General features: G+C 65.4%; 57 protein-coding genes and 2 tRNA genes (1 of these 59 cut by a window edge). 19 read left to right on the top strand and 40 right to left on the bottom strand.

The genetic code is table 11. The annotated features are described in order from the left end of the window. The 3 genes in view from OEJ36_RS05680 to pedF are tightly spaced (at most 31 nt apart) and all read right to left on the bottom strand, a layout consistent with a single transcriptional unit that may run on beyond the window. Positions 1-488: the 5' portion of a quinoprotein dehydrogenase-associated SoxYZ-like carrier gene (locus tag OEJ36_RS05680; RefSeq protein ID WP_263400704.1), read on the bottom strand. 268 nt of this gene lie to the left of the window's left edge; 488 of the gene's 756 nt are visible here — the first part of the coding sequence; the start codon lies at positions 486-488; the stop codon falls past the left edge of the window. Between the two features lie 31 nt (positions 489-519). Then, positions 520-1,398, bottom strand: a complete 879-nt coding sequence (locus OEJ36_RS05675) for a substrate-binding periplasmic protein (protein ID WP_263400703.1) — start codon at positions 1,396-1,398, stop codon at positions 520-522. A 5-nt stretch (positions 1,399-1,403) separates the two neighbouring features. Further along, on the bottom strand, positions 1,404-1,841 hold the full coding sequence (gene pedF / locus OEJ36_RS05670; RefSeq protein WP_263400702.1) for a cytochrome c-550 PedF: 438 nt from the start codon (positions 1,839-1,841) through the stop codon (positions 1,404-1,406). A 309-nt stretch (positions 1,842-2,150) separates the two neighbouring features. Here pedF and exaA point away from each other — a divergent pair, with 309 nt between their 5' ends. The 3 genes from exaA to OEJ36_RS05655 all read left to right on the top strand — a co-directional run bounded on the left by exaA (position 2,151) and on the right by OEJ36_RS05655 (position 6,212). Next, positions 2,151-4,022, top strand: a complete 1,872-nt coding sequence (gene exaA / locus OEJ36_RS05665; RefSeq protein ID WP_263400701.1) for a quinoprotein ethanol dehydrogenase — start codon at positions 2,151-2,153, stop codon at positions 4,020-4,022. Positions 4,023-4,079: 57 nt separating this feature from the next. Then, positions 4,080-4,760: a pentapeptide repeat-containing protein gene (locus OEJ36_RS05660; protein WP_263400700.1), complete on the top strand. Its 681-nt coding sequence runs from the start codon at positions 4,080-4,082 to the stop codon at positions 4,758-4,760. Between the two features lie 135 nt (positions 4,761-4,895). Beyond that, positions 4,896-6,212 (top strand): PAS domain-containing methyl-accepting chemotaxis protein, encoded by a 1,317-nt coding sequence (locus OEJ36_RS05655; protein WP_263400699.1) that lies wholly within the window; start codon positions 4,896-4,898, stop codon positions 6,210-6,212. Between the two features lie 231 nt (positions 6,213-6,443). Here the strand turns inward: OEJ36_RS05655 and OEJ36_RS05650 are convergent, their stop codons facing one another. The 3 genes from OEJ36_RS05650 to OEJ36_RS05640 are packed head-to-tail and all read right to left on the bottom strand — an operon-like array spanning position 6,444 to position 8,480. Further along, positions 6,444-7,079, bottom strand: coding sequence for a response regulator transcription factor (locus tag OEJ36_RS05650; protein WP_263400698.1), 636 nt, complete (start codon positions 7,077-7,079; stop codon positions 6,444-6,446). A 19-nt stretch (positions 7,080-7,098) separates the two neighbouring features. After that, positions 7,099-8,349: a HAMP domain-containing sensor histidine kinase gene (locus OEJ36_RS05645; protein ID WP_263400697.1), complete on the bottom strand. Its 1,251-nt coding sequence runs from the start codon at positions 8,347-8,349 to the stop codon at positions 7,099-7,101. Further along, positions 8,346-8,480: a hypothetical protein gene (locus OEJ36_RS05640; RefSeq protein ID WP_263400696.1), complete on the bottom strand. Its 135-nt coding sequence runs from the start codon at positions 8,478-8,480 to the stop codon at positions 8,346-8,348. The genes OEJ36_RS05645 and OEJ36_RS05640 overlap by 4 nt, the downstream gene beginning before the upstream one ends. Positions 8,481-8,636: 156 nt before the next feature. Here OEJ36_RS05640 and OEJ36_RS05635 point away from each other — a divergent pair, with 156 nt between their 5' ends. The 6 genes from OEJ36_RS05635 (at position 8,637) to agmR (ending at position 13,733) form a co-directional block, all read left to right on the top strand. Beyond that, positions 8,637-9,851: an ABC transporter substrate-binding protein gene (locus OEJ36_RS05635; protein WP_263400695.1), complete on the top strand. Its 1,215-nt coding sequence runs from the start codon at positions 8,637-8,639 to the stop codon at positions 9,849-9,851. A 23-nt stretch (positions 9,852-9,874) separates the two neighbouring features. After that, positions 9,875-10,843 (top strand): YVTN family beta-propeller repeat protein, encoded by a 969-nt coding sequence (locus OEJ36_RS05630; protein ID WP_263400694.1) that lies wholly within the window; start codon positions 9,875-9,877, stop codon positions 10,841-10,843. Continuing rightward, positions 10,840-11,571, top strand: coding sequence for an ABC transporter ATP-binding protein (locus tag OEJ36_RS05625; RefSeq protein ID WP_263400693.1), 732 nt, complete (start codon positions 10,840-10,842; stop codon positions 11,569-11,571). Before OEJ36_RS05630 ends, OEJ36_RS05625 begins: the two co-directional genes overlap by 4 nt. Next, complete coding sequence (locus tag OEJ36_RS05620) at positions 11,568-12,365, top strand: ABC transporter permease (RefSeq protein WP_263400692.1); 798 nt, start codon at positions 11,568-11,570, stop codon at positions 12,363-12,365. Before OEJ36_RS05625 ends, OEJ36_RS05620 begins: the two co-directional genes overlap by 4 nt. A gap of 107 nt (positions 12,366-12,472) precedes the next feature. Beyond that, entirely contained in the window at positions 12,473-13,018 is a 546-nt protein-coding gene (locus OEJ36_RS05615; RefSeq protein WP_263400691.1) for a PQQ-dependent catabolism-associated CXXCW motif protein, read from the top strand. 49 nt (positions 13,019-13,067) lie between these two features. After that, positions 13,068-13,733 (top strand): response regulator AgmR, encoded by a 666-nt coding sequence (gene agmR / locus OEJ36_RS05610; protein WP_263400690.1) that lies wholly within the window; start codon positions 13,068-13,070, stop codon positions 13,731-13,733. A gap of 162 nt (positions 13,734-13,895) precedes the next feature. On the opposite strand, the gene nahK is transcribed toward agmR, so the two are convergent. The 4 genes from nahK to pqqF all read right to left on the bottom strand — a co-directional run bounded on the left by nahK (position 13,896) and on the right by pqqF (position 22,042). Next, positions 13,896-16,532 (bottom strand): hybrid sensor histidine kinase/response regulator NahK/ErcS', encoded by a 2,637-nt coding sequence (nahK, locus tag OEJ36_RS05605; RefSeq protein WP_263400689.1) that lies wholly within the window; start codon positions 16,530-16,532, stop codon positions 13,896-13,898. After that, a complete protein-coding gene (nosP, locus tag OEJ36_RS05600) occupies positions 16,462-17,625 on the bottom strand; it encodes a nitric oxide-sensing protein NosP (RefSeq protein ID WP_021218527.1) in 1,164 nt (387 codons plus the stop codon). The genes nahK and nosP overlap by 71 nt, the downstream gene beginning before the upstream one ends. A gap of 482 nt (positions 17,626-18,107) precedes the next feature. Continuing rightward, the gene (locus tag OEJ36_RS05595; RefSeq protein ID WP_263400688.1) at positions 18,108-19,289 is read right to left on the bottom strand and encodes a porin; all 1,182 of its coding nucleotides are present in this window, start codon (positions 19,287-19,289) and stop codon (positions 18,108-18,110) included. Positions 19,290-19,567: 278 nt separating this feature from the next. Then, entirely contained in the window at positions 19,568-22,042 is a 2,475-nt protein-coding gene (gene pqqF / locus OEJ36_RS05590; protein WP_263400687.1) for a pyrroloquinoline quinone biosynthesis protein PqqF, read from the bottom strand. Between the two features lie 367 nt (positions 22,043-22,409). Between pqqF and OEJ36_RS05585 the strand changes: the two genes are divergently transcribed. Then, on the top strand, positions 22,410-22,919 hold the full coding sequence (locus OEJ36_RS05585) for a DUF2165 family protein (RefSeq protein WP_263400686.1): 510 nt from the start codon (positions 22,410-22,412) through the stop codon (positions 22,917-22,919). Positions 22,920-23,021: 102 nt separating this feature from the next. Further along, positions 23,022-23,327, top strand: a complete 306-nt coding sequence (locus OEJ36_RS05580; protein ID WP_263400685.1) for a putative quinol monooxygenase — start codon at positions 23,022-23,024, stop codon at positions 23,325-23,327. 56 nt (positions 23,328-23,383) lie between these two features. Here the strand turns inward: OEJ36_RS05580 and OEJ36_RS05575 are convergent. Next, positions 23,384-23,460 (bottom strand) — tRNA-Arg (locus OEJ36_RS05575). A 119-nt stretch (positions 23,461-23,579) separates the two neighbouring features. Here OEJ36_RS05575 and OEJ36_RS05570 point away from each other — a divergent pair. After that, positions 23,580-24,056, top strand: coding sequence for a GNAT family N-acetyltransferase (locus tag OEJ36_RS05570; protein WP_263400684.1), 477 nt, complete (start codon positions 23,580-23,582; stop codon positions 24,054-24,056). 52 nt (positions 24,057-24,108) lie between these two features. Here OEJ36_RS05570 and OEJ36_RS05565 read toward each other — a convergent pair whose 3' ends face one another. After that, a complete protein-coding gene (locus OEJ36_RS05565) occupies positions 24,109-25,164 on the bottom strand; it encodes a Glu/Leu/Phe/Val family dehydrogenase (RefSeq protein WP_263400683.1) in 1,056 nt (351 codons plus the stop codon). Positions 25,165-25,237: 73 nt separating this feature from the next. Further along, on the bottom strand, positions 25,238-28,705 hold the full coding sequence (locus OEJ36_RS05560; RefSeq protein WP_263400682.1) for an indolepyruvate ferredoxin oxidoreductase family protein: 3,468 nt from the start codon (positions 28,703-28,705) through the stop codon (positions 25,238-25,240). A 199-nt stretch (positions 28,706-28,904) separates the two neighbouring features. Here OEJ36_RS05560 and OEJ36_RS05555 point away from each other — a divergent pair, with 199 nt between their 5' ends. From OEJ36_RS05555 to OEJ36_RS05540, 4 genes are all read left to right on the top strand, one after another. Further along, the gene (locus OEJ36_RS05555) at positions 28,905-29,372 is read left to right on the top strand and encodes an Lrp/AsnC family transcriptional regulator (RefSeq protein WP_184487916.1); all 468 of its coding nucleotides are present in this window, start codon (positions 28,905-28,907) and stop codon (positions 29,370-29,372) included. A gap of 265 nt (positions 29,373-29,637) precedes the next feature. After that, positions 29,638-29,838 (top strand): hypothetical protein, encoded by a 201-nt coding sequence (locus OEJ36_RS05550; protein WP_263400681.1) that lies wholly within the window; start codon positions 29,638-29,640, stop codon positions 29,836-29,838. 45 nt (positions 29,839-29,883) lie between these two features. Beyond that, positions 29,884-30,024 (top strand): hypothetical protein, encoded by a 141-nt coding sequence (locus OEJ36_RS05545; RefSeq protein WP_263400680.1) that lies wholly within the window; start codon positions 29,884-29,886, stop codon positions 30,022-30,024. Positions 30,025-30,056: 32 nt separating this feature from the next. Next, positions 30,057-30,242 carry a PA3371 family protein gene (locus OEJ36_RS05540; RefSeq protein WP_263400679.1) on the top strand — a complete coding sequence of 62 codons (186 nt, stop codon included), beginning with the start codon at positions 30,057-30,059 and terminating at the stop codon, positions 30,240-30,242. A gap of 1 nt (position 30,243) precedes the next feature. Here the strand turns inward: OEJ36_RS05540 and phnN are convergent, their stop codons facing one another. Further along, positions 30,244-30,813, bottom strand: a complete 570-nt coding sequence (gene phnN / locus OEJ36_RS05535; RefSeq protein WP_263400678.1) for a phosphonate metabolism protein/1,5-bisphosphokinase (PRPP-forming) PhnN — start codon at positions 30,811-30,813, stop codon at positions 30,244-30,246. A 524-nt stretch (positions 30,814-31,337) separates the two neighbouring features. Here phnN and OEJ36_RS05530 point away from each other — a divergent pair. Further along, entirely contained in the window at positions 31,338-31,664 is a 327-nt protein-coding gene (locus tag OEJ36_RS05530) for an Arc family DNA-binding protein (RefSeq protein ID WP_031287390.1), read from the top strand. Between the two features lie 122 nt (positions 31,665-31,786). On the opposite strand, the gene mgtE is transcribed toward OEJ36_RS05530, so the two are convergent. Further along, the gene (gene mgtE, locus OEJ36_RS05525) at positions 31,787-33,229 is read right to left on the bottom strand and encodes a magnesium transporter (protein ID WP_263400677.1); all 1,443 of its coding nucleotides are present in this window, start codon (positions 33,227-33,229) and stop codon (positions 31,787-31,789) included. Between the two features lie 316 nt (positions 33,230-33,545). On the opposite strand from mgtE, the gene bamE reads away from it, so the two are divergent. Beyond that, positions 33,546-34,055, top strand: coding sequence for an outer membrane protein assembly factor BamE (gene bamE, locus OEJ36_RS05520; RefSeq protein WP_263400676.1), 510 nt, complete (start codon positions 33,546-33,548; stop codon positions 34,053-34,055). Between the two features lie 38 nt (positions 34,056-34,093). On the opposite strand, the gene OEJ36_RS05515 is transcribed toward bamE, so the two are convergent. The 24 genes from OEJ36_RS05515 to OEJ36_RS05400 form a co-directional block, all read right to left on the bottom strand. After that, complete coding sequence (locus tag OEJ36_RS05515) at positions 34,094-34,354, bottom strand: hypothetical protein (RefSeq protein ID WP_263400675.1); 261 nt, start codon at positions 34,352-34,354, stop codon at positions 34,094-34,096. Then, positions 34,351-34,734, bottom strand: coding sequence for a hypothetical protein (locus OEJ36_RS05510; protein ID WP_263400674.1), 384 nt, complete (start codon positions 34,732-34,734; stop codon positions 34,351-34,353). The genes OEJ36_RS05515 and OEJ36_RS05510 overlap by 4 nt, the downstream gene beginning before the upstream one ends. Next, entirely contained in the window at positions 34,731-35,375 is a 645-nt protein-coding gene (locus OEJ36_RS05505) for a glycoside hydrolase family 19 protein (protein ID WP_263400673.1), read from the bottom strand. The genes OEJ36_RS05510 and OEJ36_RS05505 overlap by 4 nt, the downstream gene beginning before the upstream one ends. 18 nt (positions 35,376-35,393) lie before the next feature. After that, entirely contained in the window at positions 35,394-35,891 is a 498-nt protein-coding gene (locus tag OEJ36_RS05500) for a phage tail protein (RefSeq protein WP_263400672.1), read from the bottom strand. Continuing rightward, positions 35,888-37,261: a hypothetical protein gene (locus tag OEJ36_RS05495; protein WP_263400671.1), complete on the bottom strand. Its 1,374-nt coding sequence runs from the start codon at positions 37,259-37,261 to the stop codon at positions 35,888-35,890. The genes OEJ36_RS05500 and OEJ36_RS05495 overlap by 4 nt, the downstream gene beginning before the upstream one ends. 243 nt (positions 37,262-37,504) lie before the next feature. Continuing rightward, positions 37,505-38,005, bottom strand: coding sequence for a DUF4376 domain-containing protein (locus tag OEJ36_RS05490; protein ID WP_263400670.1), 501 nt, complete (start codon positions 38,003-38,005; stop codon positions 37,505-37,507). Further along, entirely contained in the window at positions 38,005-39,960 is a 1,956-nt protein-coding gene (locus OEJ36_RS05485) for a tail fiber protein (RefSeq protein WP_263400669.1), read from the bottom strand. The genes OEJ36_RS05490 and OEJ36_RS05485 overlap by 1 nt, the downstream gene beginning before the upstream one ends. A gap of 220 nt (positions 39,961-40,180) precedes the next feature. Continuing rightward, a complete protein-coding gene (locus OEJ36_RS05480; protein WP_263400668.1) occupies positions 40,181-40,741 on the bottom strand; it encodes a phage tail assembly chaperone in 561 nt (186 codons plus the stop codon). Positions 40,742-40,748: 7 nt separating this feature from the next. Next, positions 40,749-42,374 (bottom strand): hypothetical protein, encoded by a 1,626-nt coding sequence (locus OEJ36_RS05475; RefSeq protein WP_263400667.1) that lies wholly within the window; start codon positions 42,372-42,374, stop codon positions 40,749-40,751. Continuing rightward, positions 42,371-43,009 carry a DUF2612 domain-containing protein gene (locus tag OEJ36_RS05470; RefSeq protein ID WP_021218494.1) on the bottom strand — a complete coding sequence of 213 codons (639 nt, stop codon included), beginning with the start codon at positions 43,007-43,009 and terminating at the stop codon, positions 42,371-42,373. Before OEJ36_RS05470 ends, OEJ36_RS05475 begins: the two co-directional genes overlap by 4 nt. Beyond that, entirely contained in the window at positions 43,006-44,151 is a 1,146-nt protein-coding gene (locus tag OEJ36_RS05465; protein ID WP_263400666.1) for a baseplate J/gp47 family protein, read from the bottom strand. Before OEJ36_RS05465 ends, OEJ36_RS05470 begins: the two co-directional genes overlap by 4 nt. 65 nt (positions 44,152-44,216) lie before the next feature. Continuing rightward, a complete protein-coding gene (locus OEJ36_RS05460) occupies positions 44,217-44,570 on the bottom strand; it encodes a hypothetical protein (RefSeq protein ID WP_031287383.1) in 354 nt (117 codons plus the stop codon). Between the two features lie 10 nt (positions 44,571-44,580). Further along, on the bottom strand, positions 44,581-45,222 hold the full coding sequence (locus OEJ36_RS05455; RefSeq protein ID WP_263400665.1) for a Gp138 family membrane-puncturing spike protein: 642 nt from the start codon (positions 45,220-45,222) through the stop codon (positions 44,581-44,583). Then, the gene (locus tag OEJ36_RS05450) at positions 45,215-46,066 is read right to left on the bottom strand and encodes a phage protein (RefSeq protein ID WP_263400664.1); all 852 of its coding nucleotides are present in this window, start codon (positions 46,064-46,066) and stop codon (positions 45,215-45,217) included. Before OEJ36_RS05450 ends, OEJ36_RS05455 begins: the two co-directional genes overlap by 8 nt. Beyond that, on the bottom strand, positions 46,063-46,380 hold the full coding sequence (locus OEJ36_RS05445; RefSeq protein ID WP_111261895.1) for a phage baseplate plug protein: 318 nt from the start codon (positions 46,378-46,380) through the stop codon (positions 46,063-46,065). The genes OEJ36_RS05450 and OEJ36_RS05445 overlap by 4 nt, the downstream gene beginning before the upstream one ends. Next, the gene (locus OEJ36_RS05440) at positions 46,377-47,135 is read right to left on the bottom strand and encodes a phage baseplate protein (protein WP_263400663.1); all 759 of its coding nucleotides are present in this window, start codon (positions 47,133-47,135) and stop codon (positions 46,377-46,379) included. Before OEJ36_RS05440 ends, OEJ36_RS05445 begins: the two co-directional genes overlap by 4 nt. Positions 47,136-47,144: 9 nt before the next feature. Next, the gene (locus tag OEJ36_RS05435; RefSeq protein WP_263400662.1) at positions 47,145-48,548 is read right to left on the bottom strand and encodes a hypothetical protein; all 1,404 of its coding nucleotides are present in this window, start codon (positions 48,546-48,548) and stop codon (positions 47,145-47,147) included. Between the two features lie 150 nt (positions 48,549-48,698). After that, a complete protein-coding gene (locus OEJ36_RS05430; protein WP_263400661.1) occupies positions 48,699-49,106 on the bottom strand; it encodes a phage tail assembly chaperone in 408 nt (135 codons plus the stop codon). Positions 49,107-49,108: 2 nt separating this feature from the next. Next, complete coding sequence (locus OEJ36_RS05425) at positions 49,109-49,540, bottom strand: DUF3277 family protein (protein ID WP_263400660.1); 432 nt, start codon at positions 49,538-49,540, stop codon at positions 49,109-49,111. 62 nt (positions 49,541-49,602) lie between these two features. Then, positions 49,603-51,102: a DUF3383 domain-containing protein gene (locus OEJ36_RS05420; protein ID WP_263400659.1), complete on the bottom strand. Its 1,500-nt coding sequence runs from the start codon at positions 51,100-51,102 to the stop codon at positions 49,603-49,605. 1 nt (position 51,103) lies between these two features. Then, positions 51,104-51,637 (bottom strand): LIC_12616 family protein, encoded by a 534-nt coding sequence (locus OEJ36_RS05415; RefSeq protein ID WP_021218482.1) that lies wholly within the window; start codon positions 51,635-51,637, stop codon positions 51,104-51,106. Positions 51,638-51,739: 102 nt separating this feature from the next. Further along, complete coding sequence (locus OEJ36_RS05410) at positions 51,740-52,015, bottom strand: phage holin family protein (protein ID WP_263400658.1); 276 nt, start codon at positions 52,013-52,015, stop codon at positions 51,740-51,742. Further along, a complete protein-coding gene (locus OEJ36_RS05405; RefSeq protein WP_263400657.1) occupies positions 52,008-52,382 on the bottom strand; it encodes a phage holin family protein in 375 nt (124 codons plus the stop codon). The genes OEJ36_RS05410 and OEJ36_RS05405 overlap by 8 nt, the downstream gene beginning before the upstream one ends. Before the next feature lie 169 nt (positions 52,383-52,551). Further along, positions 52,552-53,082 carry a hypothetical protein gene (locus tag OEJ36_RS05400; RefSeq protein WP_031287379.1) on the bottom strand — a complete coding sequence of 177 codons (531 nt, stop codon included), beginning with the start codon at positions 53,080-53,082 and terminating at the stop codon, positions 52,552-52,554. Between the two features lie 191 nt (positions 53,083-53,273). On the opposite strand from OEJ36_RS05400, the gene OEJ36_RS05395 reads away from it, so the two are divergent. Next, the gene (locus OEJ36_RS05395) at positions 53,274-53,984 is read left to right on the top strand and encodes an XRE family transcriptional regulator (RefSeq protein ID WP_043242015.1); all 711 of its coding nucleotides are present in this window, start codon (positions 53,274-53,276) and stop codon (positions 53,982-53,984) included. Between the two features lie 270 nt (positions 53,985-54,254). On the opposite strand, the gene OEJ36_RS05390 is transcribed toward OEJ36_RS05395, so the two are convergent. Beyond that, positions 54,255-54,331, bottom strand: a tRNA-Arg gene (locus tag OEJ36_RS05390). Positions 54,332-54,457: the final 126 nt, after the last annotated feature.

The raw sequence follows: 54,457 nt of genomic DNA, 5'->3' as shown, positions 1-54,457 counted from the left end.
ATCTGCCCCAGGCGGTCCTCCCAGCCCGGTTGCGCGCGCACCACGCTGGGCGCGGTGCAGCCGCCGCCGGCGGCGTCGATCCAGGCCGAGCCGATGTGCCACACCCCGTCCTCGGTCAGCGCCGCCGCGCGGATCGGCGTGGCCTGTTCGATACGGATGCGGATCGCCACCACCGGCAGTACGGCATCGCCGGGGCGGAAGTCGAACACCCGGGGAATGGGGTTGAGCTCGGCCCAGGCCATGAGCCGTGTCACCTTGCCCGGCAGCGCCCGGGCGTCCACCTGGATCGGCACCTGGCGGGCGTCCTCGGCGAAGGGCGGCGCCAGCAGCTGCACGCGGTCGTCGAAGACGTAGGGCGCGCCGTCGAGGATGCGCTGGTGGTGGAATGCCCACATCACCGAGGGCATCGGGTCCTTGCCCGGGTCGGGCGCGGCGAGCGCCTGGGCCCCCAGGCACAGCCCCAGCAGCAGCGTGTTCAGGTGGCGCATGGCGGTTCTCCCTGGCAGGCCGGGGCCCGCCTCATTGCACGTCCTGGTAGAGGCCGGGCAGCTCGTAGGTCAGCCCGTAGCGGGCGTAGAGGGCGGCCAGCCGGCCATCGCGGACCATCGCCTCCACCTCCATGTCCAGCGCGTTGGAAAGCTGGCGGTTGGACTCGTGCACCGCCATGCCGATGTCCCACAGGGGCTGGCCGAGGTTGGGGTAGGTGTTGTCGGAGGACTTCAGCGCCGGGTCGGCGGCCTGGTGCAGCAGCCACTGCAGCTCGCCGCGCAGGGCCATCACCGCATCCACCTCGGCGCCTTGCATGGCGGCGAAGGCGGCGGCCGGGCTCGGGTAGTGGCGGGTGTTGGCGCTGAGCTGGCCGTTGAACACCGAGGTCAGGTAGAAGGACGGCACGCTCTCCAGCTCGACGCCGATGGGGTGCAGGCGGAACACGCCGATGCTGTCCACCACCGGCAGGCGCCGGGTGTCGTGCACCAGGTGCCAGCGCTCGCGCTGGTAGGGGGCGAAGATCACCACCTGCTCGTTGACCAGCTCGCCCACGTCGTTGCGCCGCGCCGTGTAGTCGCGGTCGTAGGGCACGCGCAGCATCAGGTCCGCGAGCAATTTGGGGCGCAGGTAGTGGCCCTTCCAGATGTAGTTGCGCAGGTCGTCGTCGAGCTTCTCGCCGGGGGTCACCCAGATCAGCTCGGCCTTCAGCCCCAGCGCTGCGGCCAGGGCATTGGCCAGGTCGACGTCGACGCCGCGGGCCTGGCCGTCCTGCTGGAAGCTGTAGGGCGGGAAGTTCTCGTAGACCGCGACCTTGAGCATCCCCGAGGCGAGGATGTCGTCATAGGGGCGGACCTGCGCCTGCGCCAGCGGCAGGCACAGCAACCAGCACAGCAGGGCGAGCAGGCGCATGGCGATCACTCTTCGACGTGGACGCTTTCCAGGTAGGAGCGGATGGCCCAGAGCGCTTCCTGGCTGAGGAAGTCGGCCATCTTCGGCATGTACACCGCGCCGTCGCGCACCGCGCCGTTGATCACCCGCTCCTTGAACCACTCGTCGCCGTCGGCGCTGATTTCCAGCAGGCGCAGGTCGGGAGCGATACCGCCGGACTTGGCTTCCAGGCCGTGGCAGCGGGCGCAGTTCTGGTTGTAGGCCGAGGCACCGATCTCCACCGCCAGGGCGTTCTTTTCATAGGGCGCGCGGTAGGGGTTGGTGTCGCGCCATTCCTTGCCCAAGGGCTCCAGGCCATCGGTGTTGACGGCCTGCGGCACGACATCGCCATGGGCCAGGGCAAGACCGGTCAGGCTCAGACCGGCAAGGAACATCAGGCCACGCAGGGCGTTCTTGTTATTCATGACTTCCATCCTCTTCGAGATGCTGGGCAAGGCGAACGCTCGGCAGGAGCGTGGTGACGAGGATGGTAAGGAGCCGTCGACAACGGCCGAATGCTGCTTTGGTGGTCGCGCCCTACTCCCTTGGTAGCAGGCCGGGCGGAGGTGTATCGAGGCGCTTTGGCAGCGCTTCCAAGTCATGCCCGCACTGGGAAGTTTTCCCGGCAAGCGCGGGAGTTTTTCCGTATCCCGCAGGCGGTGGCGCTTCCAGTATTCGAAGCGCCAGGACGCCAGGTGGCGCACTGGTCCACAACGACCACGGGAACCGCACACATGACAACAAGATCGCACCCCCAACCTGCCAGCCCGCTCAGCCTTGCCATCAAGGGCCTTCTGCTCGCCGGTGGCCTCGCCGCCAGCGCCGGCGTATTCGCCGCCAACGTGACCTGGGAAGACATCGCCAACGACCATGTCTCGGTCAAGGACGTGCTGCAGTACGGCATGGGCACCAATGCCCAGCGCTGGAGCCCCCTGGCCCAGGTCAACGACCAGAACGTGTTCAAGCTGGTGCCGGCCTGGTCCTACTCCTTCGGCGACGAGAAGCAGCGTGGCCAGGAATCCCAGGCGATCGTGCGCGACGGGGTGATCTACGTCACCGCCTCCTATTCCCGCGTGTTCGCCCTCGACGCCAAGACCGGCAAGCGCCTGTGGGTCTATAACCACCGCCTGCCCGACGACATCCGCCCCTGCTGCGACGTGGTCAACCGCGGCGCCGCCATCTACGGCGACAAGATCTTCTTCGGCACCCTGGACGGCCGCCTGGTGGCGCTGAACAAGGACACCGGCAAGGTGGTGTGGAACAAGAAGTTCGGCGATCACACCGCCGGCTACACCATGACCGGCGCCCCGACCCTGATCAAGGACCAGAAGACCGGCAAGACGCTGCTGATCCACGGCAGCTCCGGTGACGAATTCGGCGTGGTCGGCCAGCTCTACGCCCGCGACCCGGACACCGGCGAAGAAGTCTGGATGCGCCCCTTCGTCGAGGGCCACATGGGCCGCCTCAACGGCAAGGACAGCACCCCCACGGGCGATGTGAAGGCGCCCTCCTGGCCGGACGACAAGAACTCCCCCACCGGCAAGGTGGAAGCCTGGAGCCACGGTGGCGGCGCCCCCTGGCAGAGCGCCAGCTTCGATGCCGAAACCAACACCATCATCGTCGGCGCCGGCAACCCCGGCCCCTGGAACACCTGGGCGCGCACCGCCAAGGGCGGCAACCCCCACGACTACGACAGCCTCTACACCTCCGGCCAGGTGGGCGTGGACCCGAGCACCGGCGAGGTGAAGTGGTTCTACCAGCACACCCCGAACGACGCCTGGGACTTCTCCGGCAACAACGAGCTGGTGCTGTTCGACTACAAGGGCAAGGACGGCAAGGTGGTGAAAGCCACCGCCCACGCCGACCGCAACGGCTTCTTCTATGTGGTGGACCGCAACAACGGCAAGCTGCAGAACGCCTTCCCCTTCGTCGACAACATCACCTGGGCCAGCCACATCGACCTGAAGACCGGCCGCCCGGTGGAGAACGAAGGCCAGCGCCCGCCCCTGCCCGAGCCGGGCCAGAAGCACGGCAAGGCGGTGGAGGTCTCGCCGCCCTTCCTCGGCGGCAAGAACTGGAACCCCATGGCCTACAGCCAGGACACCGGCCTGTTCTACGTGCCGGCCAACAACTGGAAAGAGGACTACTGGACCGAGGAGGTCAACTACAAGAAAGGCTCCGCCTACCTGGGCATGGGCTTCCGCATCAAGCGCATGTACGACGACCACGTCGGCAGCCTGCGCGCCATGGACCCGACCACCGGCAAGGTGGTGTGGGAACACAACGAGCACCTGCCGCTCTGGGCCGGCGTGCTCGCCACCAAGGGCAACCTGGTGTTCACCGGCACCGGCGACGGCTTCTTCAAGGCCTTCGACGCGAAAACCGGCAAGGAGCTGTGGAAGTTCCAGACCGGCAGCGGCATCGTCTCGCCGCCCATCACCTGGGAGCAGGACGGCGAGCAGTACATCGGCGTGACCGTCGGCTATGGCGGCGCCGTTCCGCTGTGGGGCGGCGACATGGCCGAGCTGACCAAGCCGGTGGCCCAGGGCGGCTCGTTCTGGGTGTTCAAGCTGCCGAGCTGGGACAACAAGACCGCCAGCCGCTGACCCTCCCCGGCGCGCCTGCGGGCGCGCCGACTCCCCTGCCAAGCACCAGGAGCCGTCATGAACTACCTGCCCATGTTCCTTCCACTGCTGATGCTGGTCGTCGGGCTCGCCTGGGCCCAGGCCCCCGCCCCGCAAGCCGAGGCCGCCACCGAGGACGCCGTCCGGGTGATCGGCGGCTGCCGCCTGGAGCCGGAAAGCCAATGCCCGGGCGCCGACCTGCGCAATGCCGACCTGCGCAACCTCGACCTGCACAAGATCAACCTGGCCGGCGCCGACCTCTCCGGCGCCGACCTGCGCCATGCCAACCTCGACCTGGCCAACCTGGAGAAAGCCCAGCTGGTGGGCACCAACCTGACCCGCGCCAGCCTGCAGCAGAGCAACCTGCGCGTGGCCAACCTCAGCGGCGCCCGCCTGGTGGCGGTGCAGGGCTGGGGCCTGTTCGGCCAGGGCGCGCAGTTCAAGGGCGCCGACCTGACCGCCGCCTACCTGGAGTTCGCCCGCCTCTCCGGCGCCAAGCTGCACGACGCCAACCTCAGCGCCGCCGACCTGGAGATGACCTGGCTCAGCCGCGCCGACCTCAAGGGCGCCCACCTCAACGACGCCAACCTGCAGGAAGCCAAGCTGGGCGACGCCAACCTGGAGAACGCCGACCTCAGCGGCGCTCGCCGCCACTACGCGTCGTTCCAGGGGGTGAACATGGAAGGCTGCCGGGAATGCCCCGTGGATTGGGAAAAATAATGCTCGGGCGGCGCGCGTCTACACTTCCTAGACGTCGCGCCCCGCCGAATTTTCCCTCGCTGCTCTTTAGAAAGTGCTGACAGGGCCGATGAGCTGACCAGGCAGTCTCACACCTTTGGCCAACGGGTCCCGACCATGTTCAACGCACGCTTGAAAAAGGAACTGGAGCAACTGCGGGAGGAATGCGCCCGCACCCAGCAGATCAAGGAATCCATCTACCAGGAAATGCTGGTGCTGGAGATCGATCCACAGGGTCGCATCGTCTCCGCCAACGACAACTTCCTCAACGAGATGCTCTACCGCCGCGAAGCCGTCATCGGTCGCAGCCTGGAAGAGCTGGTGCCCGAATCCTTCCGCCGCGAGCCCAACTACCAGAAGATGCGCCAGGGCCTGGCCAACGGCGAACACTTCAGCGGCGCCTACCGCATTCACCGTGGTGACGGCCAGGAGGCCTGGCTGCGCTGCATCTGGCAGCCGATCTGCAACAGCCACGGGCAGATCCAGAGCTTCACCCTGTGTGCCAACGACCTGACCCGCACCATCGAGACCTCCAAGGAGCACGAGGGCCTGATCAACGCCCTGCTGCGCTCCACGGCGGTGATCGAGTTCAACCTCAAGGGCGAGGTGCTCAACGCCAACCAGCGCTTCCTCGACGCCATGGGCTACCGCCTGGAGCAGATCAAGGGCAAGCACCACAGCACCTTCTGCGACCCGCAGGAATACAACTCCGCCGGCTACCGCGACTTCTGGGCCAAGCTCAACCGGGGCGAGTTCGTTGCCGGGCGCTTCAAGCGCGTCGACGCCCACGGCCGCGATGTCTGGCTGGAAGCCTCCTACAACCCGGTGCACGACGCCCATGACCGCCTCTACAAGGTGGTGAAGTTCGCCACGGTGATCACCGACCAGGTGAACCAGGAACAGGCCGTGGCCGAAGCGGCGAACATTGCCTACAGCACCTCCCAGCAGACCGACGCCACGGCGCAGAAAGGCGCCAGCGTGGTCAGCCAGACGGTGGACGTGATGCGCCTGATCACCAACCAGGTGCAGGAAGCCGCCGAGGGCATCGAGGCGCTGGACAAGCAGTCGCAGCTGATCAGCTCGATCATCAAGACCATCAGCGGCATCGCCTCGCAGACCAACCTGTTGGCGCTCAACGCCGCCATCGAGGCCGCCCGCGCCGGTGAACAGGGCCGTGGCTTCGCTGTGGTCGCCGACGAGGTGCGCCAACTGGCCGGGCGCACCAGCCAGGCGGCGGAGGAAATCGTCGAGGTGGTGCAGCAGAACCAGAGCCTGGCCCAGGCGGCGGTGGACAGCATGTCCAGCAGCCGCCACCACGCCGAGCAGGGGCTGAACCTGGCCAACGAGGCCGGCTCGGTGATCGTCGAGATCCAGGACGGCGCCCAGCGCGTGGTCAACGCCGTCGGGCAGTTCGCCAGCCAGTTGAAGACCTGAGGCGGAGTGGCCTGACGGGGGCTGTGGGAGTGGTTGCAACCGCGGTGTCCGGGGTGAGCTCGATCGCGAATGAATTCGCTCCCACACTGGCGGCGCTGCGCGCCGCTTGGCGACTGAAGTCGCCCCTATAGGCAGCGCGTGGTCGCGCGTGCATAAGATCGGTGGGCCTACGGAGCGCTTCGCGAGCAGAGCTCGCTCCTACCGGTTGAGCGGTGGTGTGTCGGCCGCCGCTCAACCCAGCCGCAACACCCCGGTATCGATGGCCAGGTGCACCAGCTCCGCCTGGGAGCTGACCTGCAGCTTGTTCTTCAGCATCGTCAGGTAGTTGGACACGGTCTTGCCGCTGATGCACAGGTGCTCGGCGATACTGCGGGTGGGCATGCCACGGGCGAGCATGGTGAAGACCTCCAGCTCGCGCTGGGTCATGCCGGTGAGGCGCGGGTCGCCGGCCTGGTGCGCCGGGTGGCAGGCCAGCTGGGTGGCCAGGGGCTGCTCGATGTAGGCGTGCCCGGCGAGGATGCGCCGCACCGCTTCCACCAGCACCTCCGGCGCGGAGTTCTTGGTGATGTAGCCGGCGGCACCGGCATCCAGGGCCTGGCGCACCAGGGGCAGCTCGTCGTGCATGCTGAAGAACAGCACGCGCAACTGCGGCAGGCGCTGGCGCAGCCGGCGGGTGGTTTCCAGGCCGCTGATGCCCGGCAGCGAGAGGTCCATCACCACCAGGTTGGGAATGCTCTCCTGCACCAGGTGCAGGGCCTGCTCGCCGCTGGCCGCCTCGCTCACCTCCACCTCGGGCAGCAGGCCGCGCAGCAGGCTGGCGTAGCCCTGGCGCACCACGGAATGGTCGTCCACCAGCAGGATCTTCATCGCAGGTTCTCCAGGTTGTTCAGGCTTCGCTCAGAGGAATGCTCAAGCGCACCAGCCAGCCGCCGCCGGCACGGGTGCGCAAGCGCAGGTCGCCGCCCAGGCAGCGCGCCCGCTCCAGCATGGAACGCAGGCCGATGCCCGGGCGGGGCGGCTGCAGCGCGCCACGGCCGTTGTCGCCCACCAGCAGGCGCAGGCGCCGGCCGCGGCGCTCCAGGCGCACGCTCACGGCGCTGGCATCGGCGTGGCGGGCGATGTTGGTCAGGGCTTCCTGCAGCAGGCGGTAGAGATGGGCCTGGTCGGCGGCGGGCAGCACCGGCAGGTCCTCGCCCAGGTGCAAGATGCAGTCGACGCCCTGGGCGCTGCGCCACTGCTCGGTGAGCAATTCGATGGCCTCGCCCAGTTGCAGGCGCTCCAGCACCACGGGGTAAAGGTCACGCACCAGGGCGCGGAAGCTGTCCTGCATGCGCTGGCAGTTGTCCTCCAGGCTGCGCAGGGTGGCGCCGGCGCCCGGTGCCTGGCCGGTCATGGAGCGCAGCAGCAGCAACTGCGCGCGGATGCCGGCGAGGTACTGGCCGATGTCGTCGTGCAGGGCCAGGGCCAGGTGCTTGCGCTCGTGCTCCTGCAGCGCCAGCAGGGCGCGGGTCAGCTCGGCGTTGTCATTGCGCACCTGCTCCAGGGTGCTGGCCATCTCGTTGAAGTGGCCGGCCAGCAGGCGTGCCTCGCGCAGCGAAGGCTGGTTGAGGCGCACCGCCAGGCGGCCCCGGGCGATTTCGTCGAAGCCGACGCGCAGCTCGTCGAGCACCCGCAGGCCCCGACGTACGGCGACACGGATGGCCAGCAGGCTGAGGCCCAGGGCCAGGCCGAACAGCACCAGCAGCTGGATGAGGGAGTCCTCCACCTCGTCCATCTCGTCCGCCGGGTCGACGCTGATCAGCACGCGGCGACCATCCTCCAGTTGCAGCGGCTCGCCGTATTGCTCGGCGGGCGGGAACAGCCGTTCGCCGAGCCAGGCGTCCAGGCCGCTCGGCGGCGGAAGCGCCTCGCCCTGCCAGTGGATGCGCACATGGCGCAGGCCCCGCGCCAGGGCCGACTCCAGGGCCTTGGGGTCGCGCCGGGCGGCCTCGTGCAGGTACTCGACCACCGCGCGCGCGGCGACCATCTCGCGTTGCACGTCCTGGCTGGCCTGGCGCAGCAGCACCAAGGTGCAGACCAGGGTCACCGCGGCGAAGAACAGCACCACCAGCAGGTTGATGCGGCCGAGGGTGCTCATCGCCCGGTGCCCGGGAACAGCACGGCGGGCGGCGACAGGGGTTGCACCGGCAGGGGCGCACGGAAGCCGTCCACGCCGATCAGGCTGAGGATCAGCAGCACGGGCAGCAGCAGAGTCTTGAGCACACGCATGGCCGGGCCTCCCGGTCTCGTTCTTGTGCCTCCATGCTAGGGCCTGGGACACGCCCACGGGCTACTACCTTGGTACTGCCCCGGCGCTACTTTCTGCATATTTCCCCAGGCCCGGGGCGGCCCTAGGCTGGCGCTACAAGAACGGGAGCCCCCGCCATGCGCCACCTTGCGCCCTATGCCCTGACCTACCTGCTGGCCCTGGCCGCCGCCGCGCTGCTGGCCAACCACGCCGTCGCCGCCCAGGCGCGCCAGCCGCTGGAGGTGCGCATCGGCTACCTCGGCTACAGCCCCGACCCGGGGCCACTGCTCTCCAACGTCATCCCCGAGCCCCGCGACGCCGGCTTGCGCGGCGCGGAGCTGGCGACCACCGACAACAACAGCACCGGGCGCTTCCTCAAGCAGCGCTACCAGTTGCTGGCGGCCAATGCCGAGAGCGAAGCCGAACTGCTGGACGCGGCACGCCAACAGCATGACCAGGGCTTGCGCCTGTTCGTGGTCAACGCCCCGGCGCCGCTGCTGCGCCAGCTGTCGGCGGCGCTGCCGGACAGCCTGCTGTTCAACGCCGGCGCCGCCGACGATGCGCTGCGCACCGACGCCTGCCTGCCCAACGTGCTGCACAGCCTGCCCAGCCGCGCCATGCTCGCCGACGCCCTGGTGCAGTTCCTCGCCCTGCGCCAGTGGAAGCGCTGGCTGCTGGTGGTCGGCCCGCGCCCCGAGGACCAGGCCTACGCCGCCGCCCTACGTCGCGCTGCCGGGCGCTTCGGCATCACGATCATCGGCGAGAAGCCCTGGACCTTCGACAACGAGCAGCGCCGCAGCGCCCAGGCCGACATGCCGCTGTTCACCCAGGCCGACGACTATGACGGCGTACTGGTGGCCGACGAGCAAGGCGACTTCGGCGAGTACCTGCCCTACAACACCTGGCTGCCTCGCCCGGTGGCCGGCACCCAGGGCCTGGTGCCCACGGGCTGGCACAAGACGGTGGAAACCTACGGCGCGGCGCAATTGCAGAAGCGCTTCGAGGACCTCACCGGGCGCTGGATGAACGACCGCGACTTCGCCGCCTGGGTGGCCGTGCGCAGCATCGCCAGCGCGGTGACCCGCCTGGGCGCCAGCGACGCCGCCGCGATCCGCACCCTGGAGCTGTCGCCGGACCTGCCGCTGGACGGCTTCAAGGGCCGCAAGCTGAGCTACCGCCCCTGGGACGGCCAGTTGCGCCAGCCCATCGAGCTGATCCAGCCACGCGCACTGATCAGCACCTCGCCCCAGGAGGGCTTCCTCCACCCCTTCAGCGAACTCGACACCCTCGGCCACGACGCCCCGGAGAGCCGCTGCCGCCTGGCCGAAGCCGCCCTGAAGGCCACGCCATGAACGACACGAACAAGGACCCCGCCATGCCCCGCCTCCCCCTTACCCTGTTCGGCGCCGCGCTGCTGCTGGCCAGCGGCGCCACCTTCGCCGCCACCGCCTACGTCTCCAACGAGAAGGACAACGCCGTCAGCGTGATCGACATGGACAGCCTGACGGTCACCGCCAGCCTGCCGGTGGGCAAGCGCCCGCGCGGCCTGGCGCTGTCCAGCGACAACCGGCTGCTGTACATCTGCGCCAGCGATTCGGACACCGTGCAGGTGATGGACCTGGCCACGCGGCAGATCATCAAGGAGCTGCCCTCCGGCGCCGACCCCGAGCAGTTCGCCCTGCACCCCAACGACCGCTGGCTGTACATCTCCAACGAGGACGATGCGCTGGTCACGGTGGTCGACACCCAGAGCAGCCAGGTGCTGGCGCAGATCGACGTCGGCGTGGAGCCCGAGGGCATGGCGGTGAGCCCGGACGGCAAGTGGGCGATCAACACCAGCGAGACCACCAACATGCTGCACTGGATCGACACCTCGACCCAGACGCTGGTGGACAACACCCTGGTGGACCAGCGCCCGCGCCATGTGGAGTTCGACCACGACGGCAAGCGCCTGTGGGCTTCGGCCGAGATCGGCGGCACCGTCACCGTGGTCGACGTGGCCACGCGCAGCATCCAGAAGACCCTGAAGTTTCAGATCAAGGGCGTGCACCCGGACAAGGTGCAGCCAGTGGGGGTCAAGCTGACCCGCAACGGCCGCTACGCCTTCGTCGCCCTGGGCCCGGCCAACCATGTGGCGGTGGTGGATGCGAAAACCCTGGAAGTGCTCGACTACCTGCTGGTGGGCCGGCGCGTCTGGCACCTGGCCTTCAGCCCCGACGAGAAGACCCTGCTGGCCACCAACGGCATCAGCGGCGACGTTTCGGTGATCGACGTCGACAGCCTCAAGGTGACCAAGTCGATCAAGGTCGGCCGCTACCCCTGGGGCGTGGTGGTGGCGCCATGAACGCACTGGCGGTGGAGGGCGTCGGCTTCGACTACGGCCCACGGCGCGCGCTGGACGGCGTGAGCTTCGCCCTGGAGCCGGGCCGCTTCACCGCGCTGCTGGGGCCCAACGGCGCCGGCAAGTCCACCCTGGTGGCGCTGCTCAGCCGCCTCTACGACCTGCAGCGCGGCGACATCCGCGTCGCCGGCCATTCCCTGCGCCGGCAGCCGCGCCTGGCCCTGCGCCAGCTCGGCGTGGTGTTCCAGCAGAGCACCCTGGACCTCGACCTCTCGGTGGAGCAGAACCTGCGCTACCACGCCGCCCTGCACGGCATGCCCCGCCAGCTGGCGGCCGCGCGCATCGACCAGGAACTGGCGCGCCAGGGCCTGGGCGAACGCCGCCGCGACAGCGTGCGCGCCCTCAACGGCGGCCACCGCCGGCGCGTGGAAATCGCCCGCGCCCTGCTCCACCGCCCGCGCCTGCTGCTGCTCGACGAAGCCAGCGTCGGCCTCGACCCGGCCAGCCGCCAGGCCCTCAACCACCACGTGCGCCAGCTGTGCGACGACGAAGGCCTGAGCGTGCTGTGGACCACCCACCTGCTGGACGAAGTACGCGGCGAGGACGCCCTGCTGGTGCTCGACCAGGGCCGCCTGGTGGCCTCGGGCACCGCCAGCGAGCTGAGTGCGGCGCATGGCGGCGGCCTGGCCGGTGCCTTCGGCGAGCTCACCCGGCCGAGGGCGCGGGCATGAACGCCAGTGCTTATTGGCAGTGCCTGCGTGGCATCGTCGGGCGCGAGTGGCTGCGCTTCGTGCTGCAGCGCTCGCGCTTTCTCAGCGCCCTGGTGCGACCGCTGCTGTGGCTGCTGGTGTTCGCCGCCGGCTTCCGCACGGCGCTGGGCATCGCCATCATCGACCCCTACGCCACCTACATCACCTACGAGACCTACATCGTCCCGGGGCTGGCCTGCATGATCCTGCTGTTCAACGGCATGCAGGGCTCGCTGTCGATGGTCTACGACCGCGAGATGGGCAGCATGCGCGTGCTGCTCACCAGCCCGCTGCCGCGCCCCTTCCTGCTCGGCGCCAAGCTGCTGGCCACGGCGCTGGTGTCGCTGCTGCAGGTGTATGCCTTTCTCGCCATCGCCTGGCTCTATGGCGTGCAACCGCCGGCCTGGGGCCTGCTCGCCGCCCTGCCCGCGCTGCTGCTGGCGGCGCTGCTGCTCAGCGCCCTGGGGCTGCTGCTGTCGAACTTCATCCGCCAGCTGGAGAACTTCGCCGGGGTGATGAATTTCGTGATCTTCCCGCTGTTCTTCCTCTCCTCGGCGCTCTACCCCCTGTGGAAGATGCGCGAGGCCAGCGAGTGGCTGTACTGGCTGTGTGCGGCCAACCCCTTCAGCCACGCGGTGGAGCTGGTGCGCTTCGCCCTGTACGAGCGGCTCAACCCGCTGGCCCTGGGCGTGTGCCTGGGCCTGACGCTGGTCTTCGCGGTGGCGGCGGTGGCCAGCTTCAACCCGCAGCATGCGGCGCTGCGCAGGGCCAACTGAGGCGGGAAAACTACTACTTTGGTACTGGTTTTCCTCTCCAACGTAGGATTTCCAAAGCCACGCGGCTGGCTTGTAATGCAGGGCATAAGAATAAAGAGATGCCTGCCATGCGAGTCCTCATCGCGTCACTGCTGTGCCTGCCCCTCCTGTTTTCGGCCGCCGCCCATGCCGACGCCGAGCCGTCGCTATTCTCCGCCGACGGCTACCGCACCGACCGCTACCGCAGCCCCACCCCGGCCGAGGCCGACCACGCCCGCACCCTGGACACCACCGGCCTGCGCCAGCTGCTGCAGCGCGACCCGCGCACAGCGCTGATCGACGTCTACCGCCGGCAGTTCCTCGAAGGCCGCTTCATCGCCGATGAACCCCACGCCAACCTGCCCGGCAGCCTGTGGCTGGCCAACACCGGCACCGGCACGCTGGACGCGCGCTGGCAGGCCTACTTTGCCGACAACCTGAAGAAGGCCAGCCAGGGCGACCTGCAGTGGCCGCTGGTGTTCTACTGCCGTTCCGACTGCTGGTTGAGCTGGAACGCGCAACGCCGCGCCCATGCACTGGGCTACCGCAATCTCTACTGGTACCGTGACGGCATCGACGCCTGGGAACAGGCCGGCCTGCCGCTGCAACCCGCCGAGCCCGTGCCCCTGCCCTGAAGCCGTGCCCGACAGCCCCGCCATAATCAGAACAATGAGGTGAATGGCCATGTACAAGATCCTGATCGCCGACGATCACCCGCTGTTCCGCGAGGCCATCCACAACGTCATCAGCGACGGCTTCCCCGACAGCGAAGTGATGGAGACCGCCGACCTCGACAGCGCCCTGGGCCTGACCCAGGAACACGACGACCTCGACCTTATCCTGCTCGACCTGAATATGCCCGGCATGCACGGCCTCAATGGCCTGATCAACCTGCGCAACGAGGCGCCGACCATCCCCGTGGTGATCGTCTCCGCCGAGCAGGACAAGCAGATCGTGCTGCAGGCCATCACCTACGGCGCGGTGGGCTTCATCACCAAGTCCTCGCCGCGCGCACAGATGACCGACGCCATCGAGCAGATCCTCAACGGCAACGTCTACCTGCCCTCGGACATCATCCGCACCCAGAAGAGCTCGCCCCGGCGCAGCCACCAGGACGAACACGGCATCCCCCCGGAACTGCTCCAGGCGCTGACCCGCAAGCAGCTGCTGGTGCTGGAACGCATGACCAAGGGCGAGTCGAACAAGCAGATCGCCTACAACCTCGACATCGCCGAAACCACGGTCAAGGCCCACGTCTCCGCCATCCTGCGCAAGCTCAACGTGCACAACCGCGTGCAGGCAATCCTCTGCGCCGGGGATATCGATTTCGCGGCGTACCTGCGGCGTTGAGGGCTGTCGACGCTAACGCGACATCCCTGCTTCGCGGGTAGACGGGTACTCCGCCCGGTGGCGGTAAAAAGCGACCTCCACCCGCATGCCCCGGACTTCCCGGTGGCTGGCAGCCCGTAGGGCGGGTGCAACCCGCGAAGCAAACACCTCCCCCGCCTCGACTCACCCACCCCGTTCGATCAGGTGGTTCATCGCGGCCTTGAGCTTCATCGGGCGGACGGGTTTGTGCATCAGGGTGTGGCCGAGCTCGCGCATCTGCTGGCGCAGTTCGTTGCTGTAGTTGGCGGTGATCATCAGGGCGGGCAAGGCGGTGCCGCGGCGGGCGTTGATGCTGGCGACGGCGTCGACGCCGTTGTGGCCGTTGTCGAGGTGGTAGTCGGCGATCAGCAGGTCGGCGTCGGCGTGGTAGTTGTCCACCTGGCGGGCCAGGTCTTCTTCCGAGAGCGCGGTCACCACCTGGCAGCCCCAGCCTTCGAGCAAGGTGCGCATGCCGGCGCAGATGGCTGCGTCGTTATCCAGCACCCACACCCGCGAGCCGCGCAGGCGCTCCACCAGCAGCTCCGGCGCGCTGGGCTCCACCCGTGCCCGGGGCGCGCGCTTGGCCAGGGGCACCTCGATGCTGAAGCGCGAGCCATGGCCGAGGCGCGAGCGCACCTGGATGCGGTGGCCGAGCATGCCGGCGATCTTGTCGACGATGGCCAGCCCCAGGCCCAGCCCGCGATCCTGCTTGGGCCGCTGCGAGTCGCCGCGTTTGAACTCCTGGAAGATCTCCTTGAGCTTGTCGTCGGCGATGCCGATGCCGCTGTCCCAGACCTCGATGGACAGGCTCTGCCGGTGCCGCCGACAGCCCAGCAGCACGCGACCACTGGGGGTGTAGCGGATGGCGTTGCTGAGCAGGTTGCGGAGGATGCGCGCCAGCAATTGGATGTCGCTGCGCACCAGCGCCGAGCTGGGCACGAAATGCAGGCTGAGCCCTTCGCTGGCCGCTGCCTGGCGGAACTCCACGGCGAGGTTGTCGAGCAGTTCGCTGACGGCGAAGGGCGCGATGTCGGGCTTGATCACCCCGGCGTCGAGCTTGGAGATGTCCACCAGGGTGCCCAGCAGGCTTTCCACGTCATCCAGCGAGTTGCTGATGTTGCGCACCAGCGCCGTGCTCACCGCCTGCTCGCGCTGCTCTTGCAACGCACTGGTGAACAGCCGCGCGGCGTTGAGCGGTTGCAGCAGGTCGTGGCTAACGGCGGCGAGGAACTTGGTTTTCGACAGGTTGGCCTGCTCGGCCTCGCGCTTGGCTTCGCGCAGGCGCAGTTCCACCTGGCTGCGCTCGCCGATCTCGCGCAGCAGCTGGTCGTTGAGCTGGGTGAGCTCGGCGGTGCGTTCGCGCACCCGCTGCTCCAGGTTCTGGTAGGCCAGGTGCAGGGCTTCGGCCGTGCGGCGGCGCTCGGTGATGTCGCGGATCAGCACGAAGATGCCCACCACCTCGCCATTGGCCAGGCGGTTGGGCACGTAGGAGCGCAGCATGTAGCGCTCCTGGCCGTTGAGGTTGGTTTCGGCCACCTCGAAGGTGACGCTCTCGCCGGACAGCGCCCGTTCCACATAGGGCTCCAGGCGCCGCCAGTGCTCCTCGCTGTGCACCTCGCGCAGGCGCTGGCCGAGCATGCCGCCACGGGACCAGCGGTACCACTCCTCGTAGACCTTGTTGGTGAACTCGTAGACCAGCTCGGCGTTGAGGTAGGCGATCAGCGCCGGCACGTGGTCGGTGATCAGGCGGATCCAGCGTTCGCTCTCGGCCAGGGCCTCGGCGTGGCGGTAGCGCTCGGTGATGTCGGTGAAGGTGTTGACGAAGCCGCCGGTGGGCAGCGCGTGGGTGCGCACCTCCAGCATGCGGCCGTCGAACAGGCGCTGCTCCAGCTCGCGCACCGGGCGGCCGTTGGCGTCGCGGGTCTGTGGAGTGAGCAGCGCCAGCTCGCTGTCGGCCATGACCTCGGCGAAGGGCCGGTGGGCCTGGATCGGCGCCAGGCCGCAGAGTTCGAGGAAGCGGTGGTTCCACAGCTCCAGGGTGCCTTCGGCGCCGACCATGGCCATGCCCTGGGAGAGGTTGTCCACGGCGCGCTGCAGCAGCCGCGATTTCTGCGCCAGGGCCTGTTCGCGGCGCATGGTCTCGCTGACCTTGAGCTCGGTGATGTCGGTGTAGAGGATCACCAGCCCGCCCTCGCGGGTGGGCCGCTCGCTGACCTGCACCCAGCGCCCGTCCTGCAGGCGGTAGAGGCTGTGCTCGTTGTCGCTGCTGCGCTGTTCTTCGACGATCAGCCCGGTGCTTTCGGCCAGGCGCTTGATCTCCGAGAGCCGGGTGCCGCTGATGATGCGCGCGCGGCTGTGGGCCCAGAAAGATTTGAAGCGGCTGTTGAACAGGACGATGCGCTGCTCCTTGTCGAACAGCACGAAGGCGTCGGAGATGCTTTCGATGGCGTCCACCAGGTGCTGGTGGGCCGTCTCGGCGCGCAGCCGGGCGTCGCTGAGCAGCTGGTTGCTGGCCTTGAGTTCGGACATCGCCTGGTTCAGTGCATCGGTGCGTTCGCGTACCTGCTCGGCCAGCACCACCGAGTGCTGGAAGGCGGCGTAGGCGTCGTCGCGGCGGGCGGCGCTGGATTCGACCCGTTCGATCAGCGCGGCGTTGATGCGCCGCAGCTTGTGGTTATCGCTCTCCAGCTGGGCGATGCGCGCCTCCTGGTCAGCGGCCTGCATCGCCGGGGCGGCGTCCGATGGCGACACCGGTGAAGGTCTGGTTGATGTGCATGCCATTGAACTGTTCCCCGTAGGTGTTGAAACCGATGACGCGCTGGCGACGGAGGAATTCGCCGGTCTGCTCGACGCCGCCGTCGCTCTCGATCTCCAGGCGGCGCAGGAAGCAGTCGCAGCCGATGGTGAGCAGCGGCGGGCCGAGGCGTTGCTCCAGGCGCTGGAACAGGGCCTGGAGGTTGGGCAGCAGCGGCCCCGGGCGCATGCCGGTGAGGACGATGCCGTTCTCCACGGCACAGTAGAAGCTGAGGCTGAGGTCGTCGTTGACCCGCTGGATGGAGCGCACGTAGTACTGGTCGTTGACCCGCACCGCCAGTGGGTGGGCGGCGAACAGGCGGTGGTCCAGTGCCGCCAGCGGCACGCCGATCCACTGGGCGTATTCCTGGGCGGCGGGCTCGGCGTTGAGTTCGAAGACGCGGCGGCTGGCGCTGTCGGCGCGGGTGACCACCAGCTTCTCGTCGCTGGGCAGGATGTGGTGGGTGCTGAAGACTTCGAAATCCAGCTGGGTGTTGACCAGCACCACCACCGCCGCACCGGTGTGGAACTGGCCGCCGTGGTAGACGTGGGTGTGGGTGAGGTGGTTGTCGTCGCCGGCCGAGCCGCCGAAATGCGGAATGCTGCCGAAGGCCGCGCTGAGGGCGGCGAGCACCACTTCCTCGCGACTGGAGAGGCCGTCGAGCAGGGTCAGGGCGAAGCTGTGGTCCTTGATCGGCGCCAGGGAGTTGCTGCGGCAGTCGCTGACCAGGCGCTCCACCAACTGCTGGGCGTCGATCAGGCTGAAGCGCTCCATTTCGTCGATCAGCGCGCTGCCGATGGAGAAGCTGCGGTAGTCGAAGCCCACCGCGCTGACGCAGCCGCGCCCGTAGCCGTTGGGGGTGATTTCGCCGGCGCTGGTGCAGCCCACCAGTTCGATGCCGCCGAAGTACTGCTCCAGCGCCGCGCCCAGGGCCGGCAGGTCGTACTCCGCCGAGCAGAAGAACAGCACGAAGCCCAGGTGCGGGTGGATCAGCTGGCGCGCCAGGTCCTGGGCCACGGCTTCGGCCTCGGTGGCGCTGGACATGGCGGTGACCACGCCCTCGTCCTGGTGCTGTTGCATGGGGCGCCTCTCGCGAATGGGCCTGCAGATGCTGTGGATTCTACGGAGCGCCCCGGGGCCGCCCCATCCTTCTTGGGTAGCGACGGGCTCGTTCGAAGGGATGAGGCGGCACTGACGATTGCGCTCGTGGAGCGGCCCCAGCTGCGCTCATTCGGTTCTGGATGGGTGTGCGCGTGATCTTCGAGGTGCGCGCGGCACACCCTACGCGGGGCTGCGAGTTCTTCGCAGGATGGGCGCCTTCGACGGGGGCATCAGGCATCACGATATGCCACGGCCCGGCTCCGCCTGATGGAGGTAAAAAGCGACCTCCATCTACGCAGCGGTCGCGCCCATCGGTGGCATGACGCTTTGTAGGGGCGACTTCAGTCGCCCGCCAGGACAGGAGCGAATTCATTCGCGAAACCACTCCCCATAGAACGCAAAAAAGGCGGGAGGCATGCGCCATCCCGCCAAAACACAAGGGAGCATTGCAGGGTGGAGCCTTACCAGTTGAGCACCAGGCCGAGGGCGACGGTGTCGGTGTCTTCGTTCTGCGCGGAGCCGGCGTGGCCGTCGATTTCGAACTGGTTGTATTCGGCGACCAGCTTGAGGTTGTCGTTGACGTCGTGGAACAGGGCGATACCGCGGGTTTCGTAGTCGGCGCCGGTGTTCACCGCGCCGTTGCCGTCATCCTTGGTCTTGCCGTAGGAGAGCGCCAGGCGGTTCTTGCCGAAGCGGTAGGAGCCCTGCAGCAGGTAGCCGTCGCTGTCCACTTCACGCAGGGTCGCCTCGCCGGCGTTGTTGGTGAAGAAGGGGTTGATGCCCTTGGCCTGGAAGCCGGAGCCCACCAACGAGAAGTCGCCCATCTTCGCCTGCACGCCATAGCCCAGGCCCTTGGAGGTGACGCTGTCCACGGCCGGGTCGGTGTTGTCGGACGTCTGGTAGCCGCCGTTGACCCAGGAGTAGATCTGCGCGCCGCCCAGTTCGAACTCGTAGGTGAGCTCGGATTCGAAGCGCGGGTTCTCCTGGTAGGCCTTGCCGGTGGGGCTGTCGTCGTTGGTGTCCACCGGGTCCATGATGCCCACGGCCAGGCGCAGTCCGTCGCTCTTGGGGCTGCGGTAGGTGATCTGCGAGGTGGGAAACGGATAGGGGTAGCCGCTGCCGATGTTGCCGAAGGAGACGCCGCCGCCATCCACCAGGCCCAGGGTGTCGCTGACCTGGCCGTACCCGGCGAGCATTTCGTCGAGGAGGATGTTGGAGCGGGCGAACAGGCCGAAGTCCTTGCCCACCAGCACCTCACCCCAGTCGCTGCCAACGGTGCCGTAGAACTGGCGGACGTCGATGGCGGTGTCGGTGCCGTTGGTTTCGCTGTCGTTGATGGTCACCCAGAAGGAGGCGCGGGCGCCGAGCTTGAGGTCATCCACCTGCTTGCCCATGTTGAAGCCGATCCAGTTGGGCAGGAAGCCCATCTTCACCCGCGACTGGCGGCGGTCGAACTGTTCGCCGTCGCGGTCGACGTCGCTGTTGACGTAGAAGGCGTTGACGTAGCCGTCGGTGGAGAAGGTGGTGTCGTCCTTGTCGTAGAGGACGATCTCGGCCTTGGCCTGTTCCATGGCAGCCAGGGCCAGGCCGGTGGTGAGGGCGAGGGGCAGGAATCCGATGGTGACGTTCTTGTTGTTGTACATGGCGCTCTCCGCTGGGTGGGACGACTCGCTCGAGCCGTGACGGAGGCGATTATCGAAACGCTAGAACACCCGCCATATGCGGCCTTGGCACCATTTCAGCGGTGCTTTGGCGCGCCCTGTACGGCCCTGGCGAAAAGACCCGGGCCGCCTCGCCGAGGGTAGCGGCGCGCAAGTCGCAACGGGCGGACGATGCCGTCGGCACGACCTGGGGAGGGGGTCGTACCGCTGCCTTGGTAGGGGATGAGGGGGGTGTGGCGGAGGCGCGAAGGGAGTAGGCGTCAGTGCCAGCGCGAGCCGGGGCGCTCGTCGTTGGCCAGCACCAGCCAGCCGCCGCGGCCCTGTTGCAGGGCCTGCAGGGCGGCCAGCAGGTCATCGCGGGTGGCGTGTTCGAGGGAATCGGCGACACGGCGCGGCCAATCGGGGGAGTGGCCAGCCAGATGCAGGTTCCAGGCACGCTCGGCGTCGTCCTCGCCCCCCTCGCGCAATTGTGCCAGCAGGGCCTGGCGCGCGGCTTCGCCATCGCCCAGGGCCTCGTCCAGGCCGGCAAGGAAGGTTTCGATATGCCCAAGCACCTGCGCTACCGTGGCGCTGGGCGATTGCACCCCGAACAGCAGACCGGCCTGGCCATTGATCAGGCGGAAGCCGGAGAACACCGCGTAACCCAGTTGCAGCTCACTGCGCAGACGCTGGTAGAAGTCCGCCTCCAGGCAGCGGGCCAGCCATTGCCAGCTGGCTTCGGTGAGGGCGTGCCGGTCCGGCAGCGGGCAGAACAGCAGCAGCGCGGCCTCGCCCTCCACCGCGTCCGGGCGATGCCAGCGGTAGCTGGGCGCCAGCACCGCCGGGGCGTGATCGCGAGGGAGCCGCTGGCCCGGCAACCGCCGCAGCAGGCCATGCAGGAGCTCCCGCTGCCCGGCGTCGAAGCCGACGGCCATCACATCCCAGGCGGCATGGGCCCAGTGCCCGGCCAGGCGGGCGGGCGTTACCGCCCGGGCCACCTCGGTGCGAGACACGGCGGCGTCCAGCACATCCGGCAGGTGCTGCAACAGCTGGCGGATGGGCAGTTCGGCGGCCTGGCGCTTGAGCCAGGCCCGGTGCAGGCGCAACCCCTGGTCACAGGCGGCCAGGGGCGGCTCCAGCAGCACCCTGAAGGTCGCATCGAGCACCGCCGGCAGCATTTCAGCGGCACCGCGCAGGGCCAGCCGCCAATCCCGCCCCTGCTCGATGAAGTCGAGGCGGATGCCTTGCTGTTGCGCCCGGCTCTGGGTCGAGCGCAGCCCCCGCTGCAGGGCCTGGTAGAAACCCGCCGTGGCCAGCCCGGCGGGCAGGCGCCAACGCAGGAACAGGGCCGCCCTTTCGGCATCGCCCGGGTGCTGGATCAGCGGCATCTCGCCCAGCGCCCCCAGGGCAGCCGGAACCGCGAAGGGGCTGAAGACCGGCACACCGGCGAAACGCCAGCGCACGTCGATCGCTGGCCAGGCCGGGATGCCGGCTTCCTCCAACTCGAGCTGGAACCCGGCCACCTCCACTCGCCCTTGCAAGGGCTCCCCGCTGGCGAACAACCGCACCAGCCGGGGCGGCGCCAACTGGGCCAGCAGCCGATGCAGGCTGCGCGCGTCCAGCGGCGCTTGCCCGGGGTCACGCTCCATCAGGCTGCGTGCCTGCTCCAGCGGTGCCGGTCGGGAATGGCCGGTGCGCATCTGGTGGCGCGCGAGCAGGTCCTGCCAGGGCTCCTGCTCGCGCAGGGCCGCGAGCCAGTGGAACAGCGCCGCTTCCAGGCGGGCACGGCTGTCGAGGTGGCCGTCGGCCAGGGCGATATCCAGCACCAGCAACGCCTGGCCCTGGTCGAGATGGGGCACCGATAGCTGCAAGCCGTCGCACAGCCCCTGCTCGCCAAGCCAGGCCTGCAGGCTGCCATCGGCTTCGTCCTGCAGCAGCTCACGCAACAGGTCCACCGCCTGGGGCAGCGTGGCGGGCTGCCCTTCCAGGGCGAAGGCCAGCCAGTAGCGGGGCGCACCGGGCAGGCAAATGCGCAGGCTGTGGCTGAACAAGGGCAGCAGGGGCGACGCCTGACGCTCACTCGCCGGTGCCCCCGCAGGCAACAGGGCGCCATGTCGCCGCGCCAGCTCGGCCAGCTCATCGAGGGGCTGGGGGCCCAGCAGCACCAGGCGCATGCGCGCGCCCTGGTAGTGACTGCGATGGAACAGCGCCAACGCGCCCTGGAATACCGGGTCTTCCACCGCCAGGCTGGCGCGGTTGCCGGCATGGAAATCCGCCAGCGGGTGCCCCGGCGCCAGCGCCGCAGCCAGGGCGGATTGGGCCAGGGTCGAAGCATCGGCGGCGCGCGCCTGGTACTCGGCCTGCAGCACTTCGCGCTCGCGCAGTTGCGCCTCGACCTCAAGCCGGGGCATGGCGAGCATGTCCAGCAGGCGCGACAGGCCGTCGTCCAGCGCGGCCGGCGGCAGTTCGAAGAAGTAGTCGGTGTGGTGGGCCTGGGTGCTGGCATTGAGACGCCCACCGCAGGCCTGGATGAACGGCATCAGCCGCTGGTCGCCCGGGTAGCGATGGCCCCCGAGAAACAGCAAGTGCTCGATGAAATGCGCCAGCCCGGGCCAGGCTGCGGGCTCGTCGTGGCTGCCGGCCGCCACCCGCACCACCGCCGCGGCCTGACGCGCGCCGGGCACATGGCGCAGCAGCACGGTGAGGCCGTTGTCGAGTACCAGGGAGCGGCTCGTGGGATCGGGGGCGGAGGTCATCCGGGCACCTTGGAAAATTTCGTTCAGCATCCTCAAGACCGGCCGACAGGGCAATGGTTCTTTCGGCGAGTGGTGCCGGGGCCGGGGTGAATTGACGCGCAGCGGTGCCTGCGTCCAGAATCCGCGCTCCTTCCCGTGCGGGCTCCATCCAGCCGGGCGGCCACGCTTCCCGGTGTGGCGCCGGCCTCAGGTCCTCCAGTCCCGATTTCCGCACGCTGCGCCTCGCGCACCCGAATACCTGGCTTGCCCAGGACACTCTCAGAACCGAGCCCGTCGCCGCGAGCGGCCCGGCCTTCCCCTGCCCGCTGCTTGCGTGGGCGGGGCGGACGCCTGCGCGATGCCGTTCGCCCTTTCAGGAAACCGAGCAATGACAATGATCCGCCTCTCGAAAGCCGTCATGGTGCTGGCCATGGCCTTCTTCGCCTCGCTGGTGGCCTTCAACAACGTCACCGACTACGCCACCAACTTCGCCTTCGTCCACCACGTGTTCCTCATGGACACCACCTTCCCCGGCAACCAGCTGATGTACCGCGCCATCAAGGCGCCCTGGCTGCACCACGCCGGCTACATGGGCATCATCGCCCTGGAAACCGCCACCGCCCTGCTCTGCTGGCTCGGCGGCCTGCACCTGCTGCGTGCACTGCGGGCCGGCGACGCCGGCTTCCGCGCGGCCAAGCGCTGGGCCATCGCCGGCCTGACCCTGGGCTTCCTGACCTGGCAGGTGGCGTTCATGTCGGTGGGCGGGGAATGGTTCGGCATGTGGATGTCGGAGCAGTGGAACGGCGTGCCGGACGCCTTCCGCTTCTTCATCACCCTGCTGGCGGTGCTGATCTACCTGACGCTGCCCAATGACGGCGGCGAGGCCCGCAACGCCTGAGTGAACGGCCGGCCCGTGAAGCGCGGGCCGGCCCTGGCGTTTGTCGGTGGCCGCGTGACGGCGCTAACCTGCGCCCTCCCAAGACCGGCCAAGGAGCGCCCGATGCTGAAAGTGATCGCCCAGGACTTCATCCACCCCGAGCACATCGACCGCGTGCTGCCGCTGTACCGCGAGCTGGTGGAGAAGACCCGCCAGGAACCGGACTGCATCGCCTACGACCTGTTCACCGACCAGCGCGACCCGGGGCACTTCATCTTCATCGAGGAATGGCCGGACCGCGCCGCGCTGGACCGGCACTGCCAGACCGAGCACTTCCGCCGGCTGGTGCCGCTGATCGACTCCTACCAGCGGCAGAAAGGCACCTTCCTGTTCATGGATGGGGTCGAGCAGGCCCTCCTGCCGGCCTGAGCGGACCGCAATGAAAAAGCCCCGCCAGCGTGAGCTGTGCGGGGCTTCGTTATTCATGGTGTCCCAGAGTGGGCTCGAACCACCAACCTTCCCCTTAGGAGGGGGATGCTCTATCCAATTGAGCTACTGAGACAGCGTCCCTGGCAGAGGCCGCCGGGGAACGGGCGGCATGTTAACGGCGCCTGCGCGTTTTGTCATGCCACTGCCACGGCACTGCACCATACTTCTGCAAAAATCAGAGGGATCTCCGTCATGCCCCAGCCGCTCCCGCAGAACCTGCCCGATTCCCCGTTCACCACCGTTACCCTGCGCGCCGCCAGCCCGGCGGATGCACCGGCGCTGGCTGCCCTGCTGCACCAGTTGGGTGAGGACGAATCGCGCCCCGACCATGCGCTGCTGGCCTTGCGCCTGAGCGAGTTGCCGAGTGGCCGCGAGGTGGTGGTGGCGGAGCGAGACGGGCGCCTGCTGGGCACCTGCACGGTGATCCTGGTGGAGCACCTGGCGCACAACTTCGCGCGCTCGGCGATAGTCGAGGACGTGGTGGTGGACAAGAGCGCGCGCGGCCTGGGCATTGGCCAGGCGCTGATGGACAAGGCCGCCGAACGCGGCCGTGCCTGGGGGTGCTACAAGCTCGTGCTGTCCAGCGGGCAGAGCCGCGAGGCGGCCCATCGCTTCTATGAGTCCCTGGGCTACAAGCCCCACGGGATCAGCCTGTACCTGGATATCTGACGCCGCTTACGGGAATGGCCGGCGTGTTGCGGCCGCCATTCCCGCCGCATGGTCAGACGCGACCGAAGCGCTCTTCGGCAAGGCGGTCGGCGACCTCGGTGGTGGTGCGGCCTTCCTCGTCGGCGCGGGTGAAGATCTGCCGCAGGGTGTTGCCGATGCCTTCGATATGGGCCTTCAGCTCTACCGCGCTGCCACCGCTGCGCTCGAAGTAGACATCAATGATGCCGCCGGCGTTGATGGCGTAGTCCGGCGCGTAGAGGCAGCCGTTGCGCTTGAGCTCCTCGGCCAGTTGCGCGTCGGCCAGCTGGTTGTTGGCGCCCCCGGCGATGATCGGCACGCGCAGCGCTTCCAGGCTCTGCGGGTTGATAATGCCGCCCATGGCGCAGGGCGCGAAGACGTCGACATTGAGCCCATAGATTTCATGTTGCAGCACGGCCTTGGCGCCCAGTTGTTCGACGGCGCGGCGCACGTTGGCGTCGACGATGTCGGTCACCCAGAGTTCGGCACCGGCGTCGCGCAGCAGGCGGGCGAGGTGGAAGCCGACCTGGCCGACGCCCTGGATGGCGACGCGCAGGCCCTTGAGGTCGTCGCGACGCAGGCGGTGCTTGACCGCTACCTGGATGCCGATGAATACGCCATAGGCGGTGGACGGCGACGGGTCGCCGCTGCGCACGCCGCCGTCGAAGGCTTCGCGCTGGTTGGCGCCGGCCACGTGGCGGCTGCGCTCGGCCATGATCTGCATTTCCGCCGGGCCGGTGCCGGAGTCGGCAGCGGTGATGTAGCGCCCGCCGAGGGTGTCGACGAAATCGCCCATGGCCTGGAACAGCGCTTCGCTCTTGCCATTGTGGGGGTCGCCGATGATCACCGCCTTGCCGCCGCCCAGGGGCAGGTTGGCGAGGGCGGACTTGTAGGTCATGCCACGGGACAGGCGCAGCACGTCACGTAGCGCTTGTTCGTCGTTGGCGTAGTTCCACATGCGGCAACCGCCGAGGGCGGGGCCGAGGTTGGTGTTGTGGATGGCGATGATGGCCTTGAGGCCGGATGCCTTGTCGTGACCGAAGACGACCTGTTCGTGGCCATCGAATTCGACGTGAGAGAAGACGGACATGGTGTACCTCTGTGTGCGTTTGTCTGGGTGAACGCCGGCCCTCCCTCATGGGAAGGCCGGTGATGGGAGGGCGTCAGGCAGCCGAGTCGAACAGCCGCACCACGTTGATCTGGGTGGCCAGGAGCTGAGCGCGCAGTTGCGCCTCGTGCTCGCGGGCCTTGGCCAGGCCAGCTTCCTTGACGTGGCCGTAGCCACGGATCTGCTCCGGCAGTTCGGCGAGGGCTACCGCGACGCGATAGTTGTCGCCCCGCAGGTGGGCGAGCACGGCTTCGAGGTTGTCTTCGTAGCGGCCGATCAGCTCGCGTTCCAGGCGCCGTTCTTCGCTGTAGCCGAAGGGGTCCAGCGCACTGCCGCGGAGGAATTTGAAGGTCGCCAGCAGGCCGAAGGCCTTGAGCATCCAGGGCCCGAAGCTGCGTTTGCGTGGCTGCCCGGTGCTCGGGTCACGCTTGGCCAGCCAGGACGGCGCCAGGTGGAACTGCAGGCGGTAGTCGCCACTGAACTGGGCCTCGAGCTGCTTGCGGAAATCATCGGCGCTGTAGAGCCGCGCCACTTCGTATTCGTCCTTGTAGGCGAGGACCTTGAAGTAGTAACGGGCGACGGCTTCGGTGAGTTCCTGGCCAGCACTGCTGTCGACCAGGCGCACGCGCGCCACCAGGCCGCTGTAGCGCTTGGCGTAGGCGGCGTCCTGGTAGGCAGTGAGGTAGTCGACGCGGAAGCGGATGATCTCGTCGAGAGTTTCGCAAGGCTTGGCCTGGGCCACTTCCGGTGCGGCGAGCTTCTCCACGGCGGGCAGGTCATGGGCGGCACGACGGCCCCAGAGGAAGGCCTCGCAGTTGAGTTTCACCGCCACGCCATTGAGCTGAATGGCCTTCTCGATGGCTTCGGCGGAGACCGGCACCAGCCCGCGCTGGTAGGCATAGCCGAGCATGAACAGGTTGGTGGCGATGCTGTCGCCGAGCAGGCGTGTGGCCAGGCGGGTGGCATCGATGAAGTGGGTTTTCTCCGCGCCGACGGCCTCGATCAGCGCCTGCTGCATGGCCTGCCCGGGGACCTGGGCATCCGGATTGCGGGTGAACTCGGCAGTGGCGGCCTCGTGGCTGTTGACCACGGCGGTGGCGATGCGCTCGTTGAGCTTGGCGAGGGCCTCTTCGCTGGCGGCGACCACCAGGTCGCAGCCGAGCAGCAGGTCGGTTTCACCGGCGGCGATGCGCACGGCGTGGATGTCGTCCTGCTTGGCGGCGATGCGGATGTGGGTGATGACCGGGCCGAACTTCTGCGCCAGGCCGGCCTGGTCGAGCACGCTGCAGCCCTTGCCTTCGATGTGCGCGGCCATGCCCAGCAATGCGCCGACCGTGGTCACGCCGCTGCCGCCGACCCCCGGCAGGAGGATGTTCCAGGGGCGGTCCAGGCCCGGCTGGCGCGGCTCCGGCAGCACGGTGAAGAGGGCACCGCTGCCAACCGCTTCGGGCTTGCGCAGCTCGCCGCCGTGAACGGTGACGAAGCTGGGGCAGAAGCCTTCGAGGCAGGAGAAGTCCTTGTTGCAGGCGTTCTGGTCGATCTCCCGCTTGCGCCCCAGTTCGGTTTCCAGAGGCAGTACGGAGAGGCAGTTGGACTTGACGCTGCAGTCGCCACAGCCCTCGCATACGGCGGGGTTGATGAAGGCGCGCTTGGCCGGGTCCACCAGCTTGCCGCGCTTGCGGCGGCGGCGTTTCTCGGTGGCACAGGTCTGGTCGTAGATGATCACCGAGACGCCCTTGAACTCGCGCAGCTCACGCTGCACGGCGTCCAGCTCGCGGCGGTGGTGGAAGCTCACGATGGGCGCGAAGGTGGCGCGGGTGGGGTATTTCTCCGGCTCGTCGGTGACCAGGGCGATGCGTTTGACGCCCTCGGCGAAGACCTGCTGGCTGAGCTGGTCGACGCGCAGTTCGCCGTCGATGGGCTGCCCGCCGGTCATGGCTACGGCGTCGTTGTAGAGGATCTTGTAGGTGATGTTGACGCCGGCGGCCACGGACGCGCGCAAGGCCAGTTGGCCGGAGTGGAAGTAGGTGCCGTCGCCGAGGTTCTGGAAGATGTGCGGCGTGTCGGTGAAGGGGGCCTGGCCGATCCAGGTGGCGCCCTCCCCGCCCATCTGGGTGAAGGTGTCGGTGTTGCGGTCCATCCACTGGGTCATGTAGTGGCAGCCGATGCCGCCCTGGGCGCGGCTGCCTTCGGGCAGCTTGGTGGAGGTGTTGTGCGGGCAGCCGGAGCAGAAGTGCGGGGTGCGCACGGTCTTGTGCTTGGGCTCGGCGAGGGCTTTTTCCTTGGCGGCGAGGAAGGCCAGGCGCGATTCGATCTGCTCGCTGGAGTAGATGGGCGCCAGGCGCTTGGCGATGACGCGGGCGATCATCGCCGGGGTCAGCTCGCTGAGGTTGGGCAGCAGGGAGTTGCCCTCCTCGTCGAACTCGCCGACCACGCGTGGGCGCTTGTCCACGGGCCAGTTGTAGAGCTGGCCGGTGAGCTGGTCTTCGATGATGCTGCGCTTTTCCTCCACCACGAGGATTTCGTCCAGGCCTTGGGCGAACTGGTGCACGGAGACCGGTTCCAGCGGCCAGCTCATGCCGATCTTCAGCACGCGCAGGCCGACCTTGGCACAGAGTTCGTCGTCCAGGCCGAGGTCCACCAGGGCCTGGCGCACGTCGAGGTAGGACTTGCCGGTGGTGATGATGCCGAGGCGCGGGTTGGGCGAGTCGAGCTTGACCTGGTTGAGGTCGTTGGCCAGGGCGAAGGCACGGGCGGCGTAGATCTTGTAGGTGTTGAGGCGCTTTTCCTGGGCCAGGGGCGGGTCGGGCCAGCGGATGTGCACGCCGTCTTCGGGGAGGACGAAGTCGGTGGGGATCTTCACCTCAATGCGCAGGGGGTCGACGTCCACCACGGCGGAGGAGTCGACGTTCTCGGCGATGGTCTTGAGTGCGACCCAGCAGCCGCTGTAGCGCGAGAGCTCCCAGCCGATGATGCCGTAGTCGAGGATTTCCTGGACGTTGGCCGGGTTGAGCACCGGGATGGAGGCGGCGATGAAGGCGTGCTCGCTCTGGTTGGCGATGCTGGAGGACTTGCAGCCGTGGTCGTCACCGGCCAGCAGCAGGACGCCGCCATGGGGCGCGACGCCGGCGGAGTTGCCGTGCTTGAAGACGTCGCCGCAGCGGTCCACGCCCGGGCCCTTGCCGTACCACATGGAGAACACGCCGTCGTAGCGCGCGCCGGGGAACAAGCTGGTCTGCTGGCTGCCCCATACGGCGGTGGCGGCGAGCTCTTCGTTGACGCCCGGCTGGAAGTGGATGTGGTTTTCCTGGAGGAAGGACTTGGCCTCCCAGAGGCTTTTATCGAGGTTGCCGAGTGGCGAACCGCGATAGCCGGAGATGAAGCAGGCGGTGTTCAGGCCATGGGCCGTATCGCGTTGCTTCTGCAGCATCGGCAGGCGGGTAAGCGCCTGGGTGCCGGTGAGGTACAGATGACCGGTTGCAAGCCGGTATTTGTCATCCAGGCGGATCTCGGCCAGAGACATGCGGGCGCTCCTTTTATTTTTATGGCGACCAAGGACGGCTACGGTTAGTGCCATCTTTCTGCCCCGTGGCAGGATCACTACCCGGGACGCATGCCTAATAATCTGACTGAAGGGTTCTGCTTTTTTCTTTCTATTTTCGGGCTCTAATGCCAATACTGCGCATGATTGATCCAATAAAAACAAAATGACGGACTGACTCATGCAGAACCCTTTGAGCCCTATCGATCGCAAGATCCTCCGCCTGCTGCAACACAACGCCGACCTCTCCGCCGCCGAGGTGGCCGAGAAGGTGGAGCTGTCGCAGTCCCCCTGCTGGCGGCGGATCAACCGCATGCAGGAAGACGGGCTAATCGAGCGCAAGGTCGCCCTGCTCAACCCCAAGCTGCTGGGCTTTTCCATCACCGTGTTCGTCAACATCAAGCTCTCGGCCCACGGGCGTAACAACCTCACCGAGTTCGAGGAAGCCATCGTCGGCTACCCGGAGGTGCTGGAGTGCTACACCATGGCTGGCGGCTCGGATTACCTGCTGAAGGTGGTGGCGCGGGATATCGGTAGCTACGAGCGCTTCCTGCGGGACCAGTTGCTGCAGCGGCCGCATGTGCTGGAGGCGCACTCGAACATCGCCATGAGCGAGGTCAAGCGCACCACGGAGCTGCCTCTGGATTGACCCGCTGAGCCGCCCATTCCAGAGCGCCTGGATAGCCTGCAAGCGAAGCGGCGAAAAGGCTCCGTGCAATTTGCAATGTGGAAAAATCGGGCGCCTTGCAAAGTGCACGGACACACGGCCGAAACACGCATGTAAGCTTTTGATTTTAAAGTACTTTTAAAACCATCAAGCTTGGCATGACACCTGCTCTATTCCAGTCATGAGATTTCTGGATGCGAGCCCAATAATCATGAACAGTGTCATCACTCTCCTCGCAGCAACCGTTTTGACGCTCCTGGCCGCCAGCGCGTTCGCCGCTCTGCAGAGCAGCCAGCAGCAACAGGCCGTCAGGCATCTGGTCGAGCGCATCCGGCCGACGCCGGTGCAGTTCGAGTACGCCACCCAGTCCCGCGACCAGCAACCGAAGGTGAGCCGCCTGCAGAGCAGCGAATGGCAACCCCGCCCCGCCCAGCGCCTGTCCTTCTGAGTGGGGAGCATGGATATGACCATGTGGGGAATGGTGTTTCCGGGAATGATCCTGCTGCTGGCCGCAGTCGCGTGCGGGGCCCTCTGGGTGATCGACCGCATCACCGACCAAGGGCTGGCGGATGAGCAGAAGGCGGAGCGCCAGCGGGACGAGCGTATCGCCAACTATTACGACCCCTTCTTTTAGTTATGCGCCACGAATCCGGCGAGGAGATAGAGATGTCGAAGTCAGCCGTGCTGTTCCTGATGCTCAGCCTGGTGTTCACCCTGACCTTGTGGCTGGAGCCCTGGCAGGCCGCCTGGCCGGTGGCAGCGCTGAAGGTGGCACTGGCGACCAGCGCCGTACTCTTCGTGGTAGCGCTGATGGTGGGCAAGCGAGTGAAGTTCGACCCGGTGCTGCGCTGAGTCAGGCTGTATTGCGCGGGCGATCGAGCAGTTGCAGTAGACGCCCCAGCGTTTCTTCCAGCGGGCCTGAGTTGTCCAGGACGGACAGGGCCGTTCCTCCCTCTTCCTGCAACGACTCATTGAAACGGGCGTTGCGTGCCAGGCGAGCCTCTATCTCGGCGACCGTCTCACGCCCCCGAGCCTGAAGGCGCTGCCGCAGGACTTCCATCTCCACCGTCAGCAGAATGGCGTGCAGCCCCGGGTAGCGACGGCGAGCCTCCGGCAGGTAGCCGCGCGAACCATTGACCAGCACGTCTTCCCCCGCCTCCAGCCATTCGTCGATCTGCTGCGGAATGCCGTAGGACAGCCCATTGGCGTGCCAGCTCATGGCGAAGGCACCGTCTCGCTCCATCTCCGTGAACTGCGCGGGGCTGACCGCCTGGGCCGCCTCCCCCACCGCCTCGGCCGAACGGGTGATGACCCGGCGCACGATATGGCAACCGCTATCGGCGAGCGGCGCGCGTGCGGCATCGAGCAGGCTGTCCTTGCCTGAGCCGGAAGGTCCGATGAGATAGAACAGCCTGCCTTTCATCTGTGCACCTGGGAGCCTGGTCATTGCGAGCGCCACGGCATGGCCATGGCGGACGCCACATTACCCGGAAAGCATTGCAGATTGGAGAGGCCGAATGCGCTGGCGCTGTATACCGGACGTCGCACAGTAGCGAAATGCCAGTGCTTACTCCGATAGGGGGGACTACGCTTGCAAGATCGCGCTTTTAATCTGCCAGAAGCCCGAATTAGAGCGCTGGATGTGGCCTCGCGCACGAAATCTCCACGATCTTCAGCGAGGCGGGGAATTTTTACCCCCTACAGCATTCATATGTGAGCCTTTTGCATATTGACTCGCATTTCGGACAACTGGTGCTGGCAAAAAGCCGCTACCCGGCGCACAATGCGACACAGATTTGACGTCAAGGAACCGTTTAGGTGACTGCAAGGTCATAATGACGCCGATCGCGATGAATGGTTGAACGACTGATGCTAAAGATGGTCAAACCGGTGACAATCACGTAGCTCATTGCCAGCATCGCTCCCTGAACTAACCGGTTTAAATGTATGCGCCCTATGAAACAGGCTATCTATTCCAGCCGCACCGCTGACAAGTTCGTCGTACGTTTGCCCGAAGGCATGCGCGAGCGCATCGCCGATGTGGCGCGTAATCACCACCGCAGCATGAACTCCGAAATCATCGCTCGCCTGGAGCAGAGCATGCTTCAGGAAGGCGCCCTGGACGAAGGTCTGTCCATGCGCCTCGACAGCCCCGAGCTGTCGCTGCACGAGCGCGAACTGCTGCAACGCTTCCGCCAGCTTTCCCGTCGCCAGCAAAATGCGCTGGTTGCGTTGATCGCTCACGATGCTGAACTCGCCGCCGAAGAAGCCTGAGTTCGCAGCACGTCGACTGATTGATAGCCGCCCCTGAGGCGGCTTTTTCTTGCCTGGCGTTTGCCCAGCCCCAAAAGCAAAAGGCCCCGCTGATGCGGGGCCTTGTGTTGTGAGCGCGAGGGCTAGAGCAGGAAAATGGTCGCAAGCCCAAGGAAGATGAAGAACCCGCCGCTGTCGGTCATGGCGGTGATCATCACACTGGAGCCCATGGCCGGATCACGCCCGAGCCGCACCAGCGTCATCGGGATCAGCACCCCCATCAAGGCCGCGAGCAGCAGGTTGAGCGTCATCGCTCCGGTCATCACCGCGCCCAAGGACCAGCTGTCGTAGAGGTAATAGGCGACGAGGCCGATCACTCCACCCCACACCAGGCCGTTGACCAGCGCCACGCCCAGTTCCTTGCGCATCAGGCGGCTGGTATTGCCGGTGCTGACCTGGTCCAGCGCCATGGCGCGGACGATCATGGTGATGGTCTGGTTGCCGGAGTTGCCACCGATGCCCGCCACGATCGGCATCAAGGCCGCCAGCGCTACCAGCTTCTCGATCGAGCCTTCGAACAAGCCGATCACACGGGAGGCGATGAACGCGGTGACCAGGTTGACGGCCAGCCAGGCCCAACGGTTGCCGACCGACTTCCACACCGAGGCGAAGATGTCTTCTTCCTCGCGCAGGCCGGCCATGTTGAGGACTTCCGTCTCGCTCTCCTCACGGATCAGGTCGACGATCTCGTCGATGGTCAGACGGCCGATCAGCTTGCCGTTCTTGTCCACCACCGGGGCGGAAATCAGGTCGTAACGCTCGAACGCCTGGGCGGCGTCATAGGCATCTTCGTCCGGATGGAAGCTCACGGGATCGCTGGCCATCACCTCGGCCACCTGCTTGTCCGGATCATTCACCAGCAGACGCTTGATCGGCAGCACGCCCTTGAGGATGCCGTCGTAATCGACCACGAAGAGCTTGTCGGTATGGCCCGGCAGCTCCTTGAGGCGACGCAGGTAGCGCAGCACCACTTCCAGGGTCACGTCCTCACGGATGGTGACCATCTCGAAGTCCATCAACGCACCGACCTGGTCCTCTTCATAGGACAAGGCCGAACGCACACGCTCGCGCTGCTGGGCGTCGAGCGTCTCCATCAGCTCGTGGATCACGTCACGGGGCAGCTCGGGCGCGAGATCGGCCAGCTCGTCCGCGTCCATCTCCTTGGCGGCGGCGAGCAGCTCGTGATCATCCATGTCGGCGATCAGCGTTTCGCGAACCGAGTCGGAGACTTCGAGGAGGATGTCGCCGTCGCGCTCGGCCTTGACCAGCTGCCAGACGGTCAGACGGTCGCCAAGCGGCAGGGCCTCGAGAATGTGGGCGATGTCGGCGGGGTGCAGCTCATCGAGCTTGCGTTGCAGCTCGGCGAGATTCTGGCGATGGACCAGGTTCTCGACGAGATCCTGATGCTGGCCCTCCTGACGATGGGTCAGGTCTTCCACCAGCTTGTGGCGATGCAGCAGATCGACCACCTGAGCGAGGCGGTCCTGCAGGCTATCTTGCGACTTTTTTACTTCTACTTCGGTCATAGCGCGCTCCACCCCCAGTGGCGGCGCACGCCAAGGAGGGTCAATCAGTCAATACGCGATCGTGCAAATGCGGTCTTGAGTAACTACTGGGTAAGTCCATGAGGGGTGTCCAAAAGCCTCGGCGAGGCTGACTGCGCAATGATAACACCGGAGGGTCATTTTGCGCGTTACAAAATCGTGGCTAGAACAATCGCTTGCGTTGCAAAGCTGAGATCGCTTTCACCTTCCATACGACGTTGGCGCCCCTTGATGAGACACCGTTAGGAAGAAATTAAAGCAGATACCTTCGAGGGCAACCGTCACGGAGGACATCGCCATGCGCACATCGCTCTGCACCCTACCCCTTTTGCTCTGCATCGCACTCGAAAGCCCACCACTGGTGGCCTCCATCTACCGATGCGAGGACGCGCACGGGCATGTCACCTTCACCCAGCTGGGTTGCCCGGACGACGAATTGGTGGAGGTGCGGGAACGAGTCGAGGCCATGCAAGACAGCCCGGCATTGCTGCCACCGGCAAAGATCGAACGGATAACGCGAAACGCAAGGAAGGAACAGGCCGAGAAGCCCAGGGAAATAGAAGTAGTGGGGGAAAGGCAGGATGGCTGCGGCAACCGCATCGTCGACCAGGAGCGACGCCAGGCGATGTTGCGCAAACAGGTGAGGACGGGCATGACCCGACGCGATGTGGAAAGCATGCTGGGCAAGCCAGACAAGATCAGCCGTACCAATGGCCAGACCCGCTATCACTATGTCGCGAAGAAGGGAAAAGGACGCAGCCAGCTCGTCACATTCGACGAGCATGACTGCGTAAAAGGCGGGCGCTGAAACAGCGCCCGAAAGGAAGGAATAGAAGCCCGTCGTACTCAGCGACAGGCCTGGAGCGCGGCCAACAGCTCGCGCTCGTAGCCGATGCGTTGCAAGCGCTCGGCACGCAGGACTTTCATCTGTTGATCGATCGTTGCATCCAGCGCCAGCGATTCGACTGCAAACACGGGCACCGCAGGAGCGACGGCCGTGCAGGGGACCAGCACCGGCACCTTGACCTCGACCAGTTCAGGAGCAGGCTGCGCCCCGGTGGAGCAGCCTGATAACAGCGCAAATGGCAGCAGCCAGGCGACTCTCATGGCGCACGCTCCCGGCGAAGCTCTTCGGCAAATGCCCGGCGCGCCGCCTCGCAGGCATCGACGCCCGCCGGCGATGGCTCCAGCATCACCCGAACCGCCGCCGCGTAGTCTTGTCGCGCAGCCTGGTTGGCCTGCGCCTGGAGCAACTCGCCCTGGCGAGCTCTCTCCGCAGCACGGGCCTCGAGTTCGACCACGGCAGCATTCTGCTTTTGCAGCACCAGCAGGCTGGCTTCGGCGCCACGACGGGACTCGGCCAGCTGTTGCCTCAGCGCCTCCAGTTGCGGTTGGTAAACGCAGACAGCGCACCAGGCGCCCAGCCCGATCAACAGCGCAGCCATCAGCAGGAGCGCCAGCCGCTTCCAGGAGGCAAGCAGGTTCATTCCAGCGCCTCCTGGGCCTTGAGCCAGAGCGCCTTGCGCTCTGCCAAGCCATTCAGCCCACCGTTGATACGGCGGGTAATAGCTTCGAAAGCTCCGGCATCGGCCAGAGCATTCAAACCATTGGATTGCCAGAACCAGGCGGCTGACAACACCGCCTGCTCCGGCTGCAGCAGCAGATCCGGTTGCTCCAGCAGCGGCAACCCCAAGGCATCGCCGCAACGCTGATACATCCCGCGCCCGGTGATCTGCAACAGACCCCGCCCACGGAAGCGCCAGCCATCACCGGACTCCTCATCACCATTGCCCATGCGATTGGCATAAACGTAGCTGGCGATTACAGCCGGCCGCCGCTGGTAGACGAGCGCCAACGCATTGGGCTGCCCATCGGCACCACGGAACCGTCCCGGCCAGGTAGCCGCCAGGCCGGCAGCGCTGTAGTTGAGGTTCTCCGCGAAGCGGGAGAAGCCAGCGGACTCATGGGCACACTGGGCCAGAAAGGCGGATTGGCGGGCGGGGGTGGTGATGGAAAAGCGGGACATTGCTGGGGTAAGGACAGAAATGAAAACGCCCGCTTCGAGGCGGGCGTTTGTATTCAGGGCACTAAAGGCCCCACTCAATCGATCCAGTGCATTCACTGTCATAGGCGCACCAATCTGAACTCACACTCGAGACATGTCTTCAATGGCCTGCTTCACATGAAGCCTCGCCTCATCCTCACGACCATCTGCCATTGCCTGGCGTACCTTCGACTTGCTCGCAAGCCTGATTTCACGCAAGGCATGAATAGCCACCTCACCTCGTTGTGCCTTCTCGAGGATTTCGTTGGCAGCCTGCTCGGGATTACGCCCACCGATTGACCATGCGCTTACCGAGCGAGGTACGGAATCGGTCGGGTAGCCGGCCGACTTGAATGCTCGAGCCTCCGCTGCAGCGACCTCATACTCGGCCAAACGCAGGGGGCTACCGACCACGCTCTCGAGTACCGAGTTACCGGCACGATCTATCGCCTCACAGAACTTGCTCAGGCGTCTTTCTCTGGCAGCTACGACCAGTGCGTCATCAAGCACCCATTCACCGTCTTGCCAACGGTGGCACTCGGATGGACTCGGTATACGTAACTCATCGCCATAAACATGAAGTCCTTCAATCACCTTCATTTGTACACACTCCAGGTGAAAACAGCATTTGTGCAATTGGAATAGCTGATCGAAATGCCATTTTCATAATCCGAACTTTGTATGGTTTTAACTCCCATACTGAATAGCAGCTCATCGCTGGATGCCACCTGAGCACCATAGGTATGTTCTACCTGATAGGTCTGCCACATCGATCGTGCACTAGTGTGGTCGAATCCAGCATTGATCGATGTTTGAAAAACATCGCCCACTGCGTTGTTACTGGATATGGTCATGGGCGTATACCCGTTCCAGTAGCTCTCGGTCACTACCGCAGCATTCCCAGGAACACAGTAAGCGGAAGAAGCCCCCATCCAACCCGTTCCAGAGAAAACGATGTGTGCCAAACCACTTTCCGGCGGCATCAGGCAACTGAGACTTCCAGATGCAGCTTTGACATGAGGGTCCATGGGCAGATACAGCGTACCCGTACCGTTGAGTGAAACAGTCCAAGTAGGGCTCCGTCGGTGATAGATCCGCTGTACGACTGGGGAGCTTCCTACAGCACCAGTGATAATCCGCGCCAGGCAGATATCCAGCACCGTGGAAGGGAAGCCACCACCGGACTCGCCGTTCGCAGTCCCTTTCAGGGAAACAGGAGTCGAGTCACTCAACTTGCCCTTCTGAACGTAAATCGACAGGGCACCGTTTATAACCTGCGCCCGCAGGAAATACTCCGAATTGACGGCAAGGTCGGCGCTGCCCCACACGGCGGTCAAGAACGTCCTGGGGATACCGGTTTTAGTGCTGTCGACTTCCGCCGCGAGGCTCAAGGAAAGTCCTGCCGGGATCGTAACCTTGCCTCCCGACCCCGCTACGGCCTGTGCAGTAAGCGTGATACGGCCATCATCAGTAGCAATCACCGGAAGCGAAAGCGCATGAAAAGGCAGCCCGATGCTCTTGAACGTCACACCGTCCTGAATGCCATACCCATCTACGGACGTTGGTTTGTTGGTGATCGAGCTGAAACTGTGGGCATGAGCCAGAGCAGCATAGGCATCATCCAACTCACTCTTGGTAACCTTCAAGGCCTCCCAAAGAGCGGCATATGAGACCGGCCTCTTCCCGGTATTGGCAGTAATGCTTCGCCAGAGTTTTCCACTCTCCTGAACATATGCGCCAATAGGGTAATCCTCAGTGGCGGACCACTCAGGCACACCGCGCTGCATCAGATAGCGCACAGCCTCATCGCCGCGCTTGAACAGCGAGTTGAACCACTCCATCGGCGGAATGCCATCGGTCTGGTCGAAGGTAACGCCCCAACCACGGGCGATATCAGGGAAACTTTCAAGTTCCCCAGGTTTTGCGCCCGAGGCGAAGACCGTCTCGTTGGGGCGATTGTATTGAGTCATGGATAAAACCTCGTTCGATTCGTTTGCTAGAAAACCACCCGGCAATAGGCCGGGGGATTGAGCAGCGCCTCCCCTCTAGCGGGTTCGGTCTGCCGCCCGGAAATAAAGGTGGTCAGTCACCCCACCGAAAACGAATCGACGAAATCCATGCCTTCGATACAAGCCGGCAACGAGCCGGTCAGTAAAAAGAACGGCCCGCAGAATGCGGGCCGTGAATATCCATCACATCAAGTAGCCGGCTCTTCACGGCCACCACTTGTCATCGACGTAGTCGCTGGGAATCGCCTCCATATCCTTCAACTGGCGACCCGCGAAGATAAGGGACTGCTTACGAGCCATTGCCAACCTGCAGAACGCCAAGAACGTGGGAGCATCCATGGCTACGAGGCTGTTGTCGGCTGCGATCCAGGTGAAATCCCGGTCACCCTCCAACCAGCGCAGGTTGCCCGATTCAGCAGTACCGCCTGCCACAGCCATGGATGCCAGTTGGGCAGCCCCGTTAATGTTCTCGTAGTCATTCGGCCTGGTCTGAAACACCTTGCCCCGGAACTCCAAACCTGCGACCAGGCGGCGGTCACGTTCGACATCTACGTCATCTGTAGTCGGTTGCCGGGCCGGGTTTATATGTAGCTCGATCTCAGCAGCAGCCATGGGCACAAGATCCGGAGTAATCAGGTGATCCTGGGATCCATCCTGTTCATAAGCCAAGACTTCGCCGCTCGCCGTGTTACGGAAGTACTTCATCAACCCAACTCCATCCAAGTATTAATGCTTGTGCCTGCGGTGACCGAGTAAGTCCCAGCATTCGGGATGACGGCAGACACGGTGGTCGAGATAGTTCCCGAGCCAATAGGGGTAAATTGCGCAACCAGAAGTCCACCCACGGATATTCCTCGGGTGGCCAGGGCATTCGCGGCGAAGATGCTCACCAACTTGGGGCGGCCGCTGGTGTTTGTGTAGGTGACTCCGGCTGAGCGACTGGCCGTTACGTCCTGCCAGGACTGGCCATCACCCAGAGTGCGTGGGCGTGCCTCAAGAGCTTCCACACGTGTTACCAGGGAGGCGTAAGTTGTGGAAAGCGCTGCAGCGTCGATAGTGCCTGGATTCGCGACACCACCGCCCATCCTGATGATCCAGCAGCCGGTCACGTTGAGAGGACGGTTCTCGGTCGACGTCCTAACCACCAAGGCGTTATCGAACGTAACTGAGCCGTAGCCCGTCGGCCCACCGTTCTTGGTAGCACCGTTCGCAGCCCATACAAACGGCCCATTCGAGCCAGGGCCCGCTTCGCCAGCGACAGTACCCGACATTCGCTGCATTGCATCTTGTTGAATCGTGCCGGCGACACCTGCCGACAGCGCACCATCGCCACGTAGAAATAGCGCGCCGAGCGACCCTGCTGCCTTACCGTTATAGTCAGGCATTCGGAATGTGGTACTGCCATCACCCTCGGTGAACATGCCTCGCTGCGACGGATCGCTATTCCAGAGTGCCTCGGTCGCTTTGGGCAGCTTCCCTTCACTGACGGCTGCCCAGACATCGGGATAGAGAGCCCGACTCAGCAACTGGCCATCCGCCGGCGCCCAACCCGCAGGAATAGAGTTGCGGAACGACCACCACATGACAGAAGCAGCGGGCAAACCGGTCCCCATCGTGTTGTCTGAATGCAAAACCGAGCGCCAAGGCGACCAGATGCCTCCACCAAGAAGGCGGAACTTCATGGTGACGAGCGACACGTCGGCACTGCTCACATAGGGCAATGCGACCTGGATCAGGTTCGCGGCATAGCGGGCAGTCAGTAGCCAGTAGTAGTTGGTTACCCCGCTGCCCTTCAGCATGCTTGCCTGGCCATCGGGATGGTTGGCATTCCTGGATCCGGCAGATCCTCCGAGCAGCTTGGGATACCAACCTGGTTCAGTTACCGCATTGAAGTCCGTTTGCGAGTCCGTCGTGCTTGCTGCGGGAACGGTACCGCCAGCCGGTGTCATCAGTACCTGAAGCTGCGCATTGGCCGTCGGCGTACCTCCGGCGCCACTGACGTAAACCACCGGCACCGAGCGATAGGTCCCGCTGTCCACCAGATCCCCGGTGACGCGGAAGCGGTGAGCGACCGCGCCACCTGAACGGCTCTGGACGCAGAGAGTGTCGCCAGCCCGCAAAAGGGCCACGATGCGGCTGTAGTCCAGGCCTTCGGCGCTGGACTTGGCGATCAGCAACGATGTGGCGTCGGCCGGGTTGGTGGTGTTCAGCGCCAGGTAACCGTTGGCTACGCCACCCGACGTAGTGCTGCTCCACTGCCACTGGCCGAAGTTGATGGTGCCGCCACCCAGTTGCTCCTGGATCAGCGTTTTCAGAGCCTCTCGAGTCAGCGCCGTCTCGACCCACTCGGTCGGGTTGAGGGACGGCCGCTTTCCAACACTGCCCACCTTCGCCTTCCAGATCTTGCCGCCCTCCTGCACATGGGCGTCGATCGGGTAGTCCTCCGTGGTGGACCACTCGGCGATGCCGCGTTGCAACAGGTAGCGCACAGCTTCATCGCTGCGTTTGAACAAGGCGTTGAACCACTCCATAGGCGGGATGCCGGTGGTCTGGTCGAAGGTCACCCCCCAACCCCGAGTGATGTCAGGGAAGCTTTCCAGTTCTCCGGGTTTGGCACCCGAAGCAAAGACCGTCTCATTGGGGCGATTGTATTGAGTCATGGATAAAACCTCGTTCAATTCGTTTGCTAGAAAACCACTGGCGATTACCAGGTGGTTGAACGGCGCCTCCCCTTTTGCAGGTTCGGTCTACCGCCCGGAAATAAAGGTGGTCAGGTGCCCCACCGAAAACGAATCAACGAACGCCACGCCCTCGATACGAGCCAATAGCGAGCCGATCAGAAAAGAAAACGGCCCGCAGAATGCGGGCCGGAAATGAGCGCTATATCAGCCAGTCGGGTGCAACGGGGCGTCGCTCACTCGACGGGAAGCCAGGGCTCTGAGGCCACTCGCGAAGCGCAGAACGATATGACTGCATGACTTGGTACTGCTCGACGTCCAGCGTCGTCTTCTTCTCAAGCTCCAATTCGTCGCGGTGACGTATGACGAGATCATCAGTTCGGCGAATTTCCATATCACGCCACTCTCGCTCCAGAGCAGCTCGTCGCTCCAACTGGAGCTCCTCATCCAGTTGCCACTGGCCATTCAGCCACGTATGCAATGGGCTGGGCCTGGGCTCATGAGTCAACTCTGCCGGCAATTCACCGAGCAGGTCGTGGCTCAGTTTCTTTCCTGTATGTATGTCGAAAACCACACCTCGACGATCCACCCGCTGAACGGGATTTCCCTCAGAAATAGTCCAGGCATACCCTTCGGCAGGTGGAGGCAGGATTTCGTCTACTTCGATGGCGTTACCTGGCATCTGAATACCAATGCCGGGAATAGAAGGGAGTTCGACAGGGGTGAGCAGCGCACCAGCGGCGTCAATCAGATAGATAGCCATAAAGTCCTCAGATCAGCTTGATTCGAGCGGAGTAAGCAACGTTACGTGGACGATTCTCAGAGGCAGTCGGTACCACACGAGATGCATCAAAGCTCATCCCCAACATGCCGCCATAGTTGATGTAGGCCCGAACACCCGTTCCGCCGGTATCCCTGCTTTGAAACGCGCCCGTACCACTCCATGCGTAATACGCAGGCGCCTGGTTACTGGTCATGTCACCGACAATGTTTCGAATGGCATCAAGCTGCGTTCCACCGGCAATTCGCGCGGCATCAACTCCACGCCCTTCATCAAGTGCGCGAAGAAACTCACCACGCACTTCCGGGATACGAAGGTTGTTGGTTCCATCGCCAGTGCTCCAGCCCCCCTCCATCCCTGCACGAGCCGCCTCCGTCACCAACAACCCAGACTGCTGGGCATGGTCCCAAAGCCAAGGCCACAGGCTTCGGCTCACCAGGCTGCCATTCATAAGCCCATAGCCGCCGGGCAGAACCAGCGAGCTGGTATCGAATACCGGCCTTCCCAACGGAGTGTTGTCCAGCCGATCCAGCGGATACCAACCGCCCGCGCCATCACTGCGCAGATGCCAATAGTCACCGGCGCCCATCAGCACGAAGAAGGGATAGCCCGCACCATTGAGATGCGTGTGGAAACGCACCCGATCACTGCCACTTGCCTGCACCACCAAGCGATTGCCGGTGTTGTCGAGACGGCGGACGATTACATCCACTACGCCCAAGGCTGAGTTGGAAGCAGGCAATGTGACAACCCGAGCACCTGCGCTGGCATCAACCACCACTAGGCTCATCTGGCTCGCTGTCAGCACCGTATCAGCACTGACCGTGACCACCTGCCGAGGTGCGCCACCGATCACCAAGCCACGGTTGTTCACCGTGACGATGTCGTAGCTGCCAGCGGTGACCAGGTTGCGTCCAAAGACCATTTCGAAGCCGAGCCCCGTGGTGCCGAGGCTGATAGGGCCATCAGTGATCAATTGCCACAGGCTGTCCGCCTGGCTGCTGCCCTGCTCCACCGCCACCATCAGGCCCGGCGTCATCTCGGCAGCGGTGTCGGCATCGGCAGAACGAGTCCAGGCTCCGGTGGTGACAACATAGATACCGTTGTCCTTGCCAGTGGTCTGGTTCTTCACCAGCACGCGGTCACCGGCTACCAGATTGACTCCATCGACGACCTGCAAGCCGCTGAGGTTGAGATTCGCGGTACTAGCCGCACGCACCCGTCCCTTGATACCGATACCTCCAAGCTGCTCCTGGATCAGGGTGTTGACGGCATCAGTTGTCAGCGCCGCCTCGACCCATTCGCCAGAACCGAGGGAGGGTCGCTTCCCAACGCTTTCCACCTTCGCCTTCCACACCTTGCCACCCTCCTGCACGTGGGCGCCGGTCGGGTAGTCCTCGCTGGAGGACCACTCGCCGATGCCGCGTTGCAGCAGGTAGCGCACGGCTTCATCGCTGCGCTTGAACAGGGCGTTGAACCATTCCATCGGCGGAACGCCGGTGGTCTGGTCGAAGGTCACCCCCCAGCCGCGGGGGATGTCGGGGAAGCTCTGGAGCTCGCCCGGCTTGGCGCCGGAAGCGAAGACCAGTTCGTCGGGACGGGTGTATTGCGTCATAGGAACCTCGCGAATTTTCCTTGGTTGAAGCCGAGGGCGCCGGGGGCGCCACGGAAGCCGAATGCCCGCTGGGGCACTGCGACGTAGAACTGGATGCGGACACCGGCCGGGCGCGGCAGGATGTCCAGGGTGTTCAGCGCGTAGCGCTTGAAGTCGCTGACCTGGTCGGTACGAATGACCACCGTCAGGCTCATGTCGTACTGGTCGAAGACCACTGTTTCGCTGTTGAAGATGAAGCGCAGCGCCGCGCTGATGTCCTCGATGGTGCCGAGCTGGTAGTTGCGGGCGATGCGGCAGCGGATGAGGAAGCGGTAGTCGTCGTCATCGAGCACCGCCGACTCACCCAGCGGGTCGCCCATGCGATACCACTTGCCCTTGCCGAAGCCCTTGGCGCCGGCCACCTCGTGGAAGCCGAACAGGCTGCGCGGCGCCAGGCCGGGCAGCACACGGCCCTGGCCGACGTGCTTGCCGACCAGGTCGAGGTTCACGCCTTCGGCGTTGTCGATGTCCAGTGTTTCAGGGAGCGCCGCCAGCCCTTGCCAGGTATCGCCGAACTGTCGCGAGAGCAGTTCGGCGGTGGCGGCGGCCCGGGGCTTGCCCTGGTACTGCCAGATCAGCAGGCGGTCGTAGCTCATAGCACCACCACTTCGATGTCGGCCTGGGCGAAGCGGGCCCGTTCACGGACGCCGATGACGATGTTGTCCGCCGCCAGGGCGCCGCTGCGGCGGCCGATCTTCAGCTGCTCGACCCAGAAGCCCTGCACCGTGTTGATCGGGCTGTAGAGCCGGGAGAGCTGCACGTCCTGGCCGATGCGGAAGTCCAGCTGAGCCAGCTGGGCCTTGATCGCGGCGACGTCGATGGCGGTGAATTCGGCGTCCCGGCGCAGCTGGACGAAGGCCTTGCAGTCGACCATCGCCGGGCGGTCGAAGCGGATCAGGCGATTGACGCCCTGCCCGTCCACCACAGTGCGCGATTGCTGCCCCATGAGGCCGGTGCCGGCGGGCTTGCGCAGGAAGATCGCCTGGGCGATGGCCTGCTCCTCGCCGCCATCGACGATCAGGTTGAGGCTGTGGCCCGGCACGCCATCGGCGTCTGCGGTGGAGCCGGTGTTTTCCAGCCCGACCACCTGGCGCACGTCGGCCAGTTGCAGCAGCGCCGCCACCAGGCCGTCGAGGCTGTTCTGCGCCGGCCGGGAGCGGCTGCGATAGAAGCGCGCCCGCAGTTCCGGGTCGGTCTCCTCCTCGGCACCCACTTCGGCGGCGGCCAGGTTGGTGGCGGTGTCCCAGCCCAGCACCAGCGTCTCGATGGTGAGCGCGCTATTGGCGGGCAGGTTGAAGGCACCGAGCAGCTCGCTGCGCAGGTCGGCGCGGGCCGAGCCATCGGCGCCCAGGGTGATGTCGGCGACCAGCAGCCAGCGGCCGCGGTTGATGTCCCGCAGCACGGAGCCGGCGGGAATAAGGGTGCCGGCGCGGCCGGTAAGGGCCACACCGCGTAAGTAGCTGTAGCGTGCCTGGCGCCGGGTCAGGCCGGCGTAGGCGACCCGCTGCTCCAGCCAGGCACCGCTGGCGTGGTCCGGGTCCAGGGCGCGGTAGGTGACCTCGCCCAGCTCCTCCAGGTCGGCGCGGATCTGGGCGATGAGCCCGAGCATCTGGCCGTCCGGGCTGTCGGGGGCAAGGTCGATGTCGTTGCCGTAGATGGCACGGAAACCCTGGTCCAGATCCGCAAGGATGCTGTCCAGGCGTTCACCGACATAGCCCTTGTTGGTCAGTTGTCCCATGTTGGTTCTCCAAAGAAAAAGCCCCACGCGAGGTGGGGCTTCGGTATGACGGCGGTTGCGGCCGTTCAGCGCTGCACGCTGGTGCTCAGGCTGGTACCCAGGCTGTCACGCAGGGTCACGCCGATGCTCAGGCGCCTGTCGTCGGGGCTTTCGCTGATCTGGAAGTCCAGGATCTCGCTCACGCCCTCGGTGGTCAGGATGCAGCGCTTGATGTCGACCTCGATCTGCGCCAGGTCCGCCGGCCGCTCCATGCGGGGCAGCCAGGGCAGGCCGTGTTCCAGGTCGAGGAACCAGTCGCCGCTGAAGGAGCGCAAGCGCGTACACACGCGCTGCGCCACGCACTCACTGCCGTCGGCGTAGTTGTTGCGGCCCTGGCCAAAGGTCCAGTCGCCGTCCTTGTCTATTCGTCTCACTCTCATTGTCATGTCCTCATTGCGGCACGCCGGTGACGCCGGGACCGGCCATGACCTGGCCGTGCAGGTGGTGCTCCAGGCTGATGCCGTTGGAGACCACGTCGCCCTTGCCGGTCATGCCGGCCTCGAACACCACCGGGCACTTGATCAGCACCTTGGCGCCGTCGAGCGTCAGGGTGCCGCCTTCGTCCAGGCGCACGTAGGCCGAGCCGTCCAGCCGGCGCAGTTCCACCGCGTCGGTAGCGAAGGCCGGGACGACCTGGGGCAACGAGCTGATGCCCATGATCGCCACGGCGTCGGACAGGTCGTGCTGGCGATAGTCCAGCGGCTCCGAGGAGCCGCCCGACTGCCACCAACCGTCGATGCAGCGTTCGTTGAACACCAGCAGGCACTCGTCGCCCGGCTTGACCGGGAAGGTCAGCACGAAGCCGCCGCCCCGGGGAAACTGCACCGGCACGTCCGGCAGCAGCGGCAGGGCCTGGCGCGAGCCATCCATGAGCTGCTGCTCGATCATCGGTTGCACGCTGGCCACCTGGCGCGCGGCGTCGAAGACGACGATGCGGCCGGGCAGCGCGGTATGCAGGCGCTTGAGACGGGCGTCGATGGTGGAGCGGTTGGCCTTGTCCATCGACGGGGTCTGCCAGTCGTAGTTACCCATTGCCCTTGCCTCCCTTGTCGCCTTCCTTCTTCTGGAACTCGCCGCCGATCACCGACAGCACGCAGTACCAGTCCTTTTCCATCACATCGCCCTTGCTGTTGATGGTGACGATCTTGTAGTCGCCGTCGTAGCGCGGCTCGATGGATTTCAGCCGCACCGTGCCGCCAACCCGGGGGGCCGGATCGATCAGGCAGGTCAGTTCCAGCCCGCCGCCCTTGATTTCCTTGGGGGCGCCGATCAACCCGGTTTCCTGGGACAGGAACACCGCCTGGTCGTCGAGCACGTAGCCGGCGGGAAGCAGCAGCAGGTCGCCATCCTGGATCGACCAGTCGGCGCCCTGCTCCGCCGCCACTTCGCTCAGCACGTCGCGGCTCAGGCCAGATAGCACCTTGCCCCGAGGCAGTGGGCGCTGCTTGGGCAGGACGACCTGCCCGGGCGTGGTGCCGGTCATGCTGGCCACCGCGACCTTCACGTGGTCGTTCGCGGTACTGCCGGCGGCCAGGGTGGTGCTCACCCGCGCCTCGCGCATGTCCGTGTCACCGGTGTTGCAGGTGAGCACGATGACGTTGTCCAGCTCCTTGCGCTCCAGCGCCACGGCGGTGATGTCACCGGCGTAGAGCAGGCGCAGCTCGCTGTAGCCGGCCCACAGCCAGACCTTGCGGAAGTCGCTGCCGTAGAGCCATTCGCGGTGCTCGCGGTTGAGGTTCCAGATGCGGATCTCAGCCTTGTTGGGGGTGTTGTCGATGTCCTTGGTGAACTCGAACGTGACCCGCAGGCTATCGATCACCAGGCCGTTTTCCTCGCTGCCCAGCACCAGGCGGTATTGCCGGCCGAACTGCCTCATGGCTGCACCTCCGACTTCTCGCCGATGTAGAGCAGGCAACGGCTGCCCATGTCCTTCCCGCCCATGGGGTCGAGCCCGACGCCACTGAGGTCGTCGAGCCAGAGGAAGAACGGCAGGGTGCTGCGCCAGAGCATCGGCACGCCGACCACCAGGGTCAGGCCCTGGGCCAGCCAGGTGTTGTCGGACTCGTCCAGCAGGTCGAAGGCCCAGTGATCGCCGATGCTGTTGTAGCGCAGGGTCAGGCGCAGGCGGCGCCCGGCGAAATCGAAGCTCTGCTCCTGCAGCGGTTCGCTGCTGATGGGGATTCGTTTCATCTGACAACCCCCAATACGGCATGCATCAGGCTTTCATTGCGTTTGTCCGCCTTGGGCGTGGTCTTGCCCTGGGGCTTCTTCGCCGCCGCCTGGGTATCGCTGCGACCGGAGCGTTCGGTACCAGCGGCCGGGGTGACCACGCCATTGATGACGCGGGTTTCCACCACCAGGACCTCACGCAGGGTCAGGTCCAGATCGATGGAGCCGTCGAGTGTCTGTGTAGCTGCAATGGTGCTGAGCAGCATGTTCTTGTACAGGTAGAAGCCGGTCTGTACCTGCAGCAATTCGCCAGCCTTTTGGGTATCCAGCAGGCACTGGTAGATCTGCTGCAGGCGTGACTGGCTGGGCGAGCTGTCGAAGCGCGACAGCGGCTGGGACTCCAGCATCCAGGGCGCCAGGGGACGGGCCTTGGTGTCATCCGCCAGGGGCTCCAGCCAGCTCTTCAGTTCGCGCTTGGCACGGCTCTCACCCTGCGAAGTACGGGGTGAGAGCAGGCCAGGCAGGATGTTGTCGAGGAACCCTCGCCCGCTGCGCACTCCCGGCATGCTGTCGATGGGCAGGTTGGCTAGAGGGTCGTAGTGCTCCACCACGGTGCCCTTGATAATCAGGGAGCGCGGTTGCACGTAGGCGTGGTCGGCGATGTTGGCACCGCTTTCCACTGGGTTCTCGGTGATCTTGAGGTCGGATTTGTGTGTTTCGCTTATCACCGCATCGAGCCTCAAGGTTCCGATACGGCGGTTGATCAGCATGACCATTGATTCACCTCACTGCCTAATTTCGCTGCTGTTGTTGTGAGTGGTCAGGCGTTGCTGGTTGCGTGCGACCTGCTCGGCCACTTCGCGGCCGATCTCGCGCGGGTTGTCCCCCGCCACGCTTACGGTCACCGTCTGGCTGTAGCTGTTGCTGACCGGCTGTGCGGGCATCGCCAGGACGCCGACGCCCGCCGCAGCCTGGCTCTGAGCGCCCTGCACGCCGGCAGACAATTGGCTGGCACCGGCCACGAGGCCAGGCCCGTTGGCCATGAGTGCGGACAGGCCGCCAGTGCCCGGGCCCTTCATTGCCAGCCCTGTGCCTGGTTGCGTTGCTGCTCCGGCCTCGCCCTCTTCTTCGTATCCCAAACCGAGATAGGAAGCGGCCTTGGATACCATGCCCCCGATGACTTCGAACTGCGCCTTGAGCGCTTCGAACCAGTTGCTGAAGGCTGCCTTGACGCCTTCGAAGTCGCCGTTGATCGCGGCGAAGAACATCTGGAAGATGGCGACCAGCTGCATGACGCTGGCGCCGATGATGGTGAACAGATCATTGCCGAAGGCCGTCACGGTCTCGCCGTTTTCAGCCCAGAACGCCGCGAACACCGCCTTGAAGGCGGTCAACGCTTCGTTGATGCCTTCCAGACCGGTCTTGAACGGCGCCCAGAACTCGCCGAGCGCCGACTGACCACCGTCCAGGTAGGTCATGAAGTCGTCGACCAGAACGATGAGGCCGATCAGAGCGGCGACTATCCATGTCACCGGGTTGGCGGCGAAGGCCAGGATGGTGGCCTGGCCGACCCAGGCCAGAGCGGCGCCGAGCATCATCAGGGTCGCCTCCCAGCCGACGGCGGACTGCACGACGGCGTCCACCGCGCGGCCAAAGTTGACCAGGGCGTCCAGGCCCTCCCCCACTATCTCCATGGTTCGGGTGAGGCCCGCCGCGATCAGCTCCTTGTTGGCATCGAGCAGGCTCAGGAAGCCCTCGGCCAGATAACTCAGTTGCGGCGCGATGCCGAGGGCGACACGGACCTTGACCGCTTCCAGCATCTTGTCGAGGCCGCCCATGGCCATCTCGTAGCGCTGGGCCTCGGCGACATCGCTTTCGCTGACCACGCCGAGGGAGTCCTGCCCACTCTTGAGCCCATCCAGGCTCTCCAGGGCAGAGCCGATATAGCCGGCGATCGTGCTGACGAAGCCGCCGATTCCGAAGGCGACGGACAGCAGCGAGTCGCTCGCCTTGGCGGCGGTTTCCTGCACCTCGTTGAGGGTGTCTACATAGCTGTAGAGGTTGGTGATGTTCTGCGTGAGGGAGTTGTCGGTGATGCTCAACTCCTGCTTCACGCTATTGGTGATCCGCGCCAGGCCGAGCGAAAGGCCGACGCCAATACCCAGTTTGTCGATTTCAATTGCTGCCATTGGCCTGCCTCTCATGGGCCTGACGCTGTGCGTCGTCCCACTCCGCTATCGCGTCGTGGAAGTCGCACAGGTCAGCCAGGGTGTAGAGCGCGCGCAGCTCATGCAGGGTGCAGAGCTGGCGCATGACAGGGGTGAAGAGGAACCAGTCGGTTACTCCGCCTTGGCCTGCCCCGGCAGAATCGCCGACAGGGCGGGCATGGCGGCGGCGAAAAAATCACCGAACTGGTATTTCACCCCCTCGATCAGCAACGGCAGCAGGTGGCCGCGATGCTGGTTGAAGTGCGCATCGGCACGGTCGGCCAGGCGGAAGGCCGCACCGTCCTCCGGCTGCGCATTGACGTGCTGGAGCACCAGCGCCTCGATCTCCGCCACCACCGGATCGCCCAGGTTGGCGAGGATGGCGCCGATGGCCAGGGACTCACTGCCCTCGCCGCGCTCGATCTTTACGCCCTGCAGCAGGCGCGCGGCCTTCTTCAGAGCGCTCCAGGCCGGCATGGCATTGGCCGGGCGCATGACGTAGGAGATGCCATCCAGGTTGATGCGATGTTCGGCGTTCATGTTCAGGCGACCCCTTGTTCCAGGCTGACGTTGGCGCGTTCGAAGACGATGGTCCACAGGGTGTCGTTGGCTTCGCTGCCACGGGTCACTTCAGGACGCTTGGTGAAATAGCCCTTGGTGGCGCTGATCAGGTCTTCGTTGAGCAGGTCGCGCACTTCCAGGGTCAGCGGCACGAAGGCCTTGAGGTTGCCGTCCTGCAGGGCGCGCAGGCCGTTGAGGTACTTGTTGTCCGCCGAATGCTGCTTGAGCTTCAGGCTCAGGGTCGCGGAGCGGTCGTTGTTGGCGACGAACACGCCGCTGCCGTTGCTACCGATCTTCAAGGTGCCAGCTTCGGTGGTGAAGGCCAGCTTGAGGGCGTCGGCGCCGGTGGCCCAGTCGCGGATCTCGTAGCCGTTGATCAGGACGGACAGTTGGTTCTGGTCATAGATAGCCATGGAAAATCTCCGGAAAAGAAAAGGCCCCATCAAAGGGGCCGAAAAATAGGTTGGCGATGGGATCAGCGATCGAAGTTGACCAGCACGTCCACCGAGTGCACGGCGCCGGCCATCTTCAGGGCCACCTGGATCGGCGGCGCCTTGCGCTGCTCACGGTCGGAGGTGGACAGGTTGTCGACGCTGTCGGCCCAGACGTAGAAGCCTTCGTCGAGGCGCTCGCCGCTGACGAGGTTGCCGAAGGGGTCGCCGTTCCATACGCCGGGGGCGAAGGCGCCGTTGTTCACGCCTTCGCGGCAGACCTTGCGCACGGACGCCAGCAGGCGAGCGACGCCCGCGTCGGTCAGCGGCACCTTGCCCGGGGAGCGGTACAGGGTGGCGAAGACTTCCTTCTGCACGGCGTCGACGTACCAGTCGAGGATGTGCACTTCATCGAAGAAGCGACCGCCGATGACGGTGCCTTCGGCGACCATCGCCGACTCGTCGAAGTAGGTGTAGAAGTTCAGGCCCAGCTTGCGGCACTTGTCGGCCTCGGTGAGGGTCAGGTTGTCCGCGCTGATGCCGGGCAGTTGCTTGAACTTCATGGTCAGGGTGGAGTTGTTGGCGGCGAAGTTCACCGACAGCGCACGGGCCAGCCAGCTGTTCACCGCATAGGGGTCGTTCTTGTCGAAGACCGCGACGGTGCGATGGCTCTGGCGATCCACCAGGCGCTTGAAGGGGTTGCTGGCGACGTTCTCCAGGTGGCTCGGGTTCTGGGTGGTGACACCGAACACCTTCTTGTCGGCGGACAGCACCCAGGCGGAGGCCTGTTCGATCTCGTCGTCGGTCAGGGACGCGGCGACGGTGGCGGCGTACCAGCCGGCGTTGACGTCCAGCAGCGCGGCGAAGGCCTGCGGCAGGGTCTGCGCGGAGAGCACCAGGGCATCGGCACCGGCGACCTTCTGCGCCATGCCGTTCTCCAGGCGCAGCAGGCCACCCAGGTAGGTGCCGGTGGCGCCCAGGTCCTGGGCGAAGCCGATGGCCTTGGCGGCGCCGGCGACATCGGCGTCGAGGATGAAGCGGCTGGCGACGGCGTCATAACGGCAGCTGACGGCCTGGGCGGTCAGCTTGGCGTCGATAAGCGCGGCGATGGCGGCGAAGTCGGCAGCGGCGCTGAAGTTCAGGCCGCTCACGTCCTGGCGCACGCCATCGACGGTGATGGACAGCTGGCCGGCACTCACTGCCTTCAGTTGCTCCAGGGTGGCCAGCAGCGGGGTGCCATTGATCGCGGCCTTGACCGCCGGCACGTTGCGGGTCGCCTTCAGCCAGCGCGCCACCAGCAGTTGCTTGGGTCGCGGGCTCTGGGCGAAGAAGGCGCTGGCGGCGATGGCGGTCTGCGAAGAGCTGCCGAAGGCGGCCTCCACTTCGGCCTGGCTGGCGCAGCTGATGTACAGGGTCGAAGCGTCGATGAAGACGTTGCCGGCCTCGGGGGTGAACAGGGCCAGTTGGCCGAAGTCGCGGCGCGGGGTGGATACCGGCTGCACGTTGAGTTGTACGTTTACGATCTGCGAAAGCGGAAGGGACATATCAGGTCTCCGATGTATTCACTGTGAGGGTGGCGGTGAGGCCCGTATCGGTGTGAGCGGTCACCACCGAGGAAGCGATGTGTTTCTGTTCCAGGGTCACGCGGTGGTCGTGGCCGAGGACGAGGTCGATGCGTGCCTGTTCACGGGCTACGCCCGCCTCGACGCTGGAAAGGTTTTCGATCGGCGCCGTGCGCAGCAGCGCGACACCAAGGCGCCGCAAGCGGTCCTGGGCGAGGCTGGACTGCAGCACCGAGCGCGCGTCATGGATCAGGTTCAGGGCGCCGGCGCCGTAGCCGACGAGGCCGAAGGTGGTCTCGCAGCTGGTGACGACGGTTTCCCGTTCGTTGTTGCCGTTGAATTCGCGGCGGGACTTGCCCTGTTCCGCCGACTGCGTTTCACGCAGGCTGGCGTAGAGGCCGGACGGCGGTGCCGCTGCCTGGTCCGCCGCGATCAGCGCGCCGGCCGGCAGTTCGAGCAGGCCGCGCAATGCCTCGCGCAGGGCGACGACATCCAGCCGGGTGGCGGTGATGGCCATTGAGTCCTCCTGGTAAATAGGTGCGACCAGGCAAGCGGCGTGCAGGCGTGCGCGCCGCTGCCTCTCGGGTCGCGGTGGATAAGTTGGAAGCGAAGTGGGCGATCAGCCCAGGTGCAGGATCCGCGCGAGATTGCCGCGGGCCCGGAGCACCAGGAACAACAGGATCAGCAGGACGCCGAGCATCCAGGGCGAGAGGTGCTCGCCCTGGTAACGCCCGAGGGCGATGGTCAGTGCCTGGCATCCCGTGCACAGCGCCAGGAGGTAGGCGCAGAGTGAAACGCCGGGGCGAAAGCGTGAGCCACGCCGCCGGTAGGTCAGCAGTCGGAAGCAGATCGCTGCGCAAACCACGAGGGTGCCGGTGGCCAATGGATCATCCATCCTTGCCTCCCGCTCCAGGCCGCAGGATCGTCCGCAACCAGGAAGGCAGCTGGCCGCCGCGCATCCATTCCAGCAGGCCGACGCCTGCTGTCACGCAGAGCGTCGCAGCGACGAACGCCACCGCCCCACTGGTTTGCGAAATACCGCGACTGACCGCCTCGACGGCGGTGTAGTAACCGCCGACCCAGGACACCAAGAGGTAGCCCACACGAGTGAGGGCGCCATAGTCACGGGCGAACACCACGAAGAAGATCGCGCCGCCGAAGCCGCCGATCAGTGCATTGCCATCGACACCGGGCACGATCATCGCGACCCCGGCGCCAGCCACTCCGCCTGCCATGGCGACCGCAATGCTGGGCTCGGTCATGGAAGACTCCTTGCAAGAAGGCCCGGCGATTCTCGCCAGGCCCAGAAACGCCGAAGCCCGCAGTGTGCGGGCTTCGGTTGGTTTGATTTCGATCTTGGAGCTATCTTACCTTTATCGTCCCATATCGTCAATATGGGAAAAGCCGTTTTTTAAAAGAAATTTTTCCTCATCAATGTGCAATAACGATCCCCGCGCTGGACATGGGCACTTCGAGGCGCGCCACCGCATCACGCAGCTTGCCCGCCACCTTGGTGCGCCAGTCCTGGTCCCAGCGATGGAGCGTGCTTTTGGACAGTCCGGTGAGCCGCTCGACTTCGCGGATGCTATGCGGCGGACGACGGAACATACGCATCAATAGTGCAAGCGCAGCACGCTGCTCGGCCGAGTCGGCCTGTGGGCGCAGCCAGTCACGCAGGGCCGCGATCGCCACCACGAAATCACGCCCGTGCGCGTACTCCGCCTGCACCACCGCCAGCTCCAGCGGGTGATCGGCCAGTAGGCGCTGGGCGAAACGAATGGTCATTACCGACTGCGCCTGCCACTCGTGCGGGCTCAATCCACTGGGCAGCTTGCTGACGAAGCTGGTGTCGAAACGCTCGCGCAGCACATCGATGGCCATCGCCGTCGACGAGCGCGGGCCGGCCTTGTGCTCAGCCATCCAGTAAGCAACCGCCAGCGCCTGTTCTGTAGTCTGGAACATGTATTTTACCCTTCCCATGGGCCGACCCCCTGGCCGGCTGAATCGTAAAAGCTGCCCCACTTCGCAGCTCCCCTTGGTCGGTATCCGACAGGGAAAGGCATCGCGGGACAGCAGAATTGAGAGCCAGATTATATAGTATTTCCCATATTTACACACTTGCATTGACATAGGTCCGCCCTTATTCTGCGCCCATGGAACTCAAAGACCGCATCAAGGCCGCGCGCAAGCACGCCAACCTGAGTCAGGTTCAGCTCGCCAGCGCCGCAGGCATGACACAAACCTCTATATCCGACCTGGAACGCGGCAAATCCCGCGCGACCAGCTTCGCCACTCAGATCGCCACCATCTGCGGGGTCAGCCCGCGCTGGCTCGCAGAAGGCCATGGCGAGATGCTGGAGGGCCGCATGAGCCGCCAGCCAGGCAATGCCGACTGGTTCGGTGGCGTAGAGTCCTGGGACGATGAAACGCCGCTGGATGCCGACGAGATCGAGCTGCCCTTCTATAAGGAAGTGGAGCTGTCCGGCGGCAAGGGCAGCACGGTGGTGTTGCAGACCACCGGGCGCAAGCTGCGCTTCGGCAAGTATTCGCTGCGCAAGAAGAACATCGATGCCGCCAGCGCAGCCTGCGTGACGGTGAACGGCAACAGCATGGAGCCGGTGCTGCCCGACGGCAGCACGGTGGGCGTGGACACCAGCGCGCGTACCATCAAGGACGGCGACATGTACGCCTTCGACCACGACGGCCAGCTGCGTGTGAAGCTGCTCTACCGCCTCCCTGGGGGCGGCCTGCGCGTGCGCAGCTTCAACAGCGACGAGCACCCCGACGAGCGCTACGAGCCCGGCGAGGCCGCCGAGCACATCCAGATCATCGGCCGGGTGTTCTGGTACTCCGTCCTGCTCTAAACCCGCCCCTCCAAACGCAAAGCCCGGCCCATTGCCGGGCTTTTTCATTACCGCCCCATCCACCCCTACCTCCATGCAGCAGCGCACCACAGAGCGCCCTGGAGGCAGCGAGAAGGGAAGGCTTTTGGCTTTTGGCTTTTGGCTTGCGGCTTTTGGCTTTTGGCTTGCGGCTTGCGGCTTGCGGCTTGCAGCTTGAGACTTGCCACTGCCGTATCACTTTTTCAGGCACAAAGAAAAAGGGCCTGCATTTCTGCAGGCCCTTCTCTTGTATGGCGCACTCAGGAGGATTCGAACCTCCGACCGCCCGGTTCGTAGCCGGGTACTCTATCCAGCTGAGCTATGAGTGCGTTGCGGTGGTTTTAGACCAGATCACCACTGGTTGTCCCCAATATACGCCGACCTTGATCGTCGTATCTGATATGGCGCACTCAGGAGGATTCGAACCTCCGACCGCCCGGTTCGTAGCCGGGTAC

It is taken from the genome of Pseudomonas sp. PDM13 (genome assembly GCF_025685765.1).
Classification (GTDB): domain Bacteria; phylum Pseudomonadota; class Gammaproteobacteria; order Pseudomonadales; family Pseudomonadaceae; genus Metapseudomonas; species Metapseudomonas solani.
The sequence above is the reverse complement of the archived record's forward strand: the minus strand, read 5'-3'. Positions and strand labels throughout refer to the sequence as shown.

Excerpts from the sequence above, each read along its gene's own strand:
- OEJ36_RS05410 (WP_263400658.1), bottom strand. The coding sequence starts at position 52,015 with ATGGATGATCCATTGGCCACCGGCACCCTCGTGGTTTGCGCAGCGATC.
- OEJ36_RS05560 (WP_263400682.1), bottom strand. The coding sequence starts at position 28,705 with ATGTCTCTGGCCGAGATCCGCCTGGATGACAAATACCGGCTTGCAACC.
- OEJ36_RS05530 (WP_031287390.1), top strand. The coding sequence starts at position 31,338 with ATGCGCCCTATGAAACAGGCTATCTATTCCAGCCGCACCGCTGACAAG.
- OEJ36_RS05400 (WP_031287379.1), bottom strand. The coding sequence starts at position 53,082 with ATGTTCCAGACTACAGAACAGGCGCTGGCGGTTGCTTACTGGATGGCT.
- OEJ36_RS05500 (WP_263400672.1), bottom strand. The coding sequence starts at position 35,891 with ATGAAGGTGATTGAAGGACTTCATGTTTATGGCGATGAGTTACGTATA.
- OEJ36_RS05580 (WP_263400685.1), top strand. The coding sequence starts at position 23,022 with ATGCTGAAAGTGATCGCCCAGGACTTCATCCACCCCGAGCACATCGAC.
- OEJ36_RS05415 (WP_021218482.1), bottom strand. The coding sequence starts at position 51,637 with ATGGCCATCACCGCCACCCGGCTGGATGTCGTCGCCCTGCGCGAGGCA.
- OEJ36_RS05660 (WP_263400700.1), top strand. The coding sequence starts at position 4,080 with ATGAACTACCTGCCCATGTTCCTTCCACTGCTGATGCTGGTCGTCGGG.
- nahK (WP_263400689.1), bottom strand. The coding sequence starts at position 16,532 with ATGGCATGCACATCAACCAGACCTTCACCGGTGTCGCCATCGGACGCC.
- OEJ36_RS05460 (WP_031287383.1), bottom strand. The coding sequence starts at position 44,570 with ATGAGAGTGAGACGAATAGACAAGGACGGCGACTGGACCTTTGGCCAG.
- OEJ36_RS05555 (WP_184487916.1), top strand. The coding sequence starts at position 28,905 with ATGCAGAACCCTTTGAGCCCTATCGATCGCAAGATCCTCCGCCTGCTG.
- OEJ36_RS05440 (WP_263400663.1), bottom strand. The coding sequence starts at position 47,135 with ATGGTCATGCTGATCAACCGCCGTATCGGAACCTTGAGGCTCGATGCG.
- agmR (WP_263400690.1), top strand. The coding sequence starts at position 13,068 with ATGTACAAGATCCTGATCGCCGACGATCACCCGCTGTTCCGCGAGGCC.
- OEJ36_RS05420 (WP_263400659.1), bottom strand. The coding sequence starts at position 51,102 with ATGTCCCTTCCGCTTTCGCAGATCGTAAACGTACAACTCAACGTGCAG.
- OEJ36_RS05620 (WP_263400692.1), top strand. The coding sequence starts at position 11,568 with ATGAACGCCAGTGCTTATTGGCAGTGCCTGCGTGGCATCGTCGGGCGC.
- OEJ36_RS05450 (WP_263400664.1), bottom strand. The coding sequence starts at position 46,066 with ATGAGGCAGTTCGGCCGGCAATACCGCCTGGTGCTGGGCAGCGAGGAA.
- OEJ36_RS05615 (WP_263400691.1), top strand. The coding sequence starts at position 12,473 with ATGCGAGTCCTCATCGCGTCACTGCTGTGCCTGCCCCTCCTGTTTTCG.
- OEJ36_RS05650 (WP_263400698.1), bottom strand. The coding sequence starts at position 7,079 with ATGAAGATCCTGCTGGTGGACGACCATTCCGTGGTGCGCCAGGGCTAC.
- OEJ36_RS05565 (WP_263400683.1), bottom strand. The coding sequence starts at position 25,164 with ATGTCCGTCTTCTCTCACGTCGAATTCGATGGCCACGAACAGGTCGTC.
- OEJ36_RS05495 (WP_263400671.1), bottom strand. The coding sequence starts at position 37,261 with ATGACTCAATACAATCGCCCCAACGAGACGGTCTTCGCCTCGGGCGCA.
- nosP (WP_021218527.1), bottom strand. The coding sequence starts at position 17,625 with ATGCAACAGCACCAGGACGAGGGCGTGGTCACCGCCATGTCCAGCGCC.
- OEJ36_RS05645 (WP_263400697.1), bottom strand. The coding sequence starts at position 8,349 with ATGAGCACCCTCGGCCGCATCAACCTGCTGGTGGTGCTGTTCTTCGCC.
- pedF (WP_263400702.1), bottom strand. The coding sequence starts at position 1,841 with ATGAATAACAAGAACGCCCTGCGTGGCCTGATGTTCCTTGCCGGTCTG.
- OEJ36_RS05570 (WP_263400684.1), top strand. The coding sequence starts at position 23,580 with ATGCCCCAGCCGCTCCCGCAGAACCTGCCCGATTCCCCGTTCACCACC.
- OEJ36_RS05630 (WP_263400694.1), top strand. The coding sequence starts at position 9,875 with ATGCCCCGCCTCCCCCTTACCCTGTTCGGCGCCGCGCTGCTGCTGGCC.
- OEJ36_RS05505 (WP_263400673.1), bottom strand. The coding sequence starts at position 35,375 with ATGACAGTGAATGCACTGGATCGATTGAGTGGGGCCTTTAGTGCCCTG.
- OEJ36_RS05485 (WP_263400669.1), bottom strand. The coding sequence starts at position 39,960 with ATGACTCAATACAATCGCCCCAATGAGACGGTCTTTGCTTCGGGTGCC.
- OEJ36_RS05455 (WP_263400665.1), bottom strand. The coding sequence starts at position 45,222 with ATGGGTAACTACGACTGGCAGACCCCGTCGATGGACAAGGCCAACCGC.
- OEJ36_RS05545 (WP_263400680.1), top strand. The coding sequence starts at position 29,884 with ATGATCCTGCTGCTGGCCGCAGTCGCGTGCGGGGCCCTCTGGGTGATC.
- OEJ36_RS05480 (WP_263400668.1), bottom strand. The coding sequence starts at position 40,741 with ATGGCTATCTATCTGATTGACGCCGCTGGTGCGCTGCTCACCCCTGTC.
- OEJ36_RS05435 (WP_263400662.1), bottom strand. The coding sequence starts at position 48,548 with ATGGCAGCAATTGAAATCGACAAACTGGGTATTGGCGTCGGCCTTTCG.
- OEJ36_RS05470 (WP_021218494.1), bottom strand. The coding sequence starts at position 43,009 with ATGAGCTACGACCGCCTGCTGATCTGGCAGTACCAGGGCAAGCCCCGG.
- phnN (WP_263400678.1), bottom strand. The coding sequence starts at position 30,813 with ATGAAAGGCAGGCTGTTCTATCTCATCGGACCTTCCGGCTCAGGCAAG.
- OEJ36_RS05640 (WP_263400696.1), bottom strand. The coding sequence starts at position 8,480 with ATGCGTGTGCTCAAGACTCTGCTGCTGCCCGTGCTGCTGATCCTCAGC.
- OEJ36_RS05445 (WP_111261895.1), bottom strand. The coding sequence starts at position 46,380 with ATGAAACGAATCCCCATCAGCAGCGAACCGCTGCAGGAGCAGAGCTTC.
- OEJ36_RS05395 (WP_043242015.1), top strand. The coding sequence starts at position 53,274 with ATGGAACTCAAAGACCGCATCAAGGCCGCGCGCAAGCACGCCAACCTG.
- mgtE (WP_263400677.1), bottom strand. The coding sequence starts at position 33,229 with ATGACCGAAGTAGAAGTAAAAAAGTCGCAAGATAGCCTGCAGGACCGC.
- OEJ36_RS05510 (WP_263400674.1), bottom strand. The coding sequence starts at position 34,734 with ATGAACCTGCTTGCCTCCTGGAAGCGGCTGGCGCTCCTGCTGATGGCT.
- OEJ36_RS05475 (WP_263400667.1), bottom strand. The coding sequence starts at position 42,374 with ATGACGCAATACACCCGTCCCGACGAACTGGTCTTCGCTTCCGGCGCC.
- OEJ36_RS05625 (WP_263400693.1), top strand. The coding sequence starts at position 10,840 with ATGAACGCACTGGCGGTGGAGGGCGTCGGCTTCGACTACGGCCCACGG.
- OEJ36_RS05430 (WP_263400661.1), bottom strand. The coding sequence starts at position 49,106 with ATGAACGCCGAACATCGCATCAACCTGGATGGCATCTCCTACGTCATG.
- OEJ36_RS05515 (WP_263400675.1), bottom strand. The coding sequence starts at position 34,354 with ATGAGAGTCGCCTGGCTGCTGCCATTTGCGCTGTTATCAGGCTGCTCC.
- OEJ36_RS05490 (WP_263400670.1), bottom strand. The coding sequence starts at position 38,005 with ATGAAGTACTTCCGTAACACGGCGAGCGGCGAAGTCTTGGCTTATGAA.
- bamE (WP_263400676.1), top strand. The coding sequence starts at position 33,546 with ATGCGCACATCGCTCTGCACCCTACCCCTTTTGCTCTGCATCGCACTC.
- OEJ36_RS05635 (WP_263400695.1), top strand. The coding sequence starts at position 8,637 with ATGCGCCACCTTGCGCCCTATGCCCTGACCTACCTGCTGGCCCTGGCC.
- OEJ36_RS05585 (WP_263400686.1), top strand. The coding sequence starts at position 22,410 with ATGACAATGATCCGCCTCTCGAAAGCCGTCATGGTGCTGGCCATGGCC.
- OEJ36_RS05425 (WP_263400660.1), bottom strand. The coding sequence starts at position 49,540 with ATGGCTATCTATGACCAGAACCAACTGTCCGTCCTGATCAACGGCTAC.
- pqqF (WP_263400687.1), bottom strand. The coding sequence starts at position 22,042 with ATGACCTCCGCCCCCGATCCCACGAGCCGCTCCCTGGTACTCGACAAC.
- OEJ36_RS05655 (WP_263400699.1), top strand. The coding sequence starts at position 4,896 with ATGTTCAACGCACGCTTGAAAAAGGAACTGGAGCAACTGCGGGAGGAA.
- exaA (WP_263400701.1), top strand. The coding sequence starts at position 2,151 with ATGACAACAAGATCGCACCCCCAACCTGCCAGCCCGCTCAGCCTTGCC.
- OEJ36_RS05465 (WP_263400666.1), bottom strand. The coding sequence starts at position 44,151 with ATGGGACAACTGACCAACAAGGGCTATGTCGGTGAACGCCTGGACAGC.
- OEJ36_RS05595 (WP_263400688.1), bottom strand. The coding sequence starts at position 19,289 with ATGTACAACAACAAGAACGTCACCATCGGATTCCTGCCCCTCGCCCTC.
- OEJ36_RS05405 (WP_263400657.1), bottom strand. The coding sequence starts at position 52,382 with ATGACCGAGCCCAGCATTGCGGTCGCCATGGCAGGCGGAGTGGCTGGC.
- OEJ36_RS05540 (WP_263400679.1), top strand. The coding sequence starts at position 30,057 with ATGTCGAAGTCAGCCGTGCTGTTCCTGATGCTCAGCCTGGTGTTCACC.
- OEJ36_RS05675 (WP_263400703.1), bottom strand. The coding sequence starts at position 1,398 with ATGCGCCTGCTCGCCCTGCTGTGCTGGTTGCTGTGCCTGCCGCTGGCG.